Annotated in this window: 40 protein-coding genes and 1 pseudogene (2 of these 41 running past the window's edge); 22 read left to right on the plus strand and 19 right to left on the minus strand. The window is 66.9% G+C overall.

What is annotated here, in order from left to right:
• From AC1DF4_RS12705 to sufU, 9 genes are all read left to right on the plus strand, one after another.
• Positions 1–438 carry the 3' end of a ribose-phosphate diphosphokinase gene (locus tag AC1DF4_RS12705; RefSeq protein ID WP_056433181.1) on the plus strand. 543 nt of this gene lie to the left of the window's left edge, so 438 of the gene's 981 nt are visible here — the last part of the coding sequence; its start codon lies beyond the left edge, outside the window; its stop codon occupies positions 436–438.
• A gap of 309 nt (positions 439–747) precedes the next feature.
• Entirely contained in the window at positions 748–1,347 is a 600-nt protein-coding gene (locus AC1DF4_RS12710) for a 50S ribosomal protein L25/general stress protein Ctc (RefSeq protein ID WP_476913225.1), read from the plus strand.
• Positions 1,348–1,459: 112 nt separating this feature from the next.
• A complete protein-coding gene (gene pth, locus AC1DF4_RS12715) occupies positions 1,460–2,047 on the plus strand; it encodes an aminoacyl-tRNA hydrolase (RefSeq protein WP_476913226.1) in 588 nt (195 codons plus the stop codon).
• A gap of 187 nt (positions 2,048–2,234) precedes the next feature.
• Positions 2,235–4,979, plus strand: a complete 2,745-nt coding sequence (locus tag AC1DF4_RS12720) for a helix-turn-helix transcriptional regulator (protein ID WP_476913227.1) — start codon at positions 2,235–2,237, stop codon at positions 4,977–4,979.
• Positions 4,966–7,671 (plus strand): LuxR C-terminal-related transcriptional regulator, encoded by a 2,706-nt coding sequence (locus AC1DF4_RS12725; RefSeq protein ID WP_476913228.1) that lies wholly within the window; start codon positions 4,966–4,968, stop codon positions 7,669–7,671. Before AC1DF4_RS12720 ends, AC1DF4_RS12725 begins: the two co-directional genes overlap by 14 nt.
• Positions 7,672–8,544: 873 nt before the next feature.
• A complete protein-coding gene (locus AC1DF4_RS12730) occupies positions 8,545–11,280 on the plus strand; it encodes a helix-turn-helix transcriptional regulator (protein ID WP_476913229.1) in 2,736 nt (911 codons plus the stop codon).
• 62 nt (positions 11,281–11,342) lie between these two features.
• Positions 11,343–14,036: a helix-turn-helix transcriptional regulator gene (locus AC1DF4_RS12735; RefSeq protein ID WP_476913230.1), complete on the plus strand. Its 2,694-nt coding sequence runs from the start codon at positions 11,343–11,345 to the stop codon at positions 14,034–14,036.
• Positions 14,037–14,137: 101 nt separating this feature from the next.
• A complete protein-coding gene (locus AC1DF4_RS12740; RefSeq protein ID WP_476913231.1) occupies positions 14,138–15,451 on the plus strand; it encodes a SufS family cysteine desulfurase in 1,314 nt (437 codons plus the stop codon).
• Between the two features lie 12 nt (positions 15,452–15,463).
• Positions 15,464–15,934: a Fe-S cluster assembly sulfur transfer protein SufU gene (gene sufU / locus AC1DF4_RS12745; RefSeq protein WP_476913232.1), complete on the plus strand. Its 471-nt coding sequence runs from the start codon at positions 15,464–15,466 to the stop codon at positions 15,932–15,934.
• Positions 15,935–16,012: 78 nt separating this feature from the next.
• On the opposite strand, the gene AC1DF4_RS12750 is transcribed toward sufU, so the two are convergent.
• Genes AC1DF4_RS12750 through AC1DF4_RS12760 form a run of 3 tightly spaced genes read right to left on the minus strand, consistent with a single transcriptional unit; the run spans position 16,013 to position 18,280 of the window.
• Positions 16,013–16,234, minus strand: a complete 222-nt coding sequence (locus tag AC1DF4_RS12750) for an SCO4848 family membrane protein (RefSeq protein WP_441405820.1) — start codon at positions 16,232–16,234, stop codon at positions 16,013–16,015.
• 3 nt (positions 16,235–16,237) lie between these two features.
• Positions 16,238–16,735: a DUF2505 domain-containing protein gene (locus tag AC1DF4_RS12755; RefSeq protein ID WP_476913233.1), complete on the minus strand. Its 498-nt coding sequence runs from the start codon at positions 16,733–16,735 to the stop codon at positions 16,238–16,240.
• Between the two features lie 48 nt (positions 16,736–16,783).
• The gene (locus tag AC1DF4_RS12760; protein WP_476913234.1) at positions 16,784–18,280 is read right to left on the minus strand and encodes an SDR family oxidoreductase; all 1,497 of its coding nucleotides are present in this window, start codon (positions 18,278–18,280) and stop codon (positions 16,784–16,786) included.
• Between the two features lie 276 nt (positions 18,281–18,556).
• Between AC1DF4_RS12760 and AC1DF4_RS12765 the strand changes: the two genes are divergently transcribed.
• From AC1DF4_RS12765 to AC1DF4_RS12775, 3 genes are all read left to right on the plus strand, one after another.
• Positions 18,557–23,479 carry a peroxidase family protein gene (locus AC1DF4_RS12765; protein WP_476913235.1) on the plus strand — a complete coding sequence of 1,641 codons (4,923 nt, stop codon included), beginning with the start codon at positions 18,557–18,559 and terminating at the stop codon, positions 23,477–23,479.
• Positions 23,480–23,637: 158 nt separating this feature from the next.
• Positions 23,638–27,324, plus strand: coding sequence for a transcription-repair coupling factor (mfd, locus tag AC1DF4_RS12770; protein WP_476913236.1), 3,687 nt, complete (start codon positions 23,638–23,640; stop codon positions 27,322–27,324).
• A gap of 4 nt (positions 27,325–27,328) precedes the next feature.
• Entirely contained in the window at positions 27,329–28,162 is an 834-nt protein-coding gene (locus AC1DF4_RS12775; RefSeq protein ID WP_476913237.1) for a metal-dependent hydrolase, read from the plus strand.
• Between the two features lie 73 nt (positions 28,163–28,235).
• Here the strand turns inward: AC1DF4_RS12775 and AC1DF4_RS12780 are convergent, their stop codons facing one another.
• From AC1DF4_RS12780 to nirB, 6 genes are all read right to left on the minus strand, one after another.
• Complete coding sequence (locus AC1DF4_RS12780; protein ID WP_476913238.1) at positions 28,236–28,466, minus strand: hypothetical protein; 231 nt, start codon at positions 28,464–28,466, stop codon at positions 28,236–28,238.
• Positions 28,467–28,529: 63 nt separating this feature from the next.
• A complete protein-coding gene (gene deoC / locus AC1DF4_RS12785) occupies positions 28,530–29,249 on the minus strand; it encodes a deoxyribose-phosphate aldolase (RefSeq protein ID WP_476913239.1) in 720 nt (239 codons plus the stop codon).
• Positions 29,250–29,402: 153 nt separating this feature from the next.
• Positions 29,403–30,272, minus strand: coding sequence for an FAD-dependent oxidoreductase (locus tag AC1DF4_RS12790; protein ID WP_476913240.1), 870 nt, complete (start codon positions 30,270–30,272; stop codon positions 29,403–29,405).
• A gap of 148 nt (positions 30,273–30,420) precedes the next feature.
• Positions 30,421–31,539, minus strand: a complete 1,119-nt coding sequence (locus AC1DF4_RS12795; RefSeq protein WP_476913282.1) for a uroporphyrinogen-III synthase — start codon at positions 31,537–31,539, stop codon at positions 30,421–30,423.
• Between the two features lie 80 nt (positions 31,540–31,619).
• Positions 31,620–32,654 (minus strand): uroporphyrinogen-III C-methyltransferase, encoded by a 1,035-nt coding sequence (gene cobA, locus AC1DF4_RS12800; protein WP_476913241.1) that lies wholly within the window; start codon positions 32,652–32,654, stop codon positions 31,620–31,622.
• A 2-nt stretch (positions 32,655–32,656) separates the two neighbouring features.
• Positions 32,657–35,326, minus strand: a complete 2,670-nt coding sequence (nirB, locus tag AC1DF4_RS12805; RefSeq protein ID WP_476913242.1) for a nitrite reductase large subunit NirB — start codon at positions 35,324–35,326, stop codon at positions 32,657–32,659.
• A 269-nt stretch (positions 35,327–35,595) separates the two neighbouring features.
• On the opposite strand from nirB, the gene nirD reads away from it, so the two are divergent.
• Positions 35,596–35,973: a nitrite reductase small subunit NirD gene (nirD, locus tag AC1DF4_RS12810; protein ID WP_476913243.1), complete on the plus strand. Its 378-nt coding sequence runs from the start codon at positions 35,596–35,598 to the stop codon at positions 35,971–35,973.
• A 16-nt stretch (positions 35,974–35,989) separates the two neighbouring features.
• On the opposite strand, the gene AC1DF4_RS12815 is transcribed toward nirD, so the two are convergent.
• The gene (locus AC1DF4_RS12815; RefSeq protein WP_476913244.1) at positions 35,990–37,729 is read right to left on the minus strand and encodes a phospho-sugar mutase; all 1,740 of its coding nucleotides are present in this window, start codon (positions 37,727–37,729) and stop codon (positions 35,990–35,992) included.
• A gap of 131 nt (positions 37,730–37,860) precedes the next feature.
• Here AC1DF4_RS12815 and AC1DF4_RS12820 point away from each other — a divergent pair, with 131 nt between their 5' ends.
• The gene (locus tag AC1DF4_RS12820; RefSeq protein ID WP_476913245.1) at positions 37,861–38,346 is read left to right on the plus strand and encodes an RrF2 family transcriptional regulator; all 486 of its coding nucleotides are present in this window, start codon (positions 37,861–37,863) and stop codon (positions 38,344–38,346) included.
• 29 nt (positions 38,347–38,375) lie between these two features.
• Here AC1DF4_RS12820 and AC1DF4_RS12825 read toward each other — a convergent pair whose 3' ends face one another.
• On the minus strand, positions 38,376–39,194 hold the full coding sequence (locus tag AC1DF4_RS12825; protein WP_476913246.1) for a purine-nucleoside phosphorylase: 819 nt from the start codon (positions 39,192–39,194) through the stop codon (positions 38,376–38,378).
• A gap of 76 nt (positions 39,195–39,270) precedes the next feature.
• Here AC1DF4_RS12825 and AC1DF4_RS12830 point away from each other — a divergent pair, with 76 nt between their 5' ends.
• The 3 genes from AC1DF4_RS12830 (at position 39,271) to AC1DF4_RS12840 (ending at position 42,177) form a co-directional block, all read left to right on the plus strand.
• Positions 39,271–40,728 carry an NAD(P)H-quinone dehydrogenase gene (locus AC1DF4_RS12830; protein ID WP_476913283.1) on the plus strand — a complete coding sequence of 486 codons (1,458 nt, stop codon included), beginning with the start codon at positions 39,271–39,273 and terminating at the stop codon, positions 40,726–40,728.
• Between the two features lie 33 nt (positions 40,729–40,761).
• On the plus strand, positions 40,762–41,487 hold the full coding sequence (locus AC1DF4_RS12835) for a hypothetical protein (protein WP_476913247.1): 726 nt from the start codon (positions 40,762–40,764) through the stop codon (positions 41,485–41,487).
• A gap of 144 nt (positions 41,488–41,631) precedes the next feature.
• Positions 41,632–42,177 carry a flavodoxin domain-containing protein gene (locus tag AC1DF4_RS12840; protein ID WP_476913248.1) on the plus strand — a complete coding sequence of 182 codons (546 nt, stop codon included), beginning with the start codon at positions 41,632–41,634 and terminating at the stop codon, positions 42,175–42,177.
• A 3-nt stretch (positions 42,178–42,180) separates the two neighbouring features.
• On the opposite strand, the gene AC1DF4_RS12845 is transcribed toward AC1DF4_RS12840, so the two are convergent.
• Positions 42,181–42,873, minus strand: a complete 693-nt coding sequence (locus AC1DF4_RS12845) for a hypothetical protein (protein WP_476913249.1) — start codon at positions 42,871–42,873, stop codon at positions 42,181–42,183.
• 66 nt (positions 42,874–42,939) lie between these two features.
• Positions 42,940–43,572: a hypothetical protein gene (locus AC1DF4_RS12850; RefSeq protein WP_476913250.1), complete on the minus strand. Its 633-nt coding sequence runs from the start codon at positions 43,570–43,572 to the stop codon at positions 42,940–42,942.
• Positions 43,573–43,886: 314 nt separating this feature from the next.
• Here AC1DF4_RS12850 and AC1DF4_RS12855 point away from each other — a divergent pair, with 314 nt between their 5' ends.
• From AC1DF4_RS12855 to AC1DF4_RS12865, 3 genes are all read left to right on the plus strand, one after another.
• Positions 43,887–44,522: an excalibur calcium-binding domain-containing protein gene (locus AC1DF4_RS12855; RefSeq protein WP_441405840.1), complete on the plus strand. Its 636-nt coding sequence runs from the start codon at positions 43,887–43,889 to the stop codon at positions 44,520–44,522.
• 329 nt (positions 44,523–44,851) lie between these two features.
• Positions 44,852–45,196, plus strand: coding sequence for a hypothetical protein (locus AC1DF4_RS12860; RefSeq protein ID WP_441405841.1), 345 nt, complete (start codon positions 44,852–44,854; stop codon positions 45,194–45,196).
• Between the two features lie 148 nt (positions 45,197–45,344).
• Positions 45,345–45,791 carry a hypothetical protein gene (locus AC1DF4_RS12865; protein ID WP_476913251.1) on the plus strand — a complete coding sequence of 149 codons (447 nt, stop codon included), beginning with the start codon at positions 45,345–45,347 and terminating at the stop codon, positions 45,789–45,791.
• A 15-nt stretch (positions 45,792–45,806) separates the two neighbouring features.
• Here AC1DF4_RS12865 and AC1DF4_RS12870 read toward each other — a convergent pair.
• Positions 45,807–46,144 (minus strand): annotated as a pseudogene (locus tag AC1DF4_RS12870) ((2Fe-2S)-binding protein); the annotation flags it as partial.
• Positions 46,145–46,627: 483 nt separating this feature from the next.
• Here AC1DF4_RS12870 and AC1DF4_RS12875 point away from each other — a divergent pair.
• Complete coding sequence (locus tag AC1DF4_RS12875; protein ID WP_476913252.1) at positions 46,628–48,544, plus strand: hypothetical protein; 1,917 nt, start codon at positions 46,628–46,630, stop codon at positions 48,542–48,544.
• A 299-nt stretch (positions 48,545–48,843) separates the two neighbouring features.
• Here the strand turns inward: AC1DF4_RS12875 and AC1DF4_RS12880 are convergent, their stop codons facing one another.
• Genes AC1DF4_RS12880 through AC1DF4_RS12890 form a run of 3 tightly spaced genes read right to left on the minus strand, consistent with a single transcriptional unit; the run spans position 48,844 to position 54,051 of the window.
• Positions 48,844–50,400, minus strand: a complete 1,557-nt coding sequence (locus tag AC1DF4_RS12880) for an FAD-dependent oxidoreductase (RefSeq protein WP_476913253.1) — start codon at positions 50,398–50,400, stop codon at positions 48,844–48,846.
• The gene (locus AC1DF4_RS12885) at positions 50,397–52,625 is read right to left on the minus strand and encodes a molybdopterin oxidoreductase family protein (protein ID WP_476913254.1); all 2,229 of its coding nucleotides are present in this window, start codon (positions 52,623–52,625) and stop codon (positions 50,397–50,399) included. The genes AC1DF4_RS12880 and AC1DF4_RS12885 overlap by 4 nt, the downstream gene beginning before the upstream one ends.
• Before the next feature lies 1 nt (position 52,626).
• On the minus strand, positions 52,627–54,051 hold the full coding sequence (locus tag AC1DF4_RS12890) for an MFS transporter (protein ID WP_476913255.1): 1,425 nt from the start codon (positions 54,049–54,051) through the stop codon (positions 52,627–52,629).
• A gap of 288 nt (positions 54,052–54,339) precedes the next feature.
• Here AC1DF4_RS12890 and AC1DF4_RS12895 point away from each other — a divergent pair, with 288 nt between their 5' ends.
• Complete coding sequence (locus tag AC1DF4_RS12895) at positions 54,340–55,752, plus strand: MFS transporter (protein ID WP_476913256.1); 1,413 nt, start codon at positions 54,340–54,342, stop codon at positions 55,750–55,752.
• 153 nt (positions 55,753–55,905) lie between these two features.
• Here AC1DF4_RS12895 and AC1DF4_RS12900 read toward each other — a convergent pair whose 3' ends face one another.
• Positions 55,906–56,637, minus strand: a complete 732-nt coding sequence (locus AC1DF4_RS12900; RefSeq protein WP_476913257.1) for a glutamine amidotransferase — start codon at positions 56,635–56,637, stop codon at positions 55,906–55,908.
• A gap of 67 nt (positions 56,638–56,704) precedes the next feature.
• Positions 56,705–57,671, minus strand: the 3' portion of a protein-coding gene (locus AC1DF4_RS12905) for an acetyl/propionyl/methylcrotonyl-CoA carboxylase subunit alpha (protein WP_476913284.1). The gene runs 854 nt beyond the window's last position; 967 of the gene's 1,821 nt are visible here — the last part of the coding sequence; its start codon lies beyond the right edge, outside the window; its stop codon occupies positions 56,705–56,707.

Here is a 57,671-nt window from a genome sequence, read left to right on the forward strand (position 1 = left end):
GTCCGCGTCGCCGAGCAGTGGGCTGAGCGCCTCGGCGGGGCGCCGCTGGCGTTCGTCCACAAGAGCCGCGACCTCACCGTTCCGAACCAGGCCGTCTCCAAGACGGTCGTCGGCCAGATCGAAGGCCGCACCTGCGTGCTGATCGACGACATGATCGACACCGGCGGAACCATTTCCGGCGCGGTCCAGGTGCTCAAGAACGCCGGCGCCAAGGACGTCATCATCGCGGCAACCCACGCCGTCTTCTCCGACCCGGCGGCCCAGCGGCTCTCCGAGTCCGGCGCCCGCGAGGTCGTGGTCACCAACACCCTGCCGATCGACGCCAGCAAGCGCTTCCCGCAGCTCACCGTGCTGTCGATCGCACCGCTGATTGCCCGCGCCATCCGCGAAGTGTTCGACGACGGCTCGGTCACCAGCCTGTTCGACGGCAACGCGTAGCATCCCGCTGGGGCAGGCCTGAGTCTGCTCCAGCCTGCTCAAGCGCCCGCCGGTGCGGGGCCGTTTTCAGAATTGCGGCCCCGCACTGGTAGCCTTGAACCGAAACCTTGGCGAGGGAGAGCGCCGGTAGACCGCTTGCACAAGATGTACGCACGGTCAGCCGGATTGCTGGTATCCGTTATCGACTGGGTCTGAATCTCCTTCTGAAGGGCCGCTGCACAGCAGCCCGGCGTTGAAGGTCGCAAACAGACCTCCGCCCTTGCTGAACACCGTTAGTCCCACAGCTTGAAATCCAACGAGGAGATATCCATGTCTGAGCAGAAGCTCGCAGCAGAAGTCCGCACCGAATTCGGCAAGGGCTTCGCCCGCCGCGCCCGCATGGCCAACCTGATCCCCGCCGTCATCTACGGCCACGGCGCCGAGCCGATCCACATCACCCTGCCGGCGAAGGCCACCACCCTGGCCGTGCGCACCGCCAACGCCCTGCTGACCCTGGACATCAACGGCGAACAGCACCTGGCCCTTGTCAAGGACATCCAGCGCAACCCGATCAAGCAGATCATCGAGCACCTGGACCTGCTGACCGTCCGCACCGGCGAGAAGGTCACCGTGGACGTCCCCGTCCACCTCAGTGGCGAACTTGCTCCGGGCAACGTCCACAACCTGGAAATGACCACCGTCTCCCTCGAGGCCGAGGCCACCCACCTGCCGACCGCCATCGAGGTCAGCATCGAAGGCCGCGCAGCCGGCGAGCACATCCACGCTTCGGACCTCGTCCTGCCGAAGGGCGCCACCCTGCTGGCCGACCCCGAGGCACTCGTCGTCAACATCTCCGAAGCCACCGAAGTCACCGAGGAAGAGGCGTCCGAAGGGGCTACCGCCGAAGCTTCCGAGGCATCAGCCGAGTAATTCCGGCGAAACCTCCGGTGGCCGGGTCCCTCTGGGGCCCGGCCGCCGTCGTCTCCGGCCGGAATGCCGGTCCCCGGGGCCGGGAAACTGCCCTCTAGCGAAGGACTCACCCATGACTGACACCTGGCTGATCGTAGGCCTTGGCAACCCGGGAGCGGAGTACGCCCACAACCGTCACAACGTCGGGCAAATGGTCCTTGACGAACTCGCTTCCCGGATCGGGAGCGGCTTCAAGTCGCACAAGTCCAGGGCCCATGTCCTGGAAGGGCGGCTCGGCATCGGCGGCCCGCGGGTCGTCCTGGCCAAACCCCTGAGCTACATGAACGTATCCGGCGGCCCGGTTGCGGCGCTGGCGAATTTCTACGGCATCGAACCAGGCCACGTCATCGCCGTGCACGACGAGATCGACATTCCCTTTGACACGGTGAAGCTGAAGCTCGGCGGGGGTGAGGGTGGCCACAACGGGCTGCGGGATATTTCCAAGGCCCTCGCCACCAAGGACTACCTGCGGGTCCGGGTCGGCGTAGGCCGCCCGCCAGGCAGGATGGACACGGCAGACTTTGTGCTGAAAGACTTTTCCGGCGCGGAGAAGAAGGAACTGCCCTTCCTGATCGATGCAGCGGCAGACGCCGTCGAGTCGCTGGTCCGTGACGGCCTGTTGGAAGCCCAGCAACAGTTCCACCCCGCGAAGACGCCCTAGCCGGAACCCGCGGGGACCTCCGCTGCGGTGCCGCGCGTAACGCGCCGTCGCCGACCCTCGAATTGCTTCCAAGGTTTCTGAAATGCCGTTATGATCGCTCTACTCTCATATTGGGGGATAGGGATACGCTACTTCTAGGCGGACGGTCTCAGGTTTGCTGTCCGCAAAGCGGTACGAAGGAAACTAGATGTCGAGGGAATCGCTGGGCTGGGGGAATGTTTCCACTACGTTGGCACCCGCCATAGAAGAACCTGCAGCCGGTCCGCTGGACAGGCACAGGTGGTCAGGTCTGGCGCGCAATGCCGACGCCGACCGGGTTCGCAACGCCCTGCTCGGAGACGACCGGATGGGCGTAGTGATCACCGGCGACCGCGGCGTGGGCAAAACCCAGGTAGGACGCACGGCGATCGCAGGCTTCGGTCCTGACGTCTACACCCTTCAGCTCCGCAGCTCGGGACCGGGCTCGGCAACACCCTACGGTTGCCTGGCGTTCACGCTCGCCCGCCTGCCGCAAAGCTCCCTTGGCTCGCCGACCGCCATCCTGCACGGCATCACCTCCCTGATCCGGGACGACGCCGCCGGAAGAAAATGCGTCATCATGCTGGACAACGCCGGGGCTCTGGACGAATTGAGCACCGGCGTGCTCCTCAATCTGCTGCAGACCCGGACGGCGCGGCTCGTCGCCACTGCCCAGCGCACGACGGACCTTCCGCCGGACTTCTACTGGCTCATCACTTCCGGCCAGCTGGCCGAGGTCCGGCTGGCCAACCTCACAGAAGTCGAAACCCTGGAAGTGCTTAAGGCGGCGCTGGGGCACAGAGTTTCCAGCGCCCTGGCGAGCCAATTGCACCAGCTCGTTGGCGGCAGCCCGACCCTGCTGCAGGCCGTGGTCTCCGAGCAGATTGAACGGGGCAACTTAGTGCTTTCCGGATCTGTCTGGACCTTGGTGGATGAGGTGGTCCTTGACGGGCGCACAGCACTGGAAGATATCGTGCGGGCCCGGTACGCCCGCGAAACACCTGTGGCCCGGGAGCTCATCGAGGTGCTCTCCTGTGCCCGGACCCTGCCGCTGGCCAGGCTCGCGCGGATGTACAGTCCCGGGGTCATTGCAGACATGGAAGATGCGGGGCAGATTGTCGTCGACCGGACGGACCGGCACCTCGTTTCGCTGGGGGACCGCTATCTGGGCGACATCGTCCGCAACTGGCTCAGTGTGGAGCGCAGGCTGGAGCTGAGGGACAAGGTTCCGGGGCACCAGCAGGACGAGCTGAATGAGCTGACTGTGGAGGACCTGCTGGCCTACGCAGCGTGGACCCATGACTGCGACGCGCCCCTGGCACCCGCCCACGCCGTGGCCGCGGCGGGCGCCGCCGTCAAGCTCTTCGACCCGAAGTTTGCGCTCAAGTGCGCCGGCAGTCTGAGCCCGGAGGACCCGGAATGGACGGAAGGGCAGCTGCAGAAGTCCGCCGCCTACCTTCAACTCGGGCTGCCGCTGCAGGCCATGTCTGCCCTGGACGATGTCTCGGAGGCGCATGTCAGCGCTCTCAGCGCAGAGGCGTTCGCTGAGCTGGTAGCAGCCAAGGTGGACTGCATGTCATGGCTCGAGGACCGGACGGCACAGGTGCCCGAACTGATCCGGCAAGGCTGGCTGCGGCTCCACGAAATCGGTGAGAACCAGCCGGCAGCCACAACGCAGGAGTTGGCCCGGGCCGGTTTGTCCCTGGACCTCAGCGAATTCAACTACCTCTCCTTTGTCGGTGACTATGGGCCCATGATGGACAGGCTCAGCGCGGCCGCGTCGTCGGAAGTGGATGACATCAATCCGGTGCACCGGCTGCGATCGGCAATCATTTTGATGGAAGCCCTCTGCATGACGGGCAAGGAAGTCGAGGCCCGCAAGCTGCTGCGCGACATCGGCGGCCAGCTGGGGGAGTGGTCCAACGTCCCGCGGATCCGCGAGAACTTCGCATGGAGATCCTTCAACGTGCTTCTGCTCTCCGGACAATGGCGCCAGAGCATCGACATGCTCAAGGATGCCAGCGGCCGGGCCGGCCATGGGCTGCATTCCGGCAGCGCGCCCACTGATCTGGCTGTCGGACTCGCCTATGTCTATGCGGGCCGCGGCTACATGGCCCTCGACCCCCTCCTGGCCGCGATAGCGCAGCTCGAAGTCCGGGCCAGCCTGCACTCGTTGCGGCAGGCCTACGCGGCTACGGCCTTCGCCTACGCCCAGACCGGGAATTCCGTGCAGGCCACTGTCTACCTGGACCGGGCACGGTCAGCGGACGGTGCCGCCCGCTTCGCGATCCGAAGTTCCGCCGAGTTCTGCATGGACATGGCTTCGCGCTGGCTGGGCGATCCGGAGGCGAAGGACCGGCTTGTGCGCTCGGCCGAGGAGCACTACCGGAGCGGCCGGTACACCCTGGCCGGTATCTTCATGCTCGGCGCGACGGTCAACGGCACGGCCAAGGACTTCCAGTTCATGGAAGACATCGCGGCCCTGCGGCAGGGACCGCTCGCGGAGCTGTCCCGGATCATCGCCGTGGGCAGCCGCAAGAAGGACGCCGCCATCATGCTGGAAGCCGCCGGCCAGGCAGCAGCCATGGAACTCGACGCCGTCCAGGCCAGATGCGCGGCCCTCGCTTTCGACTTCGCCAAGGCTGCGGGTCTGAGCGGGAAGGCGAGCGCAGCCCACGCCATCCTTGAGAGCCTTGCGGACTCCGTGCCGGCCCTGCCCATCATGCCCAGGAATAAGGGTCCGCTGCTCACAGAGCGGGAGCGCCAGATAGCTACCCTCGCAGGCAACGGGGTCTCCAACAAGGACATTGCCCTGGCCATCGGCATCTCGGTGAGAACAGTGGAGGGACACCTGTACCAGGTGTTCACCAAGCTGGGAGTTTCTTCGCGAAGTGATCTGCTTGGACTCATCTAGGAACCGTGCAACCGCCCCCGAGGAGGCGGCAAGACCCACCCCCCTGACCGGGCGGACGGAGGACCTGGGGTCGGCGGTCGAGGCCCTCCAAGGGAGCACACATGTCGCAGTCCTGCTGCTCGGGGACAGCGGGATCGGCAAATCCACGCTCCTGGACGCCGTCGTGGCCGAACTGGAGTCCACGGTGACGCCCGTCCGTATCCATGGCAGCCCCTCCCTGACGAACGTCCCGTACGGCGTGCTCGGTCCTTTCATTCTCGGGCTGCCCGTACAAGAGGCCACCTCGCAGCTGGCCGTGCTCAGGACCTTCTGGTCCGGGCTGGAGGAAGAGCGCCGCGCCTCACAGAAGCCACTGCTGCTCATCGTGGATGACGCCCACGACCTTGACGAGGCGACCGCGGGGATCCTGGTGGAACTGGCCGCTGCCGGGTGGGCGAAGCTGCTCGTGGCCTCGGCGACCCGGCCGGGCTTGCCGGAACCGCTGCTGCAGCTGTGGTTTGAAGGTATTGCCGAACGCATCGACCTCCGCCCCCTGACCCAGGGGCAGACGGCTGACATCCTGGAACGGGCGCTGGGAGCCCAGGTCCTGCCGAACGTCACCGAAATCCTCTGGGAAGCCTCCGAGGGCAACCCGCTGCTGCTCAGCGGGCTGATCGACGACGCGAAGAACGACGGCACGCTGCTTCAACGCAACGGGGTCTGGCTGCTCGCGCGTCCCCTTAATAGCCACGGGGACCGCCTGACCGACGTCGTGCGCCGGCAGTTGCTTCGGCGCTCGCCCCAAGAGCGCCAGGCCCTGAACCTGGTTGCCCTGGCCGAGCCCGTGTCCCGCGAGCTGATCGAGGCCACGGTGGGCGAGGACCCGGTTGCCGTTCTTATCGAACACGAGATGATCCGCGTCACGCCGGCACCCCACCCTCAACTGCGGCTTTGGCACTCGATCTATGGCGACACGCTGCGCAACCTCATTTCTCCGGCGCGCAGCCTCCAGCTCCGGCAGAGCCTCCTGCGGCTCATGGACAGCGAGCCCACGTCGGCGGAAGGCCTGCTCCGCCAAGTGAGCTGGTCGATGGAATGCGGAGCCGAGGTCGACGACCGCCAACTGCTGCGCGCAGCCGTTTTGGCCAGCCGGCTCTACGAGGACGAGCTGGCACGCAAGGCAGCCGCACTGGTCAAAGACCCTGAACTTCAGGTGGCGGCCAGGTCTGTGACGGCCCGCACTTACTTCAACACCTCGGACTATGCGGCCGCGCGGGACATCCTGGAGGCTGACTTCGCCAAGGGGCTCAGCGTTGCTGTCCTGCTCACGGGAACCCTGATGTGGGCTGCCGTGCAGGCCGCTCTGGGCCACAGTCCGGCCGACATCATGGACCGGGCCGGAGCGCTCCTGGAAGCAGGCGAGCGGCTGGCCAGGGAAAACCCGGAAGACGGCGAGGGAATCCTGACAGCCACGCGGGAGCGGTACGCCACCATGCGCGCAATGGTATTCGCCCTCGCCGGCGAGTATCCGGAAAGTGCCGGCACGGAAGCTGGCGTGCTGGACGGCCCACCCGCCAACACCCTTGAGGCGGCGTTCAGGCTGGCCCTGGAATCGGAACGGCTCCTGGTGCAGGGGAAGGCCGTCCAGGCCTTCGCGAAAGTGTCCGAGGCGCTGGAATCCGCGGGATCCGGACACGACGAACTGTACTTCCTCGCGGAGTTCCTCGTGGCGCGGGCAGCAGCTGCGGTGATCCACGGGGGCGACTGGGAAGCGGCCGAAACACTCCTGGCCGGAGTAGCCGCCGGCCCCGGGCCCAACCGAATTTCGTTTGGCGGGGGCGTCCATGCCGCGCACGGCATCATCCTGCTGTACCAAGGCAAGGCCGCCCAGGCACTGAACGCCCTTGGCGCGGCACTGGAGTCACTGCGGCTCGCGGATCCCCAGCAACTCTTCGCCCTGACCGCCTCGATGGCGTTTGCCGCCGCCGCCGACGTCGGGGCCAAGGACAAGGCCGCGGTCTTCCTCGCCGACTACAAGGCTGCGCCGCCGGCGGTGTCACGGTACCTGCGGATCCTCTCGCAAATGGCAGTCACCTATGGAAAGGCCCGCCTCGGCAATTACCCTGGAGGCATTGACGAACTCCGGACGTTGGGCCGGCCTCACGCCGACGGTTCCACGCCAGGCCTGGAGTTCGACTCGCTTGCCTTCTGCCTCGCCTTGGGGGACCGGGATGCTGCGTCCCGGCTGCTTGAACTGCAGCCGGAGTTGGAGGGCCCCCGGGCCGCCGCGATCTGTGATTATGCGGCTGCGATCAGCACGGACTTGCCTGCGGACCATCTGGACGCTGGCAAGAGCTGTGAAGACGCCGAGCTGTGGGGCTTCGCTGCCCTTGCATATGACGCCGCCGCGAACGGCTACCGGGCGGCCGGCGACACGCTGCGGGAGCGCATGGCGATGTCCCAGCGGAAGCGGTGCCTGGACAGGGCAGACAGTGTTTCCGGGCAGGAACAGGAAGCCGAGACCGACGCCCTCGGCCTGCTGACGCGCCGTGAGCGCGACATCGTGGCACTGGCGGTGCGCGGCCTCAGCGACCGTCAGATTGCCACCGAGCTGCAGGTTTCCATCCGGACGGTCGAAGGCCACCTGTACCGCAGCTATGCCAAACTCAACGTCAAAGGGCGGGACCAGCTGCCAGGAGTGTCCCCACCGTAGCCGTCCGTCCCATCGTCCGGTCCGCCATTACCGGCACGTGAGGGCAACAACCCTGCACCGGCTCCGGCATGCGTAGCTCCGGGAAGCCGGCAAGTAGGCTCCGGACTACCCGCGTAGGGGGACCACGTAGCCGGACGCCGCCAGCGTCGGGAGGCGACCGCCGTGGCAAGTACCCTCAATTGCGGTTCGTTCGGAACCCGTCGCGAATTCGAGTACGGACTACCGGTGTGCCAGTGCCGTCCGGTTCGCTAGATTGTAGTCAGCACCAGGAACCACCCGACTGAAGCACCTGACAAAGGACTGTGAACGTGGAGCCATCATTGCGGAAGCGGCCCCGGCCCTCCGATGAAGCTGCCAGGATCGCCTGCGTCGGGACCTATGATCCGCTCTGGTGCAATAGACACTAATTCTTTTCCAATGGTCTCCCCAAAATGGTTCCGCCGAGTGCGTGAACCCCTTTGACGGAGCCGACGGCGTCGGAACCTTCTGAGACCGAGGTTCCTCCCCCCAGCCGCCGTCGGCTCCCTAGCTTTTATCGGCCCAGTCCTGGCTCGGCCGCCCGCAGGCCGGGCGGCCGTGCCAAGACTGTGTCAGCGCCGTTTCGGGGCAGCAATCCGGGGAAACGGCTAGCTGCAGGCCGTTGAACTGGAGCGATACACCCAGCGTGCAGGTGCATTTCGCCACCGGGCCGGTAGCTCGATTCCGACTACTTGGTTTTGGAACCCGGAGCCCGGCAAATTCTGAGTACACCTGCGTAGCCCAGGGCTCGGCACCGCGCCGGGAATCGAGTAGCACTTACGCATCCCGAAAATTCGCCACCTCCATATGTTGGACCTATCGGTAGTCAATACTTTGATTGCGAAGGTCTCTCTCATGTTTCAGCAAGAAGCCGGCCTGCCTGCGGGCAGCGGCAGAACAGATGTGATTTCAGCCGCCCAACGTCCGGGGAAGGGGTGGCACCAGAAGCACTACACCCGGCACAAAACCGTCGCGGATGTAGTAGCCGCGCTCACCTCGGGAACCGGCTGCGGGGCAGTGATTGTGGGGGAACACGGGGCTGGCAAGTCCTTTATTGCCCAGCGGGCCCTGGAACAGCTTGGTGACGAGTTCCTGGTGGTCCAGGTCCGGGGCAGTTCCATTTCCTCCAAGCTTCCCTACGGTGCACTCAGCGTGCTCCTCAACGAACTCGACGCCTCCCACCTTGAGCACCCGCTGATGGTCCTGCGTGGCTTGACCCAGCTGCTTCACACCCGCGCCCAGGGCCGCAACGTCGTACTCTTTGTCGATAATGCCCATGACCTCGATGAGCTCTCCACGATGATGGTGGCCCAGCTCTGCGCCGGCGGGCATGTCCTGCTGCTCGCCGCGTGCGTTGACCTGCCCAATCTCGGCAGCGACATCATGGGGCTCTGGAAAGATGACCTGTTGCGCCGGGTTGATCTTGGCCCCTTCGACTTCAGCGAGACGGTGGACAGCCTCGCGCAGGAATACGGCGGACATTTCTCCCATACCGCGGCACGCGCCCTCTGGAACGCCAGCGGCGGCAATGCCCTCTTCCTGCACTCCTTGGCCCGGGAGCAGATCAAGCTGGGAATCATCGTCCGCCATGAGGATTCCTGGGTCCTTGGAGACAGGCCCGTTGCCCTGGCGGGCGAGATCCGGGATGTGCTCAAGGCCCGCCTGAACCGGCTCAGCCCGGGCCAGCGTGATGTTTTTGAGCTCTTGTCGCTCGCCGGAGCGTTGCCCCTGCAGACCCTGATGAACGTATCGAAGGCGCAGGACATCGACACCCTCCAGGAACGCGCCCTGATCCGCGTCAGTCATGACCACCCGCCCATGGTGAGCATCGCCAACCCGGTCACTGCGGGCATCGTAGCCAGCGTGGTGCCGCCCGGGCGCAGTGCCGAGCTTCGCCGCCGGCTGGGTGCCGTGCTGCAGGACCTGGACCTCGACGAATACACGGGATCCACCGCTGTGGCATGGGCACTCGACTGCGGAGAAGAAGTGGATCCCCATCTGGCCCTGGCCGCTGCACGCCTCGCGAACAAGGCATCCGATCCGCAGTCCGCCCTGCGGTTCGCCCGGGAAATTGCCGGGCGGGAGAAGCTGGCGGACGTGGCCGTCGAATCGGCCCGGGCATTTATCTCATTGCACAATGACGAAGCTGCCCGCCGCATTCTGACGGACGTCGAACTCCGGGCCGGTGACGGCCTGGCACTGGATGAATGGGCCTCACTGCATCTCCTGTGGGCTGAACTGGACAGGCGCAACCCCGCCGCGGCGGCAAGTGCACTGGCCCGGCTGCAGGAGATCGAGTTGCGCCTCACGGTCTCCGGAGACGCCGGGACGGGGCCGGGGTCGGTGGCCGAGCAGGTCCGCCTGGCCTATGCCGGGCTGGCCGCCTTCGAAGGCCGGTATGGCGATGTCCTGCAAATGTTCCAGGATGCGGATCCCACGGACCTGGGCAGCGAAGCCAAGATCATGGCCGCGAGCCTGTTGTGCGAGGCGAAAGCAGTCACCGGGGACGTTCTCGGCGCTGTGGCGCTGGGCCGGCAAGTCATTATTGCCGCCGGCTTCCTGGATCTGTCCGACAGTTCGATCCGCGACATCCGGGGACGGTTCCTGCTGCTTCTGCTGTTGTCGGCAAAGTTCCGGGAGGCCGCGGAGTTCATTGCGGGCACATCGGAAGCCTCGGACGAGCAGGCGAGGCTGGGCGGCATGTTCGAGATCGGGCAGGGGATCGTCGACCTCCACCGCGGTCATCTCACCGCGGCGGTTCAGCGCCTGCAAAGCGGAGTCTGGCAGCTGAGGGTGCAGGATCGGGATGCTATAGCCGGACTCGCAACCGCAGCCTGTGCCTATGCCTACGCACTCCAGGGGGATGAGGAAAAAGCCGGGGCCCTGTTGGTGGACGTCGAGGAGCCGCAGCCCCGGGCGTCGTGGCTGGTGAACCGGATCACGCGGTTCTTCGAGCTGTCTGCCAAAGCGGAAATCGGTCAGAAGACCGAAGTCCTGCGCGCGCTGAAGCTGGAAGCCGACATTGACACCGAAGCCTCCGCGCTTGCGACCGGGCTCCAGTTCCTCTCGGCGGTGGCCCGGCTGGGGGACCGTCAGGCAAGCCAGAAACTCAGCGGCCTTGCCGACCAGGTCACCGGGCACTTCGCAGGCCTGTGCTCCCGGCTTGCGGAAGGGTTGAAGGATTCCGACAGCGAGGAGTTGCTGGCGACATCCAAGGACGCCGATGCAGCCGGCCACGCGATCTTCGCCAGGGATGTGACCAGGAAAGCGGTCAGCTTCGCCAACGACGCCGGGAACCGCATCTCCCTCAGGATGGCCCAGCGCACGCAACAGTCCCTCGAGGACCGCTTCGGCAACCCGAGGAACGGTGTGCTTTCCCTGCTCACCTCCACACTTACAGCCCGGGAATCCGAGGTGGCAGTGAGGGCGGCCGCGGGGACCTCCAACCGGAAAATCGCAGACGAAATGCATGTTTCTGTCCGCACGGTTGAGGGACACCTGTATCAGGTCTACGCGAAACTGCACGTCGCGAGCAGGTCGGAACTCAAAGATGTCATCTCCGGACCAGTGGAACACGCTCGCCTCGGCTGACCGACCCGGCCACCTCTCCTCCGGGCGGGCCTGGACCCGCCGCACCGCAGGAAGGGCCACTAGTGGAAAGCCTGACTGAGTCCGCCACACTGGTCGGCCGGTCCGGCGTCGTCAAGGACATCCTGAGATGCCTGCGCGACGGCCGGACGTCCGGCGCCCTCATCGTCGGCAACCCGGGCGCCGGGAAGACCGCGGTTTCCAGGGCGGTCATCCGGGAGCTCCGGCCGCACACGGCCTTGATTCGACTCGCAGCAACACCGGCATTGTCAGCCGTGCCATTCGGCGCCCTGTCGCCCTACCTCGGCCAGCTGCCCGCCCACGACCTGGACTCGTTCTCCGCCGTGGTCAAGGCCGTCACCGACAGCATCAAATCGCAGTCAAGCAAACCGCTCTTCGTGATCGACGACGCCCAGTGCCTGGACCGCGGTACGACGCAACTTGTCGCGCAGGCCGTAGCCACCGGTTCTGCCAACATACTCGCCACCTGCCGGCCGGGCTTGCTGATCCCCGAGGAATTCCTGGCCCTCTGGGATGACGGGATCGTGGCGAAGTTTGACCTGGAACCGCTCACCAGGGCCGAGGTGCACCAGCTCTGCGAGCAAGTGCTCCGCGCCGATGTCTCACCCTGGGCGACCGCAATGCTGGCGGAGGCCTCCGCCGGAAATCCGTTCATGCTGCTGTCCCTGATCGAACACGCACGGAACACGGGTGCGTTGGGACTGCGGCACGGGATCTGGTTCCTGCTCTTCCGTCCCGGGTTGTCCGAGATCCCGGTCGCTGACCTCATAGGCCACGAACTGCGGTCGATGTCGCCGGAGGAAAGGACGGCGGCCGCCATAGTGGCACTGGCGGGACCGCTTTCGCTCGGCCAACTGCTGGGATTCGGCGGCCCGAAGGCTGTCGACGCTTTGGAGAGGGCAGGCATCATCCACGTCTCACGGGGCGCCGACCGGACGGCCCGTCCGGCGAGTCCCCTGATCGGAGAGATCATCCGCCGCTGGGTTCCGGCGGGCAGAAGCGCCGGATTGCGTGCCAGCTTCGTGTCGCTGCCGCCGGGGAACTCTGTGCACCCGGAAGCCTTCCTGAACCGGATTCGGTGGGCACTGGACTGCGGGGCCGACGTTCCGGCGGAGCAGCTCCTCAAGGCGGCCCGCTCTGCCAACGTCGCACTCGATGCGCAGACCGCGCTGAGAACCGCCGAGGCCATTTCCGATGACGACGTGATTCCCGAAGCGCGTTTACACATGGCCTATGCGCGGTACTTGCTGGGCGACGGCGACCAGTCCGCCAAATTTCTCCAGCTCGCGGAACATATTCCCAATGAAACCTCCCGCTACCTGGCGGCGCTGTTGTCCGCCCGCCTGCGGGGGCGGACAAAGCCGCCGGTGGCCGGTGCCGCCCCTGCCGTCGCCGGTATTCCCGCCGGAACACCCGACGTCGGCCATCTGCGCGGCAGCCCGGGCGCCTTCCAGCGTGAGGCCGCCGTAGGGCCATCGTGGTTGGATATGGCACCGATTGCCGTCGCGGCCGGGATGGCCGGCAGCCAGCTGCACAGTGGACAGGAGGACCGTGAGGGCGGGCTAAGCCAGCTGGTCGTGGCCGCCGGCGAGCGGCCCGAAATCAAGATCCCGGCGGAATCGCTGCTCGCTGAGCTGCTGTGTGCCAAGGGCAGGACGGTGGAGGGTTTGGGGCTGGCCCGGGATGCCTGGCAGGGGGCGCAAAGCGCCGGCATGGCCATGCCGCTCGTCTACGAAGACCTCCTGGTGCGCTACAGCCTGAGCCTGAACTGGGCGGGGGAGTGGGAATCGCTCGCCGCGACCCTCGATGAATACGAGGCCCACTACCCTTCGAGGCTCCTGCTCAGCGGTGGCATCCTGCACTTGATGAGGGGCCTCGCCCGCGTCCGCCAGGGGCGCATGCCCGAGGGCATTGCCGAACTCGTTCTCGGGGTCGAGGAACTCACGATCGCCGATCCCTGGGAACTGCTGCCCTTTGCCCATTCCGTGGCAGCCTACGCGGCGTCTGTCGTGGGCCATACCCGGGAGGCGGAGGAACATGCGACCGCTTTCCGGCTCTCCCGGTACCGCGGTCCGGGTGCTGTCCCGCTGCTCGCCGAGGCCTACTCAACCGCGGCCGGCGGAGCACCCGGCGGGGCTGGCGACGTCAGCAAGAGGCTCGCGGGCCTTGCCGCTGAGGCGAAACGCCAGGGGCTGCGGGGCATTGAGACCGACATCAGGCGGCTTGCCGTGCGCCGCGGAGACACCCAGGCCGCGGACGGCCTGGCCGTCAGCAGCCTCTCGGTGGAGGGACGGGAGGCCGGAATGCTGCACGACTATGCGCTCGCCGTAATGAATGCCGACGACGCCGAACTGGTCCGGATCAGCGACAAGGCGCTGCGTGGCGGCTATGTGCTGCTTGCCCTCGAGGCTGCGCAGCAAGCGGAACGGTGCCTGGCTGAAACCACGGACAAGCGAAAACTGCTATCCGTCCAGCGCAAAATCCAGAACCGGATGACCGCCGCCGGGATGGCTGCCCATATTGACCTCGTCCGTCCCGAGCAGGATGCGGAACTCACCGCCAGGGAAACCGAGATCCTGGACCTGGTGTCCGGCGGTGCCACGAATGCCGAGATCGCCAGCAAGCTCTGTGTGTCCCAGCGGACCGTGGAAGGACACCTCTACCGTGTCTTCGCCAAGCTGGGCGTCAGCCGCCGGGTCGATCTCATCGACACGGGAGGCGATTCGCACCGTCCCTGAAGTCCTCGGCGGTGCCCCAGCTGAGCCGGCTGCAGAATCCGTGGTGCCGTTCCGTGGGATGATGGATAGTAGTCCATTTGACCCGATTCGAGGAGGCCAGCGTGGCTTTTGTGCCCACGTCAGAGTCCCAGGCCCTGCTGACGCCTGCACTGACCGACGAAGAGGTGCTGCGGATCCGCAATGACTTCCCCGTGCTTTCGCGGTCCATGGGCGGGCACCCCCTGATCTATCTGGACTCCGGGGCGACCTCGCAGAACCCGCTCAGCGTCATCGAAGCCGAGCAGGAGTTTTACGAGCAGCGCAACGCCGCCGTTCACCGTGGTGCCCACCTGCTGGCGGTCGAAGCCACGGACTCCTTCGAGAATGCCCGTGAAACGCTCGCTGCCTTCCTGGGCGCGGCGGCCGATGAGATTATCTGGACCTCCAACGCCACCGAGGGCCTGAACCTGCTGAGTTACGCGTTCCTGAACTCCTCCCTGCCTGGCGCGGCTGCGCCGGCGGCGCAGTTCGCCCTGGGCGCCGGCGACGAGATTGTGGTCACCGAGATGGAGCACCACGCAAACCTCATACCGTGGCAGCAGTTGGCTGAGCGGACTGGCGCGACCCTTCGCTTCATCCCCGTCGACGACGCGGGCGTACTGGACCTCGAAGCTGCCGGCGGCATCATCGGCCCGGCCACCAGGGTCCTTGCCTTCAGCCACGCCTCAAATGTGCTGGGCACGATCAACCCCGTCAAGAAGCTTGTGGCGATGGCCCGCCAGGTGGGGGCCCTCACGGTGCTGGACGCCTGCCAGTCCGCGCCGCACCTCCCGCTGGATGTGCAGGACCTCGGCGTCGACTTCGCGGTCCTCTCCGGACACAAGATGCTGGGACCCACCGGCATCGGCGTGTTGTATGGCCGGTCCGAATTGTTGAACGCGCTGCCGCCGTTCCTCACCGGGGGATCGATGATCACCACGGTGACGATGGAGCGCGCGGCGTTCCTGCCTGCCCCGCAAAGGTTCGAAGCCGGGACCCAGAAAGTCTCCCAGGCCATCGCACTCGCGGCCGCAGCGAACTACCTCACGGAGACGGGGATGGACCGTGTCCACGCCTGGGAATCGTTGCTCGGGCAGCGCCTTGTCGAAGGACTGGCGTCCATTCCCGGCGTGCGTGTCCTCGGCCCGGCTCCGGGACAGGAACGGATCGGGCTGGCGTCCTTCGACGTTGCCGGCGTGCACGCGCACGACGTCGGGCAGTTCCTGGACAGCAAGGGCATCGCAGTTCGGGTTGGCCACCACTGCGCGCAGCCGCTGCACCGCCGTCTGGGGCTGACCGCCAGTACCCGGGCCAGCACCTACCTGTACAACACAACGTCCGAGGTGGACGCGTTCCTTGCGGCTGTCGCCGAGGTCCGAGCCTACTTTGGAGCCTGAGGACTTTATCGCATGAGCCTTGAACAGCTGTACCAGCAGATCATTCTGGAACACGCGAAACTGCGGACCGGCAGCGGACTGGCGGAGACACCGGTACCGGCAGGGGCGTCGTCCGGGCAGTCCCACCAGCTCAATCCCGTCTGCGGGGATGAGATTACGGTCCGGGTGGCGGTGTCTGAGGGAAAGGTCTCCCAGTTGCGCTGGGACGGGGAAGGTTGTTCGATTTCCATGGCCTCTGCGTCGGTGCTTGCCGACCTTGCCGAAGGGATGGACGTCGGCAATCTCACCGAGGTGATCGGCAATTTCCGCGACGTCCTGCGGTCCCGGGGGAAACTCGCCGCGGATCCGGAAATCCTCGGCGACGCATCAGCCTTTGAAGGCGTTTCGAAATACGCCGCCCGGGTGAAGTGCGCCATGATTTCCTGGGTGGCCGCCGAAGACGCCCTTGCCCAGGCGCTGGCACCCGGCACACCAACACTTTAGCCAAACAGGAACCGGCCGGAGCCCAGTAAGGGCTCCGGCCGGTTCTGCGGAAGGCCTGCGGGCCGGGGCAGATCCCGGTTAGCCGAACAAGCCCGCGATCCCGATGGCCGCTGTCGCCGCCCCGAGCAGCAGGGAGATGCTGACCAGGACGACGTGGACGGTGAGGAAGCGGGTGGCTTTGCCGTTCGCGTCGCGGGACCTTGGATCCTTCATTACCCGGCGCAGGAACTGCGGCCAGACCGCCAAGGACCACACGCCGGCCACGATCAGGACGACGGCCAGGACGGCCGGCAACTCCATGTGCTAGTGGCTTTCGAGCCAGGCCTGGGCCTGGGTGGACTGGATGTTCAGGGCTTTGCCCACCATCGGTTCGGCCGCTTCGGCGATCTTGCTGCCCAGGAAGGGCACCGAGGACGTGACGGTGCCCTCAAGCTCGATCCGGGTGCTGCCGCCGTCGGCGACGAGGCGCTGGACGGCATTGACGTCCAGCGGGGCGCCGGAGACCTTCAGGGTGATGTTGCTGAGCCGGGAGCCGTCCGCTGCGGGGGCGTCCCAGGTCTCGAGCTGCGTCACCTTGAGGCTTTCGCCGACGAACTTCCGGGCCAGGTCCGGCATCCGGGTCGTCGGGATGGTCCGCACGGTGGTGGTGCTGAAGGCGCCGGCCGTGTCGCCGTCGACGGCGAAGGATTCCAGGGTGCCGCCGACGAGCTCGCTCGTGTGGCGCAGGAAGTCCTCATTCACGAAAACCGCGGTGACTCGGTCAACGCTGTGCGGAAGGTTGGTGGATGCGCTCAAGGCCATTGGGGGTCCTCCATGGGGTGGAACTGGTCGTTTCGGGCTCCAAACATCCTACGCGGTGTGTCCGGCAGGCTCCGATTCGAGATCCTGGAGGTCCTTCGCCGCGGCCGTGATGTTGCGTGACATGGCCGGGAAGATCAGGCTGTGGAAGGGCAGAACCGCCAGCCAGTACAGGCGGCCGCCGAGTCCCTTCGGAAAGAAGATCGCCCGCTGGCGGTAACGGCTGCCGGTTCCGTCGGGCTCCACTGAGAGCTCCAGCCAGGCCCTGCCGGGGGCCCGCATTTCGGCCCGCAGCCGGAGCAGCCGCCCGCGCTCGATCCGCTCAGCGCGCCACCAGTCCACCACTTCGCCTTCGGCCAGCAGGTGCGGGTGCCGCCGGCCGCGCAGCAGCCCCGCCCCGCCGGTGAGCTTGTCCAGCCAGCCGCGGACGCGCCACGCCAGCGGCAGCGAGTACCAGCCGTTGCGGCCACCGATCCCCTCGATGATGGTCCACACGTGCTTCGGGTCCACCGCGCTGGAGTAGGTGCGTTCGTCGAGGTACACGCGGTGCCCGGCCCAGTCCGGGTCGCTGGGGAGGGGATCGGCGTCGGCCCCGGCGTTGGACCAGGTTGTCTCCACTTGGCCGTCGCGCTCTTTGCCCAGCGCGAGGGCCACCGCGCGGCGGTAGGGCGTCAGTCCGCCCTCGGGCAGCGGGATGTACGAATCGATGTCGTGTTCGCGGGAGACAGCGTCGTGCTGGAGGGACTCCACGAGCGGCAGGGACATCTGCAGCGGAATCGGCGTAACCAGCGCCACCCAGAGGCCGGCGAGTTTGGGGGCGGGAACGGGCAGGGCGAGGACCCACCGGCGGGGGAGGCCGGCCTCGGCGGCGTATTCCTGCATCATCCCGGCGTAACTGAGAACCTGGCGCGATCCGATGTCAAAAGTGCGGTTGATCGGGCCTTCGAGTGCTGCGGCGCGGACGAGGTAGTGCAGCACATCGCGCACGGCGATCGCCTCGATCTTGTTGCGCACCCAACTGGGGGCGGGCATCACCGGGAGCGTGTCCGAGAGGTGCCGGATCATCTCGAACGACGCCGACCCGGAGCCGATCACAACGCCGGCCTGGAAGACGACGGCATCCACCGGGCTGTCGAGGAAGACCTTGCCCACGGCTTCCCTGGACCTCATGTGCGTGGAAAGTCTGGCGGTGGATGGGTGCAGGCCGCCCAGGTAGACGATCCGGCCCACGCCCGCGTCGGCTGCGGCCCGCGCCGCGGTCCCGGCCATCGCCTTTTCCGTGGCCTCGAATCCTGCCCCCGCTGCCATGGAATGGACCAGATAGTAGAGAACGTCAACGCCGTCCAGGGCCGCGCGCAGCGCGTCGCCGTCGTCGAGGCTGCTCTGGACAACTTCGACGTCGTCGAGCCACGGCACGCCGGCGATCTTGGCCGGCGTCCGGACCAGGACCTTGACGGTGTGTCCGGCCTCCAGCAGCCGGGGGACCAGCCGTCCTCCGATGTAGCCGGTCGCGCCGGTGACGAGCACCGTTCGTGGATTGTCGCTCATGGAGTCTCCTCGGTGGGTGAACAGCCTTGGACAGCAAGCTTAGCAATCGCCGGAGGCGGTCGGGTTGGCCGGGGCGGGCCGCCTCCTGCGCCCCTCTGCGCGCCCAAGTCCCACCATGCACACGGAATAACACATCTCTCTCCTCCACCCTCAGGTTCCCGCTGGCTCACGGGTCCCAAGAATTTCCAAAGGCCTCACGACAAGGCTGTGGCCATCCAGTGAACCGAGCGACCACATTGAGGGGGGAGCCGGTGCGACTCGATGGAGGTATTCAAAATGGGGAAACATCGCAAGATTCGAGGGAGGGAAGGCAACCTCCCGCTGCGAGGGAAGGCACCGGGGGTCAGCCGCAAAGTCGCGGCCGGCGCCCTTGCCCTTCTGCTCAGCGCCGGGGTTGTCCCGTCCGTGCTGGCGCCCGCAGTTTCCGCAGCGCCGACCGGCCAGGGATTCACGCTCAATGCAGGCGATATGCGGTTCATTCTGAAGCAGATCAAAATCGCTGAAAATCACGCCACCAAGGAGGACGCCGACGGCAACGACGTGCCGGGCCAGCCGCTTATGGGCCCCGGCCCCAACCAGATAGCCAACCCCCTGCTGCCCTACGGTCTCCGGACGGTGGACGGCACGGAGAACAACCTGGTGGCTGGCCAGAACGACTTCGGCTCCGCAAGCCGGGTGTTCCCCCGCCTCTCGGATCCTGAGTGGCGCACGACATCCAGCGGGCAGAGCTACAAGTCTGTGAATGAGACTGTCACGGACACCACTCCGCGCTTCGTCAGCAACGTGATCGTTGACCAGACCGCGACCAACCCGGCCGCCGTCGCAGCTTCCGGCCAGGCTCACCGCACGGTGAACGACAGCCCGACGGCGGTGCCCTGCGATGGTGCAGGACTGCCGGAAAACTGTGTGCCGGAGGGCGCGACTCTTGACATCCCGAACGTCACAACCGACTTCGGGCTCTCGCCGCCGTACAACGGGATGTTCGCGCTGTTCGGGCAGTTCTTCGACCACGGCGTGGATTTCACCAAGAAGACCAAGAACTACGTCATGATGCCGCTGGCCCCGGACGATCCGCTCTACGTTCCAAACGGGCGCTCGAACTTCATGCTGCTCAGCCGGGCTGAGAACCAGGCCGGTCCCGATGGGATTCTGGGTAACGCGGACGATGTCCAGGACGCCACCAACACCGATTCGCCGTGGGTGGACCAGAGCCAGACCTACGCCTCCCACCCCTCCCACCAGGTGTTCCTCCGGGAATACGTGATGAACGAGAACGGCGACCCGGTTGCCAACGGCGAGCTGATCGAGGGCGAACCGGGCGGCATGGCCACGTGGGCGGACCTCAAGGAGCAGGCCCGCGACGTTCTCGGCCTCGAACTGTCTGACGTTGACGTCGCGGATATCCCCAAGATCGCCACCGACCAGTACGGCCGCTTCCTCCGCGGACCCAACGGGCTCCCGCAGTACGAGACCGCCACGGGCCGGGTTGAAGGCAACCTGACCACACCGGTAGCACCGCCGGCCAACGTCAAGCGCATCGGCATCGCGTTCCTGGACGACATCGCGCACAACGCGGCGCCGTTCAACTCGCAGACCGGTGCTCCACTGACGGCCGACACCGACACCGATCCCAACCCCGTCAACGTGCCGGTCGCGCCGGGCACCTACGACGACGAGCAGCTGGCAGCGCACTTCGTCGCCGGCGACGGGCGCGTCAACGAGAACATCGGCCTGACGGCGATCCACCAGGTGTTCCACTCGGAGCACAACCGGCTGGTCGCTTACATGCAGGACCTCGTCACGACGCAGAACATCGACGTGAGCGAGTGGAAGCTCCCGAACGGCCAGTGGAACGGTGAACGACTCTTCCAGGCAGCACGCTACGTCACGGAGATGGAATACCAGCACATCGTCTTCGAGGACTTTGCCCGCAAGATCCAGCCCGGTATCAACGGCTTCAACGTGTTCACCCAGTCGGACACCGGAATCGACCCCGCGATCAAGGCAGAGTTCGCCCACGCCACCTACCGGTTCGGGCACTCGATGCTGACCGAAACGATCGACCGGAAGACCAACAACGGCACCGACATCGGAATGCCGCTGCTGGACGCCTTCCTCAATCCCACGTCCTACTACTCCAACCCGGCGGGAGATCCCCTGACCCCGAAGCAGGCCGCGGGGGCCATCGCCATGGGCATGACGGACCAGGTCGGCGCTGAACTCGACGAGTTCGTGACCGACACCCTGCGGAACAATGTCCTGGGCCTGCCCCTGGACCTTGCCTCGCTGAACCTGGCCCGTGGCCGGGACACCGGCATCCCGTCCCTGAACAACTTCCGCTCCCAGCTGTACAAGAGCACCGGCGAGTCCTCGCTGAAGCCGTACACCAGCTGGGTGGATTTTGGCCAGAACCTCAAGCACCCGGATTCCGTGGTGAACTTCATGGCAGCCTACGGCACCCACCCGACCATCACGGCCGCGACGTCGATCGTTGACAAGCGGGCGGCCGCCCAGCGGCTGTTCGACATGGACACGACGGATACCCTGACCCCGGCGGACTCCTTCGAGTTCGTCAACAGCACGGGCGCATGGGACGGGGCTACCCCCGAAACGTCCACCGGCCTGAACAGCGTTGACCTCTGGGTGGGCGGGCTCGCCGAGTACCAGAACCTCTTCGGCGGACTGCTGGGCTCGACGTTCAACTACATCTTCGAACGCCAGATGACGGATCTCCAGGACGGGGACCGCATGTACTACCTTTCCCGCACCTCGGGCCTGAACCTGCGGACCCAGCTGGAAGGCAACTCCCTCTCCGAGCTCATCATGCGCAACACCGACGCCGCGGCCCTCAAGGCTGACGTATTCGGCGTCGCGGACTGCGAGTTCGAGATGAAGAACATCACGGCAACCACCGGAAACTCGGTGGCCGATGATCCGGCCTCGTCCTGCGACGAAGCTGCGCTCCTGATGCGGATGGCGGACGGCACCATCCGTTACCGCGTCAGCAACAGCGTCGACCGTGCCGGGCTCAACGCCCAGTCCACGTTCAACGGCCGGGACGACGCGGCCCCCCAGGATCCCGCACTGGCGGGGGACAGGATCTGGGGCGGCATCGACAACGACACCATCTGGGGCAACGGCGGCAACGACATCATCGAAGGCAGTGATGGTGCCGACGTCGTCCTCGGCGGTGAAGGAAACGACCGGGTGACTGACTCCCACGGCGACGATGTCCTCAAGGGCGGACCCGGCAACGACGCGATCGACGCCGGACCCGGCCTGGACATCATCATGTCCGGTGAGGGCGACGACTTCTCCAACGGCGGCCTCAACAGCAACGAAACGTTCGCTGGTGAAGGCAACGACCTGGTCCTCTCCGGCGACGGACCGGACGCAGTGTTCGGCGGCGGCGGCGATGACTGGCAGGAAGGCGGAAACTCCAACGACCTGCTGCAGGGTGACAGCGGCGCACCGTTCTTCGACGACATCAACGCTCCGGGCCATGACGTCCTGATCGGTGATTCCGGCGAAGACGACTACGACGCCGAAGGCGGCGACGACGTAATGGTCGCCGGCCCCGGCATCGAACGCAACCACGGTGTCTTCGGCTTCGACTGGGTCACACACGCCCGCTCGATCGAGCCGGCCGATTCCGACATGCGCCAGATCATCGTCGACGGGCCCAACGCCCTCAAGGACCGCTTCCTCCTGGTTGAGGCCCTGTCGGGCTGGGACAAGGACGACGTGCTCCGCGGCGACGACGAGGTTCCGTCTGTTCCCAACACCGAAGTCAACGTCGAAGGCCTGACCAACGAGCTGGACGCGGCTGGCATTGCGCGGATCAGCGGCCTGGCTGGGCTTCTCCCCGAAGGTGCCACCACCTTCGGCGCCGGCAACATCATCATCGGCGGCTCCGGCAGCGACGAGATCTGGGGCAACGGCGCCGATGACATCATCGACGGCGACAAGTGGCTCAACGTCCGGCTCAGTGTCGTCAACGCTGCGGGGGCCGAGGTCAGGACCGTCACGACCCTGACCGAACTCCAGGCCGACATCATAGGCGGCAGGATCGATCCCGGAAATGTGAAGATCGTCAGGGAGATCCTCTCCAGCCCGGGCGCATCCGATGTCGACACGGCCGCGTTCTCCGGGGCCATGGACGAGTACGACATCAGCACCGTCGACGGCGTCACCACCGTGACGCACGTAGGCGGCAGGGCCGAAGATGGCACCGACCGGATTACCAACGTCGAAAGGCTGCGGTTCTCCGACCAGACCATCAACGTTGTCCCGGAACCGGTCGTGGCACCTGCTGCACCGGCTGCGCCCACCGCAGTTGCTGGCAACAGGACCGCGACTGTGAACTTCGCGGCACCCGAGGGTGCCGAGACGCTCAACATCGTGGTCCGGACCGGCAACACCGACGTCAGGACGATCGAAGGGATCGCCGCCACGGAGACGAGCCTCGAGGTGGTAGGCCTGAACAACGGGACGGCCTACAACTTCCAGGTTGTGGCAGTCAATGAAGGGGGCCCCAGCGAACGGTCCGCGTCATCGAACGTAGTAACGCCGGCGGCTCCTGTGGTTAGTCCTCCGGTATTCGTTCCGCCGGCGGTGTCCCCGTTCACGGATGTGCCGACGTGGCGTACCTTCTACCAGGAAATCGCTTGGCTCGCGGACCAGAAGATCACAACGGGCTGGGACCTGGGGAACGGCGTCGTGAAGTTCCAGCCGTCCTGGGAGGTCCAGCGCGACCAGATGGCAGCGTTCCTCTACCGGAGGGCTGGTTCGCCGGACTACACGGCACCGGCGGTGTCGAAGTTCGCGGACGTACCCACCTGGCACACCTTCTACAAGGAGATCTCCTGGATGGAAGCTCAGGGGATCACCGAGGGATGGGAAGAGGGGCCCGGGGTGGTCACCTTCCGTCCGAGCCAGACTGTCCAGCGCGACCAGATGGCGGCGTTCCTCTACCGGGTGTCCGGTTCGCCGGACTACACGGCACCGGCGGTGTCAAAGTTCGCGGACGTAGCCACCGACCACACCTTCTACAAGCAGATCTCCTGGCTTGAGTCACAGCGCATCACCACCGGCTGGGACCTCGGGAACGGTGTTGTAATGTTCCGTCCCAGCTGGGGAGTCCAGCGCGACCAGACGGCGGCGTTCCTGTACCGGATGAAGTACCCGCCGGTTCTGTAGCAACGGCGCACCACTGAACACAGGAACGGGCTCCGGGCAACCGGGGCCCGTTCCCGCGTCGGCGGGCCGGCGCGGTAGGCTGGGAAGCCCCGGGATTCCCACGAATTTCGGCTATTCGTGTTGCCTGCGTTTCCGTGATCCCTTCAGGAGCAACAGCTATGAGCCTCAACGGCCCCTCTCTCACCGGTCTGCGCCGTGTCCTCGCCGAAGACCGGAACTACGCCCGCGTCCGGGCCGAAGCATCCCGCGGTTTCGCCGCCCGCAGCGAGGACTATCAGATCAGTGCCCCCGCCGGGCTGCGCTCGGCGCTGCTCGCGGAGATGGCGGACGGCCTCACCGCCCTAGCGGAAAACACAGCGGAAGGTACCGCAAAAGACGCAGCCGACGGCAACCGCCTGGCGCCGGTGGTCCTGGCCATCACCGCCACCGGCCGTGAAGCCGAAGACCTGACGGAAGCACTGCGCGCTTTCCTGCCGGCCGACGCCGTTGCCGAGTTCCCCAGCTGGGAAACCCTCCCGCACGAACGGCTTTCACCGCGCTCTGACACCGTGGGCCGGCGGCTGTCCGTCCTGCGCCGCCTCGCGCACCCCGAAACGTCCGCCGTCGGCGCCCTGCGCGTCGTCGTGGCGCCCGTCCGGGCCGTCGTGCAGCCGATCGTCGCCGGCCTGGGCGAGCTGGTTCCAGTCACGCTGAAGGTCGGCCAGGACGCCCCGTTCAGCAGCGTCGTCAGAAGCCTCGCCGAGGCCGCCTACGCCCGCGTGGACATGGTCACCCGGCGCGGTGAATTCGCCGTCCGCGGCGGGATGCTGGATGTCTTCCCGCCCACCGAGGACCACCCCATCCGGGTCGAATTCTTTGGTGACGAGGTGGACCAGATGCGCTGGTTCGCCGTCGCGGACCAGCGCTCGCTGACCGCGCCCGGGGTGCACCACCCCACCGAACTGCACGCCCCGCCGTGCCGCGAAATCCTGATCACGCCCTCCGTGATGTCCCGCGCCGCGACGCTGAAATCACAGCTGCCGGCTGCCGCGGACATGCTGGAGAAGATCGCCGGCGGAATCACCGTTGAGGGCATGGAGTCCCTGGCCCCCGTGCTGGTGGACGCCATGGTGCCGTTCCTGGACCAGTTCCCGGCCGGCTCGATGGCGGTCGTGATCGAACCCGAGAAGGTCCGGACCCGCGCCCACGACCTTGCCGCCACCAACGAGGAATTCCTTGAGGCCGCCTGGTCGACGGCGTCCGACGGCGGCACGGCCCCTCTGGACCTGAGCTCCGCGGCGTCTGAGGCCCTGCACTCCGCCAGCTTCCGCTCGCTCACCGAAACCCGCTCCGCGGCCCTCGAACACGAGGTGTCCTGGTGGTCCATCACCTCGCTGGCCACCGACGAGGAACTGCTGCCCGACGTCGACGTCCTCAACCTGCACGCCCGGGAACCACGCGGCTACCAGGGCGACGTCGCCGAAATGATGGACTTCATCGGCTCCCACGTGCGCGAACAGTGGCGGATCGTCGTCGTCACCGAAGGTCCCGGCCCGGCCCAGCGCCTCGCCGAACTCTTCCACGACAACGACATCCCGTGCGCCCGGGTCGACTCCCTCGACGACGAACCCCAGGCCGGGCTGATCGAGGTGACCACGGCCGCCGTCGGACGCGGTTTCGTCCTGGAGCCGCTCAAGCTTGCCCTGCTCACCGAGGCTGACCTGCTGGGCCGCACCTCCGCCGGTTCCACCAAGGACATGCGCCGGATGCCATCCAAGCGGCGGAACGCCGTCGACCCGCTGCAGCTCGTGTCCGGCGACTCCGTGGTGCACGAACAGCACGGCATCGGCCGGTTCGTGGAACTGATCCAGCGCAAGGTCGCCGGTGGCGGGGACGGCGTACGCGAATACCTCGTGCTCGAATACGCGCCGTCCAAGCGCGGCGCCCCCGGCGACCGGCTCTTTGTGCCCACCGACCAGCTGGACCAAGTCACCCGCTACGTGGGCGGGGACACCCCGGCGCTGAGCAAGATGGGCGGCGCGGACTGGGCCAGCACCAAGTCCAAGGCCCGCAAGGCGGTCAAGGAAATCGCCGGCGAGCTGATCCGGCTCTACTCGGCCCGGATGGCGTCCCGCGGCTACGCGTTCGGCCCGGACACCCCGTGGCAGCGCGAGCTTGAGGAGGCGTTCCCGTATGTGGAGACCCCGGACCAGCTGACCACCATCAATGAGGTCAAGGCGGACATGGAGCGGGAGATCCCAATGGACCGGCTGATCTCCGGGGACGTGGGCTACGGCAAGACCGAGATCGCGGTCCGGGCTGCTTTCAAAGCCGTCCAGGACGGCAAGCAGGTCGCTGTGCTGGTGCCCACCACGCTGCTCGCCCAGCAGCACTATGAAACCTTCACCGAACGGTTCTCCGGCTTCCCGCTGGTGGTCAAGCCGCTGTCCCGCTTCCAGGCAGCCAAGGAAGCCAAGGAGACCGCCGAAGGGGTCAAGGCCGGTTCCGTGGATGTGGTGATCGGCACCCACCGGCTGCTGTCCAAGGACTTCGCGTTCAAGGACCTCGGCCTCGTGATCGTGGACGAGGAGCAGCGCTTCGGCGTCGAACACAAGGAGGCGCTCAAGAAGATGCGCACCAACGTGGACGTGCTCGCCATGAGCGCCACCCCCATTCCCCGGACCCTGGAGATGTCGCTGACCGGCATCCGCGAGACGTCCACCCTGGCCACCCCGCCGGAGGAACGGCACCCGGTGCTGACCTACGTCGGCCCGTACACGGACAAGCAGACTTCCGCCGCGGTCCGCCGCGAGCTCATGCGCGAGGGCCAGGTGTTCTTCGTGCACAACCGGGTCTCCACCATCGACCGCACCGCCGCGAAGATCCGTGAGCTCGTCCCGGAGGCCCGGGTGGAAGTGGCGCACGGGCAGATGTCCGAGAGCCGGCTCGAGCAGATCATTGTGGACTTCTGGGAAAAGCGCTTCGACGTCCTCGTCTGCACCACCATCATCGAGACCGGGCTGGACATCTCCAACGCCAACACGTTGATCGTGGACGGGGCGGACAAGTACGGGCTCTCCCAGCTGCACCAGCTGCGCGGGCGGGTGGGCCGCGGCCGCGAACGCGCCTACGCCTACTTCCTGTACCCCTCCGAAAAACCGCTGGGCGAAGTGGCACTGGAACGGCTCAAGGCCGTCGCCACCCACAACGAGCTCGGCGCCGGCATGCAGCTGGCCATGAAGGACCTCGAGATCCGCGGCGCCGGAAACCTGCTCGGCGGGGAGCAGTCCGGCCACATCCAGGGCGTCGGCTTCGACCTCTACATCCGCCTGGTCGGCGAGGCCGTGGCCGATTTCCGGGGCGAGGCAGAAGAGAAGGCCGCCGAGATGAAGATCGAGCTGCCGGTCAACGCCCACCTGCCGCACGACTACGTGCCCGGCGAGCGGCTGCGCCTGGAAGCGTACCGCAAGCTCGCCGCGTCCATCACCTACGATGCCATCGATGAAGTACTCGCCGAACTCGTGGACCGCTACGGCGAACTGCCGCTGCCCGCGAAGAACCTGATCGACGTCGCCCGCTTCCGGGTGGGCGCCCGCGAGGCCGGGCTCAGCGACGTCGCCCTGCAGGGCAACTTCATCAAGTTCTCCCCGGCCCAGCTGCCCGAATCCAAGCTCATGCGGCTCACCCGGATGTACCCCGGCGCGCAGTCCAAGCCCGCCCTGGACGCGGTGCTCATCCCGAAGCCCAAGACCGCCCGGATCGGCGGCCGCGACCTGCAGGACGCCGAGATCCTCGAATGGGCCAACGGCGTCATCCGCAACATCTTCTCCGACTCCGCCGTATCTGCCACACAGTCGGTGAAGTAAAAGAATGATGGGAGGACACCACGCCGCGTCGGGCGCCGCGGCGTGGGTAGCCGTTGCCTCGACCGGGCCATACGCGCTGGGCTGGTACCCGCTGGACTCCACCGGGATTGTGATCGGCGGGATGGCGACGGCGGGCACGGCCCTGGTCTGCGACTGGGACCACCGCTCCAGCACGGTCGCGCACTCGCTGCCGCCGCTGTCGAACGTGATTGCCGTCGGGATCGAAAACGTCTCCGGCGGGCACCGGCAGGGGACCCATTCCCTGCTGGGGGCTGCGTTCTTTGTGCTGCTTGCGGCGCTGGCGGGGCAGTTCCAGCTGCAGACAGGGTGGGGGCTGCTGTCGGTCGGCGCGGGGCTGCTCTGCATGTTCATGATCAACATCGCAGCCAAGGCCCTGAAACTCTTCCCGAAGTACGGCTGGATCAGCAACTGGGTCTTCGCCCTCACCATGGCAGGGCTGGTGACCTGGTTCGCGCCGCACCAGTGGACGTGGCTGCCGGTCTCGATGCTGATTGGTGTGCTGGTCCACATTGTCGGGGACATGATCACCACCGGGGGAGTGCCGCTGCTCTGGCCGGTCGTGATCAAGCCGCCGAAGCTCCTGCGGAAACTGCCGCTGCTCAGGAGTGTCTGGAAAGCCAACGGGGCGTTCTCGATCCCGCTGCTGGGCCGGGCAGGGTCACGGCGGGAATGGTTCGTGCTGATCCCGGTCAGCGCTTATGCCATGATCGGCATGTTCGGCGCGGCGCTGGCGCTGGCCGAAGTGCACTGGCCGGCCGCCGTCGCATTGGGAACGGGGCTGGTCAACAGCCTGTTCGGTCTGCTCGCCGCCACGTAGCTGCGCACGGTCCAGGTTAAACGACTGAAGCCCCGGAGATCCGGGGCTTCAGTTCTTTAGGGGCAGGTGGCGCTTAGCTTTCGCCGGCCGAATCCGAGCGGCCGGTGATGGTCTGCGGAATCCAGAACGCCAGGGCGAACAGGCCCAGGCAGACGGCCATCGGCCACGGGTTGCCCAGCGTCAGGAAGTTCAGCGAGTAGATGGACGCGAGGAAGAGGACCATCATCAGAGCGAACAAGATGATGCTTGAACCGAGGCTGTTCTCGTTCTGCGGCGTCGTGGCAGTGGTGGTCTTGCTGGACATTCGTTCCTCCTCGGCCCCGTGGGGCTCAAAACTGTGGCTGCTGCGGTGGTTATCGGATAGCAGTCAGTACGCGGACGAACCCTGTTCACCCTTGACGATCGCGATGCCGGAGCTGGCGCCAATACGTGTTGCACCTGCAGCAATCATAGCCTGTGCGTCGGCGAGCGAACGCACGCCGCCCGAGGCCTTGACACCGAGGTCCGGGCCCACGGTGCGGCGCATCAGCGCGACGTCGTCGGCCGTTGCGCCGCCGCCGTTGAAGCCCGTGGAGGTCTTCACGAAATCGGCGCCGGCCTCCACAGCGGCCTCGCAGGCCAGTACTTTCTGGGCGTCATCCAGCAGTGCCGTTTCGATGATGACCTTCAGGATGGCCCCGCCTTCGTGCACGGCGTCGGCGACAGCGGTGATGTCATCGACCAGAGCGCCCTTGTCGTTGGCGCGGGCAGCGGCGATGTTGATCACCATGTCGACCTCTTCGGCGCCGTCCAGCACGGCGCCGCGGGCCTCAAAAGCCTTGACGTCGCTCGGAGTGGCACCCAGCGGGAAGCCGACGACGGAGCACGTCAGGACTCCGGAGCCCTTCAGGGCCTTCTTGACCGTCTTGACCCAGACCGGGTTCACGCACACGGACTTGAAGCGGTACTCGGCCGCCTCGGCGCACACCTTGAGAACCTCGGCCTCGCTGGCCTCCGGCTTGAGCAGGGTGTGGTCGATGTACGAGGCAATATCGCCGGTGTTTTCGGAGGAGGCGCTACGGTCGGTCGCGGCGGCTTCGTTGCTCATGGTGGTCCCTTTCCTGGCGGGTCTGGGACGGGGTTGTCCCCTGAGTTGTCCCTCTGGGAGGCCTTATGGGCCTGCAGACACCGCATGCTTCGTGGCTTCTCAGGTGTCCATCTTGCCATAACAGGCCTCCCGCCGGAGGGCAGGGGCCAGGGTTCAGGCAGCGTCCGCGAGGCTTTCGGTCAGACCGGCCTGGAGCAGCTGGGAAGCGCAGACGGACGCCGCGGAAGAGGCGGCCACCAGCAGTCCCAGGCGGACGCCGTCAAAGACAGCGGCATCCCCGATGGCCCAGATTCCCGGGACCGAGGTGCGGAAGTTCCGGTCGATGACGATTCCGCCCTGGCGCGCTGTCTTCAGTCCCGCACTGACAGCCAGGGCGTCCCGGGCAATCGGTTCCTCGGCCAGGACCACCAGGTCCGCAGCCATGCTGGAACCGTCCTCGAAGACGACTCCGGCGGCGGGGAGCGGGGAGCCTGCGAGCGTGGGCACGACGGCGGCCGGCCGCTGCGTCGTGCGGACGGGACGGACCCCACGGGCGCGCAGCACAGCCTCGGCCTGGCCGGCGGACGTTCCAGTTCCGACGAGGATGCCCACCGGACGCCGGCCAAGGACGCGGGTGACATCCTTGACGGCCTCGCCCAGCCCGGCGGCGTCGTCGATGGTCGCGTAGTTCAAGCACCGGCCCTCCCCTGCCAGCGGCGCGGCCGCGGGGGAGGACCCGGTGGCGATGACCAGCTGGTCGTAGCTGAACTCCAGTCCGTCGGCGGTGGTGACGTAACGGCTGTCCGGGTCGATGTAGCTGGCCGGCTGGCCGAAGCGGACTGAGACCTGTTCCAGGGCGGCTAGCTCCAGGAGTTCGTCGGACGCGTCATCCCGGTTGCTGAGCACAGTGACTGCGCCAGCGAACGGGGTCAGCGTGAGCTGGCGGACCAGGGCCTGCGCTGCCGGGCCGGCCCCGGCGATGACGATCCGGGGCCGGGCCTGGGAATCGGCGGGATCGGCGGAAACGGTGGAGATGGCGGACATGGTGGGGCCCTTTCGCTGGTGGCCGGTGGTGTGGCCTGACTGCTTGATGACCCCAGCGTAGGCGGACGATCTTTCCGGCGTGTTTCCCCGGTGTTGCAGGATTTTCGCAGCCCGTTCGCCAATGTTTACCCGCCAGTAATGGCGTGGATCACACCCGGATCCGGTAGCCGCGCTTCACCACGGTTTCCACCAGCCGGCCGTCCGGCAGGGCGGAGCGCAGCCGGCTGACGGTCATGTCCAGGGCATGGACGGAACCGCGGAGCTCCAGCAGTTCGGACAGCGACTCACGGGACAGTACGGCGCCGCCGGCGCCCAGCAGCGCCCGCAACAGCAGCAACGGGGCGGGAGCCAGTTCCACGGCCTCGCCGTCGATCCGCAGCGACCGGCCACGGAGTTCCACGCGGCCGGAGGACGTGTCCAGGCGGCGGACGTGGTTCAGGGCGAGGTGCTCGACGACGAGCCGGATCAGGGCGCCCATCCGGAACCTGTCCGGGACCAGCGGCTGCAGGCCGGCATCGATGAGCGGCTGCGCCGTGATGGGGCCGACGACGGCGGTGGCCACGGTGGTCTTGAGGCTCTCCACCAGCTGCTTGTACAGGCCCATCTCGTGCGCGGTACTCCACATCGCGTCCACGGCAGGGGCGCTGGTGAACGTCAGCACGTCCAGGTTCCCGCTGCAGGCGGCCTCGATCAGTCGCGGCAGCCGGTCCGCGCCGTCGGGCTTGACCCAGCGGTACGGGGTGACGGTCAGGACCGTGGCCCCGGACATGCGGAGCCGTTCGAGCTGGCGGACGTCGGTGTAGCCGTGCAGTTGCACCGCGACGGTCTTGCCGCGCACTCCCTCGGCAAGGAGCATGTCCACCAGCGTGGCGGTTGTTTCGTCGCTGCTGATCCCGACGTCGGCCAGTCCGGCCGCACGGACGGCGCCGCGGGCCTTGGGCCCGCGGACGAACATCCGGGTGGCGCCAAGGGTTTCCAGCAGCTGCTCGCCGATCCCGAAGGTATCCGCGGCCTCGCACCAGCGCCGCATGCCGTAGGCGGTGGTGGCGATGCAGAGATCCGGCCTGGCCTCGATGATGGCGCGGGTGTCCTCAATCAGGCTCAGGTCCTCCTGCACCGGGGCGATCTTCAACGCCGGCGCATGCAGCACCTCGGCGCCGCGCCGTTCCAGGGCCTCGATCAGGTCCTGGGAACGGCGGTGCGAGGTCACGCCAATCCGGAAGCCCTCCAGCGGCAGCTCCGCGGTCTCCGGGAGAGCCTCCGCCACGGGTTCCGGCGCTGTTTCCGGCGCGGTGCCGGGCCCTGGCTGCCCGGCCGGGGCGATGGCGTTGAGCGCGCTCACGGTCCTCACGCCCCCATCAGGGAAGCGGCCAGGCGGTCGAGTTCGGCTTCCGCCTCCGCGCAGCCACGGTTGGCTTCGGCCACGCGGACGACGTCGCCGATCACCAGCACTGCCGGGTTGCTGCAGTCCGCGGCAGCCGTGGTGATGGTGCCCAGTTCGGCGATGGTGGTCCGCTGGCCGGGGCGGTAGCCGCGCTCGACGACCGCCATCGGCATGTCCGCGCGCATCCCCGCCCGGCGCAGGCCGGCAGCGAGCTGGTGCAGCGTGCCGATGCCCATCAGCACCACGATCGTTCCGCCCAGCCCCGCGAGATGCATGTGTTCCTTCTCGGTCAGCGGGGCGTGGCCCGAGACCACGGTGAACATATGGCTGACCTCCCGGTGCGTGACCGGGATCCCGGCAGCAGCCGGGACGGAGATGGCACTCGTAACACCGGAGATCACGCGGACGGGAACGCCAGCCCGCACACAGGAGGCCACTTCCTCGCCGCCGCGGCCGAACACGTACGGGTCGCCGCCCTTGAGCCGCACCACGTTCTTCCCGGCCAGGGCAGCCTCCACCATAAGGTCCTCGATCCCGGCCTGGCTGACCTTGTGGTGACCGGGGCGCTTACCCACATCGACCAGCTCGGCGGTGCTCAGGGCGGGAAGTTCCTGGTACGGGGCCAGCCGGTCGTAGAAGACGACGTCGGCGTCCCGCAGGGCCTTGATGGCGGCGACGGTCAGCAGTTCGGTGGTTCCCGGTCCGCCTCCGACCAGGGTGACGTGGCCAGGGGGGCCCGCGGCGGGTTCCACAGCGACCGGGATGCCGGTTTCGCGGCAGCGGTCCAGCAGCGCGTCCCAGCCGGGCTGGCCGTCCTCGACGGCGGCGACCAGGAAGGGACGCTCCGGCAGGGGCCCGTCGTGGCGGGAACCACCGGGGCTGCTCAGCCGTGAGACGACGGCGCCGGCCGCCCGGTAGCGGCGGACCGCCTGGCGGGAGGCAGTGTCCGAGCCGGTGACGAGGACTTCGCGTCCGGTGAGATCAATGCTGAGCTGCATGGCTATACCTCGTTCTTGTCGAGCAGTTCCGGGGTGGCGGCACGGACCGGGATGGAAGAACCGATCAGGACCTTGCCCTTCTCCTCGGCCGTGGCGGGGCGCATCTGGCCGCGCTCGTCCGGGACGAAGGAGATCGAGTCGTCCTTCTGGTCCGGGGCGTTGACGAAGGAGCGGAACCGGCGCAGGCGCTCGGGATCCTTCAGGGTGTCGGCCCATTCGTCGACATAGGTGTCCACGTGCTTGGCCATGGCGGCCTCGAGGTCCGCGGCGATGCCGAGGGTATCGTGCACCACCACGTCCTCGACGTGCTTGATACCGCCGTCGAGCTCCTCCTGCCAGCGCGCGGTGCGCTGCAGGCGGTCGGCCGTGCGGATGTAGTACATAAAGTAGCGGTCGATGTACTTCAGCAGCGTCTGGTCGTCGAGGTCCTTGGCGAGCAGCTGGGCGTGCGCCGGGGTGGCGCCGCCGTTGCCGCCGACGTACAGGTTCCAGCCGTCGGCGGTGGCGATCACGCCGACGTCCTTGCCCCGGGCCTCGGCGCATTCGCGGGCACAGCCGGAGACGCCCATTTTCAGCTTGTGCGGGCTGCGGAGGCCGCGGTAGCGCAGTTCCAGCTGGATGGCCATGGCCACCGAATCCTGGACGCCGAAGCGGCACCAGGTGGAGCCGACGCAGGACTTCACCGTGCGCAGGCTCTTGCCGTACGCCTGGCCGGATTCGAACCCGGCGTCCACCAGGAGCTTCCAGATTTCCGGGAGCTGCTCCAGCCGGGCGCCGAACATGTCGATCCGCTGGCCGCCGGTGATCTTGGTGTAGAGGCCGTACTGCTCGGCCACGGCGGCGATGACGCCGAGCTTCTTCGGGGTGATCTCGCCGCCGGCGATGCGGGGGACCACCGAGTAGGTGCCGTCCTTCTGCATGTTGGCCAGGGCGCGGTCGTTGGTGTCCTGCAGGGTGCCTCGGCCGGCGTCCAGGACGTAGGCGCTGTTCTGGCTGGCCAGGATGTTGGCGATGGTCGGCTTACAGATGTCGCAGCCGGATCCGGTGCCGTACTTGGCCATGACTTCCTCGAAGGAGGCCAGTTCCAGGACGCGGATGGTTTCGAAAAGTTCCTGTCGGGACAGCTCGATGTGCTCGCAGAGCGCCTTGGAGACCTCGACGCCGGACTTGGTCAGCTCGGTTTCCAGCAGCTTCTTGAGCATCGGCACGCAGGATCCGCAGCTGGTTCCGGCGCGCGTGCAGCCCTTGAGTTCGCCGAGCTCCTGGACCGGGGCGTTGCCGTCGCAGGCACCGCAGCCGTTGACGGCGTCGCGGATGGTTCCAGCGGCCACGTTGTTGCAGGAGCAGAGGATGGCGTCGTCCGGCAGTTCCGTTTCCGGGGCCTCGCCGCCCCCGGCAGCGGTGAGGTACGCGCCGGGTTCGGCGGCGAGTTCCCGGCCCAGCATGGGGCGCAGGGACGTGTACGGGGTCGCGTCGCCGACGAAGATGCCGCCGAGGAGGGTCTTGGCGTCGTCCGTGGTGACGATCTTCTGGTAGACGCCGCGGGCAGGGTCGGCGTAGACAATTTCGAGCGCATGCTCGGTCCGGGCGAAGGCGTCGCCGAAGCTGGCGACGTCGACCCCGGAGAGCTTGAGCTTGGTGGCGGTGTCGAAGCCGGGGAAGGTCGCGTCGCCGCCGTGCAGCCGGTCCGCGACGATTTCCGCCATGGTGTTGGCGGGGGCCACGAGGCCAAGGCACATGCCGCCGAAGTTGGCGACCTCGCCGATCGCCCAGATGCCGGGGACCTGCGTTTCACAGCCGTCGGAGATGACCACGCCGCCGCGGGGGCCGAGGTCGAACTGCTGCTCCGCACCCTCGGCGGCGCGGAACAGCTCGTCGCGGGGCTTCACGCCGATCGCGACGATCACCAGGTCGGCGTCGATGATGCGGCCGTCGGCCATCAGCACCCCGGTGACCTGGCCGTCGTCGTCGGAAAGAACTTCGGAGGGGAACACACCGCCGTGGACGGTGAAGCCCTTGGCTTCGATGAGGCGGCCGAGGGCCTGCCCGGCGCCCTCGTCCAGCTGGGTGTTCATGAGCCAGGGGGAGCCGTTGATGACGATCGGGGTGGCGCCGAGCTGCTCGGTGCCGGCCGCGGATTCCAGGCCCAGCAGCCCGCCGCCGATGGTGACGGCGTTGACCTTGCGGCCCAGCTTCTCCGTCAGTTCCGTGATCGCCTGGTTGATGGCCCAGACATCTTCCAGCGTGCGGTACACGTGGGTGAGCTCGGCTCCCGGGATCGGCAGGCGTGCGGCGTCGGAGCCGGTGGCGACCACCAGTTCGTCATACGGGTACACGGTGCCGGCCGCGGTGGTGACAGTCTTGCCCGCGGTGTCGATGCCGGTGACGCGCTCGCCGGTCTGCAGCGAGAGCGCCTCGTGGTCCCACATCGCGGCGGTGCCCAGGGTGAGGTCGACGTCGGCGTCGGTGAGGGCTTTGCTCAGCGCGACCCGGTCATAGGGGAGGTGGGCTTCCTCGGTGAGGACGGTGACGTGCCAGCCGTCCAGGCCCCGGGCGTGCATGGCATCGGCGAAACGGTGGGCGGCAGGGCCGCCTCCGGCAACCACGATGCGGCGCGGTGTTGTTGTGCGCTCTGCGCCCTGGCTCTGGGGGCTTGAAGTCTGTCCGGTCACTGTGGGCCTTTCGCATGGGCCGCAGTCGGTGCTCTGCGACCTTCTCAATCGAAGTGTCCCTCCAGACTAGGCAGGCGCAGTTTCGCTTCAGTTTCCCTTATGTTTCGTGATCTTAACTTCTGCATCACGAACGCATTTCCGGCGGCGTGAGGTCTCTTTTACCCGCCGGACACATTCACTGCATGCCGCTGAAACACCCCGGGCCTAGCTTGGGTATGTGGCCGCAGGAGCGCCTGAGCCCGTTAGAGATGGATCAGAAAGGGGCCGAAATGACTGCCGTACTTGAGAGCGCAGCACGGAGCTTTGTTGAACACCCCAGCTTTGGGACCGGCTGGCACCGCGTGTGCGCCGTGGAGGACCTGGAGCCGGCCTGGGGCGAGGCCGCGCTGATCGCCGGCCGCCAGGTGGCGTTGTTCCGGACCGTGTCCGGTGAGGTTTACGCCGTCGCCCAGGAGGACCCGGCCACCGGGGCGCACGTCATGGCCCGCGGCATTACCGGATCCCGGGGCTCCCGCCCGACCCTCGCCTCGCCGCTGCACAAGGAGGTCTATGACCTGGGCACGGGGGAGTGCCTGGGCACTCCGGAACTCCGGCTCCAGACCTTCGGTACCCGGATTGTGGGCGGGTACATTGAGGTCGAGCTTTAGGAGCTGACGCCGGGAGTTACAGTCCCAGCGCCTCACGGACGTCCGCCAGGACGCCGTCGAGCGCGGCGCGTGCCTCAAGCCGCGCCGCGGGCAGTTCGGCGGCCGACCCGACGTTGCGGATGACCTCCAGGTAGCACTTGAGCTTGGGCTCGGTTCCGCTGGGGCGGATGATGATGCGGCTGAGGTCCCTCGTGAGGTACAGCAGGCCGTCGGTGGGCGGAAGCTGTGCGCTGCCCTCGGCGAGGTCCGTGACGGTTTCAACGGCGGAGCCACCAAAGGCTTCCGGCGGGCTGACGCGCAGCCGGTTCATCATGGCGTCCAGCAGGCCCAGATCCGCGACCCGGATGCTGAGCTGGTCGCTCGCGTGCAGTCCGTGCACGAGGTACAGCTCGTCGAGGGTGTCGAAGATCGACTTGCCGTCGGCTTTTGCCGCTGCGGCGAATTCCGCGATCAGCACGGCCGCGGAGATGCCGTCCTTGTCCCGGACCAGGGAGGGTGCGACGCAGTAACCCAGCGCCTCCTCGTAGCCGTACAGCAGCCCGGGAACACGGGCAATCCATTTGAAGCCGGTGAGGGTTTCCTCATGGGCGTAGCCCGCCGCCGCCGCGATCCGCGCGAGCAGCCGCGAGGACACGATCGAATTCGCGAACACACCCGTTGTGGCTTCTTCGCCTGCGGCGAGTCGCGCCACGACGTGCGCGCCGAGCAGTGCGCCCACCTCGTCTCCACGCAGCATGCGCCAGGCGCCGGTGTCCGGATCCTTGGCGGCAACCGCGGCGCGGTCGGCGTCGGGGTCGTTGGCGATCACGATGTCCGCGTCCACCCGGGCGGCGGTTTCCAGGGCCAGGTCCAGGGCGCCGGGCTCTTCGGGGTTCGGGAAGTTCACCGTGGGGAAGTCGGGGTCCGGTTCGGCCTGCTCGCTCACCAGGGTGACGTCGGCAAAACCGGCCGCGTGCAGCACCGCCACGGCGGTCTCGCCGCCCACGCCGTGCATGGGGGTCAGGACGATCTTGAGGTCGCGGGCCGGGAAATGCTCCGGTGCGGCCAGCGCCGCGACGGCCGCCTCGTACTCGGCCGCGATGGACGGTGCCAGGATGGTCCAGCCCTCCGTGGCCAGGGCGATGCCGGACAGCTCGCCGACGGCGTCGATCTTCGCGGCGATCAGTGCGTCGTACGGCGCCACGATCTGTGCGCCGCGTCCGCTCTCCTCGACGGCGTGCCGGCCCAGGTAGACCTTGTAGCCGTTGTCTTGTGGCGGGTTGTGGCTGGCGGTGACCATCACGCCGCCGTCGCACTCCAGGGCCCGCACCGCATAGGCGAGCAGCGGGGTGGGCAGGGCGGCCGGCATCAGGAACGTCTCGACGCCGGCGGCGGTGAGGATCGCGGCGGTTTCTTCCGCGAAGATGTCGGAGTTGTAGCGGGCGTCGTAGCCGACGACGGCGCGCGGCCGGGTGCCGGGGGCGGCCTGCGCGACGGCGTCGGTCAGGAAGGCTGTAAACCCGGCGGCGGCGCGGCGCACCACCACGCGGTTCATCCGGTTCGGGCCGGGGCCGAGGGCTGCCCGCAGGCCCGCGGTGCCAAACTGCAGGGTGCCGCTGAAGCTGTCGGCGAGCTCCTGGCGGGCCGCGGCGGTGCCGTCGCCCGCGAGCCGGACCAGTTCGGTCAGGGCGGCAGCAGTGGCGGGATCCGGGTCCTGCGCGGCCCAGGTGCGGGCTTCGCTCAGCAGGCGGGTGAGTTCGGCATCGGAAGACGTCATAGGAACCAAACTAGCGCCAATCGCCGCGGATGCCTTCCTCGACAAGCGAGAGTGCGCCTTACAGATCGGTCACAGCCGCCGTACACGCCGGCCCTTGACAGTGAATTTTCCGGACACGTAGCGTCTGGAATATGAAGATGGGCCGTGGGGTGGAATGGGCCGTGCACAGCTGCGTCAACATGGCGTGGACACCGCCCGGCGAGGCGGTCAACAGCGCCCGGCTGGCCGAGTACTACAAGCTCCCGGGGGCCTATCTCAACAAACAGCTCCAGGCGCTGGTCCGCGCCGGGATCCTGGGCTCCGTCTCCGGCCCGCGCGGCGGGTTCCACCTGGCGCGCAGGCCGGAAAACGTAACTGTCCTGGACATCGTCCTGGCCCTGGAAAGCCCCGACCCGGTGTTCCGCTGCGAAGGCATCCTGGGCAACGTCCCGGATGCCGACACGGAACTTAACTTCGTCCGGACCTGTCTGATCTCCCAGACCATGCGCCAGGCGGAACTCGCCTGGCGGCAGGCGCTGGCCCGGCAAACGATTGCCGGGATCGCGGACTCGATGGAACGGCGCTTCCCCCAGGACAAGGAAAAAGCCGTGCGCTATCTCGCGCCGCCGGGGAGCTAAGGCCGGAACCAGGACCTCACAGCCGGGTCCTAGAGCTTCGCGATGATCTCCGCGAGCAGCTTGGAAATGCGCGGGCCCGCGGCCTGGCCGGCTTCGAGGACCTCCCCATGGCTCAGCGGCACCGGGCTGATGCCGGCGGCGAGGTTGGTCACGAGCGAAATGCCGAAGACCTCCATGCCCGCGTGCCGGCCGGCGATGGCCTCGAGCGCGGTGGACATGCCCACCAGGTCCGCGCCGATCCGCTTGGCGTACTGCACCTCGGCCGGGGTCTCGTAGTGCGGGCCGGTGAACTGCGCGTAGACACCCTCGTCCAGGGACGGATCGACTTCGCGGGCCAGGCGTCGGATCCGCGAGGAGTACAGATCGGTGAGGTCCACGAAGGTGGCGCCTTCGAGCGGTGACGTGGCCGTGAGGTTGATGTGGTCGCTGATCAGCACGGGGGTGCCGGGCGTCCAGTCCTCGTTGAGGCCGCCGCAGCCGTTGGTCAGGACCAGGGTCTTGCAGCCGGCCGCCGCGGCGGTGCGCACGCCGTGGACGACGGCGCGGACTCCCTTGCCCTCGTAGTAGTGGGTGCGTGCGCCCAGGACCAGGGCGCGTTTGCCCTCCTTGGTCAGCACGGAGCGGATGGTGCCGACATGGCCCACCACCGAGGGGGAGGAGAAGCCGGGGACTTCGTCCGCGGAGAGGGTGGCGGTGGTCTCGCCGATCAGGTCGGCGGCGTCGCCCCAGCCCGAGCCGAGCACCAGGGCCACGTCGTGGGCCTCGATGCCCGTCTCCTCGGCAATGTAGTCGGCGGCGGCGCGGGCGGCGTCGAAGGGGTCCGTGTTCAGGAATTCTGTTGTACTCACCGGTACAAGTTATCCTGCCGGCGGCGTGCTGCCCAGCACCGGGCGGTGTGTGGGGCCGGGTGTGGTGCGGGTCCGGATTCTTGGTGGTGCCGGTCCGGATGGTGGACAATGGACGATTGTGACTACGCATCCCGATTTCAGCTCACCCCGCATCGCAATCCTGGGCGGAGGGCCCGGCGGCTACGAAGCCGCCATGGTCGCCGCCTCACTGGGCGCGAAGGTCACCATCATCGAACGCGCCGGGCTTGGCGGCTCCGCGGTGCTGACCGACGTCGTGCCGTCCAAGACCCTGATCGCGACGGCGGACCTGATGACCCGCGTCGGCGAGGCCGGCGAGCTCGGCGTCAAGTTCGACCTCGACGGCGGCGACTGCACCCCGACGATGCGCGCGGACCTCAAGCACATCAACGACCGTCTGCTGCGGCTGGCCCGGCAGCAGTCCGCCGACATCCAGAAGGGCCTGGAGAACCAGGACGTCCGGATTCTGCTCGGCTCCGGCAGGATGCTGGACAGCCACACCATCGAGGTCCTCACGGCCGACGGCACCGAAATCATCGAGGCGGACGCGATCCTGCTGGCCGTCGGTGCCCACCCGCGCGAGCTGCCCACGGCCCGCCCGGACGGCGTCCGGATCCTGAATTGGGCGCAGATTTACAACATGGACGAGCTCCCCGAGGACCTGATCGTCGTCGGCTCCGGCGTGACCGGCGCGGAGTTCGCCTCCGCCTACAACGGCCTCGGTTCCAAGGTCACCCTGATTTCCAGCCGCGACCGGGTACTGCCCGGCTCGGACACCGACGCCGCCGAGGTCCTGGAAGGCGTCTTCGAACGCCGCGGGGTGAAGGTCCTCTCACGTGCCCGCGCCGAAACCGTAGAGCGTACCGACGACGGCGTCATCGTCACCCTCGGTGACGGCTCCCGGGTCACCGGCAGCCACTGCCTGGTCGCCGTCGGGTCCATCCCCAACACCGCCGGGATCGGGCTCGAGGAGGCCGGCGTGGCGCTCACCGAGAGCGGGCACATCAAGGTCGACGGCGTCTCCCGCACCACCGCGCCGAACATCTACGCCGCCGGCGACTGCACAGGCGTACTGGCACTCGCGTCCGTGGCCGCCATGCAGGGCCGGATCGCGATCGCTCACTTCCTGGGCGACAGCGTGACTCCGCTCAAGCTGCACCAGGTCGCGTCCAACATCTTCACCTCGCCCGAGATCGCGAACGTCGGCGTCTCCGAGGCCGAGATCGAGTCCGGCAAGTACCAGGCCGACGTCGTGAAGCTCTCGCTGCGCAGCAACGCCCGCGCCAAAATGCGCAACCACCGGGACGGCTTCATCAAGATCTTCGCCCGCAAGGGCTCCGGCACCGTGATCGGCGGTGTGGTGGTGGGTCCGAACGCCTCCGAGCTGATTTTCGCGATCTCCCTCGCGGTCACCCAGAAGCTGCACGTCGACGACGTCGCCAGCACCTTCACGGTTTACCCCTCGCTGAGCGGTTCCATCTCCGAAGCCGCACGGCGCCTGCACGTCCACATGTAGCGAACAAACGTAGCCCAACCGGAGGCCGTAGCCATGCAGAGTCCCCGCACCCTGGTGGAGTCTATGGAACACAACCCGGCGCTGCCCTCCGGCCCGGAAGAACGGTTTGCCGGGTACGGCGTGATGGGCGTGCCGTTCGGCTCCGGCCACGTCCTTGCCCTGCGCCATTTTCCCGCCTCCTCCGTGGGGCCGGGCTATAGCTCGGTCTGGATCCGCGATCCTGGCGGCGTCTGGACGATGCACAGCACCACCGCGCCCGGCACCTCCTGTGCCCGCTACTTCGGCGGCGCCTTGGGAGCGGCGTCGACGGGCGGGATCTCCATCCGGTGGCGGAACGACTACTCCTTCAGCGTGGAGGTTGGAGACGGGGTGGACCTGAGCTGGGACGTGACGCTGGCCGCAACGCCGGTCACCCGGCTCATGTCGGCGGTGGCCGGGTCGGTCCCGGCGTGGCTCTGGCGCCGCCGGATGTTCCTGCGCGTCATGGGGGCCGTCGCCGGCCCGGTGCTCGGTGCCGGACACATCGCGCTGACGGGCAGGGTGCCCAACGGTCAGACCTTTGGTGCGCGCCCGCGGCAGCTGTGGTTTGTCCGCGGGAGCACAGCGCACCTCCGGGGGCACAGCCTGGGTCAGGCGTCGGCCCTGCCCGTCCAGGACAGGCTCGGGGACTTCTGGATCCCGCAGCGCGGCATCTTCATGATCGGCTCGACGGTGTTCGAGCCGGTCGACCCCGCTACGCACCTCGCCGCGGAGCACTGAACCGCAGCGGGGCAGTTGACCGGTCCCCGGGGCCTTCGTTCATTCCAGGCCGTGGGCCGCAGCCGTCAAGGGCGCGGTGGGCTTTCGAGACGACGGTGACGTTCGGCCCTACTTCTTCACTTCGATGCGAGAGCACAGTGGAACATGGCCAACATTTACATCCCTTACGGCACCGTTGAGGGGCAGACGGCGCAGATCGCGGATTACATTGCCGAATTGATCCGCGCCCACGGGCACCAGGCAGAGACGGCGGACCTTAAACGCTCGGGGGACACCCTTCCGGCGGGCTACGACGGCGTCATCGTCGCGGCGTCCGTGCACATGGGCAAGCACGAGGGGCACGTTACGGACTTTGTGAAGAAGAACCGTGCAGAGCTTGAGCGTCTCCAGTCCGCGCTGGTGTCGGTCAGCCTGGCCGCCCACGGTGACGAGGAGAACGCCGAGGGTTACGTGGCGAAGTTCGAGGAGGAGACGGGGTGGCGGCCCGCGCACGTCGGGTTGTTCGCAGGCGCACTGCTGTACACCCATTACGGCTTCATCAAGAAGCACGTCATGAAGAAGATCGCCAGCGACAAGGGCTCCCTGGACACGGACACCTCCCGGGACTACGTCTACACCGAGTGGGACGGCGTCCAGCGTTTCACCGAGGGTTTCCTGGCGCGCCTCGCGGCCCCGTCGGGCCGGCCCTAAGGTTCAGGACCAGGCGTACGGCGGCACAGTGTCGCCGGGCGCGAGGGGTTTGAACCAGTGCTCGAAGCCGAGCCGGTCGGCGTCGTCCTCTAGAACATCGAGGTTCTCCGAGTACAGTGCCTGGCTGTCCGCGTCCTCCAGCAGGACTTCCTCAACCTGTGCCCGCCAGTTGTCGGGGAGGTCGAGTTCGTAGATGTCCTCCGTGATCTCCGCCTGGTCGAGCAGGCAGCGGACGGCGAGTTCAGCGGCGAGGCAGCCGGGAGCGGTCCAGCCCCGGGCCAGCGACGAAGTGACGTCGGAGGCGACCACGATGAACTTCTGGGTGAATTTCCCGTCGTAGCTGGCGGCGAACTGAGGCGGCAGCGAGGACAACACAGAGGTCCCGGCGACGTCGGACCCGGTGACCTCGTCGAGGTCGCTCAGCGTTCCCAGGTCGCGGAAGAGCTGGTCGATGAGGATGCTCGATGAGTTCCACAGGAGGCCTGCCAGCAGGCGCGTCTGGCTCACGGCTTTCTGGCGTTCCGCCGGCGAAACGGCGGCCATTTCGGCCAGATCTTCGGGATCGAACTGGAGCCGCTGCTCCGGCGTCATGTCATCCGGGTGCGGGTCGAGACCCAGGAGCTCGAGGCTCAGCCCGGTCAGCTTTGCGGCGTCGGTCAATAGCTCTTCGGTGATGTCGTCGTCGTCGGCGCTCATGGCCCCGATGCTACCCGCCGGACGTCGCTGGCCCGATTCCTGTGACGCGCAGGTGTCCGGACGCTTTTACGCCGCAGCTGCGCGTCCACGCCCCGCAGCGGTGCTGCCGCTCGCCATCCGGGCGGAGACAAGGTAGCTGATTCCGGCAATCAAGGGAACCACGCTTGCCGCGGCGAGTGATGCGACCGGACCCGACCTTCCGATAACCGTGATCAGGAGGGGCAGCGCGCCCAGGGCAACGAGCATCCAGCCGGCCAGCGCGGCGCGTTTCAAGCCGAGGACGGCGGCCGGGAAGGACAGGGCGACGACGCTGACGGCGATCACCGGTCCGTTCTCACTGATGAAGGCGCCCAGGGCTGCGGGATCAAAGGCGAGCCACACACACGCCGCGATGAAGGAAGCCGTGAGGGCGAGCAGGAGGGGAGCGGTGGGTGCCGGCCAGAACCAGGCCGCCACGGCGAGGATGAGCATCGGCAGCACCCACGCGGCGGTGATGAGCAATCCGGTATTTCCACCCGGATCCTGCAGGGCATAGCCGGCGATGAAGACGCCCGCGAGGACCGTGAACACGGCCATCACGGCGGCCCCGGTGCGCTGCAACGCCATGGCCCGCTGTCGCGGATCCTTCTCGCGCGTCATGAAGATGACGACGGCGACCACAACGATCGCGCCGAGCGCCAGGATGATGGGGACGTTCATGGGGTGCCTCCTGCGATGAACGGAACCTATTTCCAGTACACGCCGGTTGAGGGGGATGTGCCAAGAGGAGAAAGGCCCGATCGCAAGGCAGGGCTTCAGATCGCGCAACGCCGGGCTTCCCGATCGCAGCTTTCCTCATGACAGTTGGACGCGGCGCCATATTCGGGTACCAAGGCTCGACTTGGTCGGATGGGGGTGCTGGTGCTGATACTTTAATGTTCAAGCGCGCCCGTCGGAAGCCTTAGGCATTGACGCCCTTTTCCGATGTCCTGGCCGCGATGACAGTTACCGGGCATCGCCCGGCAGGGGGAAATTTGAAGAAGGTACTCGCGCTCGTCATTTTTGCTGGTTTGCTAATGACAGGGTGTGGCAGCAAGTCCGCACAAACGGCGGCGACGCCGTCAGCATCCGAGACGGCTGGACTCGTGTCCGGTGTCACGGTCCCGGACATTGTGGGTAAGAGGCTGGACAACGCCACCGAAGAGCTGAAAGGTCTTGGCCTGAAGGTCGAAGCGACAGATACGGCAGCTGGCAAGTCCATTTTCGTTGAGTCGAACTGGCAGGTAACCACCCAGGATGTCTCGCCGGGAGCCACGGTGGCTAAATCCTCCCGGATCAGTCTTGGCGTCGTACACCTGACCGATGCAACACCGACGCCTACACCGACACCGACAGCAGCGCCGGTCGTGGCGCCGCCGGCTGCCGTAGTGGCGCCACCGGTCGTCGTACCCGTCCCTGCGGCCCCTCGTGCCGTTCCGGTTGTACCGGCGGCACCGGCAGTGCCGGCGGCTCCTCGTGCAGTTCCGGTTGCACCGGCGGCTCCAGCTGCTGCACCCTTTGCGAACTGCACCGCTGCAAGGGCCGCGGGTGCTGCGCCCGTCTACAGGGGCACACCGGGGTACGGTAAGCACCTCGACCGCGACGGTGACGGAATCGGCTGCGATAAGTAGGCAGTAAAAAGAGGGGCCACCTGCTGGGTGGCCCCTCTTTTGTGTTCAAGGTCCAGGTCCCCGAGACTGTTCACAGATACGTTCCGTGCTGCGTCGCACCGGTGTCCGGGCGCCCTGTTTGGCCCCAATCCGTGTCGTTTGGAGGCCGCGTAGCCCTAGCCAGCGGTCGTGCCAGAGCCCCCGTAGACGGACCGGCACCCCGGGCGGTCCCTGGGGACCACCCGCCCGACTGGGTGAGGACCACTCGGACGGCAGCGCCCGCGAAGGGGAAAAGGAATAAGGGAAAAAGACCCTATTTCCAGGCAGGTCCCGTATGCGATGGTGTCGCCATGTGGATCGTCGTGCTGCTCGCCATTGGAGTGGTGGTCGCTCTGTGGCAAGTCATCGTTGCCGGACTCGTCATTTGGGCCCTTGTGGCCTGCATCAGGTGGTGGATCGCGGTCTTCGTGGTGGCGAGGCCGAAACCGAACCTCACCCGAAGGCCTGTCCAGACCCGGCCTGTGGCCAGACCGGTCCAGACCCGGCCGCAGCCCAAGCCCAAGAAGCCCGAGCCCAAGCCCGTCCGGGAACTGCCCGCGCCCGACTACCTGCCCCGGTGGACTGCGAGCCGGCGGCTGGATGCCGGCCGCGAGCATGCCCAGTGGCAGAAGCTGTTCGACAGCGCAGCGCAGTAAGTCCCCGCCAGGCAAGTGACCACAATGCGGCAGCGGGCCCTTGCCTGCGGTCCTGCCTGGAAACCCTGCAACACTGAAGGACCATGGACGCAGCCGAAATCGCCTAGGATTCGATCAGGGTCACTGCCGTCTCATTGGGGGAAGAAACGTGCACATTTCAGATCACCGCGCAGCGGGGCCCATTGCGCCCGCCGGGACGACAGCCGCAACCGAACTCCCGGTTCCCGTTTCACGTCTGCGCTGGGCGCTGGTGCGCCGGCTGTTCTTTGCCATCCCGCTGGGGCTGCTGTTTGGCGTGATGCTGTTCAACGGCTTCAAGGTGAATGAGTCCGTACCCGCGACGGCGGCCGCAATCGCTGGCGGGATGGGGCTGTCCTTCTCCCTGTTCCTTGGCATCATCTGGACCGTCGGCCGCCGGCGTCGGGCCCTCTTTGCGGCCTGCGGCGGCGACCCGGATGCGGCCGGAGTACTGTTGTTCGGCGCCATGGCCCCCAAGATCGGGCGTCTCGGTCCTTACAGCGAAAGCGGCTTCCACCGGTGGGCCGCGGGGTTCGGCGCAGGAGGGGACGGCGGCAGGGGCGATTGGGGCCAATAAGTCGCCGAACCGGTTTCAGGCAGCGGCCCCCTGAAAGTGTTTTTCGATGATCCCCTTGATGTCGTCATGGCAGCCGCCGCAGCCCGTCCCGGCGCGCGTGGCGCCTGAGACCTCGGCCACCGTGCCGCAACCGCCGGTCACCGCGTCGGCACCGGCTGCCTGGTCCGGGCTGTCGAGCCGCAACATCAGGGACCGGTCCGCCGACAACTCCGCACGGCGCTCGAAAAGCTGCACCAACTCCGCAGCGGTGCGCGGCAGGCCCACCGCCACGAGGCCTTCCAGCACCCCGACGCGGGTGGTCATTTTGACGTAGAGGCCGTGCTGGGATCGGCCCACTGGGCGATCTGCAGCCTGGAAAACGAAGGCGGCCACAACGATCGGGCCGAGCGTCAGAATGATGTGGACGTACATGGGGTGCCTTCTGCCGACGAACGAAGCCTGTGCCCGTTGCGGACACTGCGCCCGCGCCAAGGGGAGTAGGGCCCATGTCAACGTCCAAATCGGCGGGCGATACATTGAGGCATTCTTGTCCATATCGCTGAAAAAGCAGAGTCAGTTCGATAAGAGCTTCTATCAATTCGTCCACGATTATCATTTCTTGAATATGAGGCGGTCCCACTTCCGCGCCGAGTGGGCATGCGATTCTAGTTGACTTTCCACTGGGACCGCTAAAGGACGTCCTGGACGGGAGATTGTGCTGTGTCCGTCATCGATAGACAAAAGAATCAACCGAACGGGCTGGCTTTTTGCGCGTTCGTGCCCTCCTTACTACGATCGGTCGCCGACTTGCATGGTGAGGTATGAATTTGAGCGGTCATCAACGACTGTGTAATAGTGTGGCTGATGTGACTCAAAGTATATGGAATGAACTAAGCCGGGCGTGGCTCGACGTTTGGCGTCAGCAATTGCCGGAGATTGATGAACTCGTCAATCGAGCCATGCGTACAGATCCGGCACTGATTGAGGATGCTGTTCCCTCCGGCTTCTCCCAACAGGACGTCCAGGTGCTTTTGCAAATTGCTGACGGTTTGCGGCCGGCTACAGTTGAGGCTCGGGAGTCTCTTCGCCGAAGTCTCTGGGCCAGATGGGCGGTATTCGAGTCCGCGTCCCGTGTCGCCTTGGGCAGTGCTGACTTACTGACCTTTGCCGGAGTTGTACGTTCATGGGACGAAGAACTGAGCTTTATTGAAAATTTTGAGCCTGTGTTGCAGTCAGATTTCACCGACGAAGCACCGATCCGCCATCTAGCTGTCTGCCTTGCAAGTCGAGGAATAAGTCGCCGGCTAGCGCCAGACTTCGGTATTGCCAAGCGTGAACCGCGATATCCTTGGAGTGAATTGAATGCTCTGATCCATCCAAATAGCCTCGGCCACATCACTCTCCTCATGCCGGAGAAAACTGATTCGATTCGAATACTTCTGGTGGCATACGCAGAGCTAGGGGCTAGGGCCCACTCACTTCTCAAGCTTACGGAGCAGCCTAGGAAGGAACCCTCTTCTGGTTCGCCGGGATTAGGCCGAGGTCTCTCTGAGTACCGGACAGATATTTTGAGGCTGGCAGAGGATATCGAATTTGAACGCGCCCAAAGGTGTCTGAAACCAGCGGACATCGAGGACTCGATTATCGCCTACTTCGAAGATTTGAAACGCCCAGATCTCTCGCAGTTGGATTCAGATGATCCATTGGTTATCTTCTTTGGAGGATCGGTCAACCGGGATTCGAATGCCAGCCGGCCAGAACTTGGACTCTTGCAGCACCCCGTCAGCAGAGCTGTAATGCCGTTCGGCACGAGGGCATGGTGTCACGTAGAACCCGCCCTAGATGCTTGGCTGTCGAGTATGCCCGGATCACCTGACGCCTTGGTGGCGCGTTTGGACTACCTTCAGGCATTGGTGAATGCTGCGGTTCTCACCGTCGATCTGCGACGACTCCATCACATTGAAGCTCTGGTCCGGGCCTTAGCATCCCGCAACCCTTTGCTCGTCGGCTTGGCGTCGCGCGGCGTCTTAGAGCATCACGCAGCCGTGATTTACGCAGGATCACTTAGTAGCAAAGTTTTCAGTACTATTCGCACGGCCCGCGCGGCGTCTCCGCAGGAAGAGGAAGCCCTGCTGAAAGTCGAACGTTACTTTCTTTGCCTCCTCTTCGGCGGCCCGGGGCCTGGAGGGCAGGTCGGGTCGCTGGCCATTCGTGTCTCGGACCGAGGTGCCCTTAGTCCTCCGGCGCTGCTGGATATGATGACGAACGCCTTTCCTGGCGTAAACGATTGGGTCGTGACCTTGTGGAATGAGCTGTCCGTGTTTATACACGGGAACTCCGGATCGCTCAACCACCACAGTCAGTCGGCGAATTATGGCGTCATGCATAAAGGGTTGGTTGTGCTTGTCGAGATGACGTCAAACGACCGGAGCATGGACATAAGCGCGCAGTACCTAAAGATTGGGGCAGGACTTAACTCGGCCAAACTGGCCGTGGCCGATGGGGTTACTCTCTCCCGGGAAGTGAGACGTCAGCAGGTTCCCCAGTATTTCAAGCTCGGCCAGCATTATGTCGGAACCGGCACTCGAGAGGACCCATATCAGCTACTTGTCGGGAACAACGTTGAAGCGTACCGGCCACTGCTAAGGCATCTCGGCATTAACGAGATGAGTCGACGCGCGGAAGTGCTGCCATTCTTTGGAATAACAGACCGAGTGGACGCTGGTGACAAAGTTGTATACGTGGTCCCATTCCGATCTGCAGACTTCGACTAGTTAGTCGGCTGCTTGCGCCGATCATGGAGAAGCGCTCACTATCCCTTCGGAGGACGCAGAGCAGGGCCGCTAAGGATCGCAGGTCCCATCGCAAGCGCTCACCCTCAGCACGAAGGGCCCTCATGCGGAGGACCTAGATGCATGCATGCGACAGACTCCCGAACGGTCACGCCGATTTCACCGTCAGACGGACGAATGAACTAGGGGAATTGGTCTATGCATATCTGACGGGGTTGGTCCGCACACGACGAAGTATTGCGTCCGTAGACCCGGCCTTCCCGACTTCAGTACACGTACTGTCAGGCAGCGGCCCCCTGAAAGTGCTTTTCGATGATTCCCTTGATGTCGTCATGGCAGCCACCGCAGCCCGTGCCGGCGCGCGTGGCGCCTGAGACCTCGGCCACCGTGCCGCAGCCGCCGGTCACCGCGTCGGCGATCTTGGTCCCGCTCACGCCGGCGCACCGGCACACCGTGCGCTCCGGGTCCCAGGCACCGGCAGCCGCAACCTGGTCCGGTCCGTCCAGGCGCAGCAGCAGAGACCGGTCCGCGGGGAGCTCGGCACCCCGCTCGAAGAGCTGCACCAGCTCGGCCGCGCTGCGGGGCATGCCCACCGCCACCAGGCCTTCCAGCACCCCGGCGCGGGTGGTCATCTTCACGTAGCGGCCATGCTCTGGATCCGCCCACTGGGCGATCTGCAGCCTGGCCCGGCCACTCACGGCGCCGGAAGTCAAAGCCTCCTCGTCCCACGGCTCGGCGGAAACATCCCCGGCCACGGCCATGTTCATGCCCCGGGCCTTGAGCACAATCACGCCCGGGAGTTCCGCCGCCAGGGGAAGCAACAGATCGGCCTCCGGAGACTCAGCGGCCAGCAGCGTCAGGTATTCTGCGAGCCATTCGGCCTGCCGCCAGCCCGGGCCCACCAGCCCGGACGGTCCACGGGCGGTCCGGCACTCGACACATTCCGGGTCCGGGCAGCGGACCTCGGCGCAGTCACCGATCGCAAAGATGTGCGGCTCGTGGTGCGCCCGCAGCTTGTGGTCCACCAGGATCCCGGCCGCCGTCGACAGCCCGCAGCCTTCCGCCAGCTCGGTCCGCGGCCGGACCCCGCACGAGAGCACCAGCAGGTCGCCGTCGATCGCGGAGCCGTCATCGAGCAGCAGCGCCGAGAAGCCGGCGCCGGGCGCGTTGTGTTCCACTCCGGTGGACCGGGCGTTGCCGGCCACCCGCACGCCGCAGTTCCGCAGCGACGCGGCGAGCACCGCGCCGCCGCCGCGGTCGATGTTGCGGCCCAGCGGGTGCGGGCCATTGTGCACCACGGTGACCGTGGCGCCCTCCTCGGCCGCGGCGAGGGCCGTCTCCAGCCCCAGCACGCCACCGCCGAGGACCACCACGCGCTTCCCGCCGGCAACCGCAGCCTGCAGCACCGAGGCGTCGCGCAGGTCCCGGAGCGCGGTCACGCCGGCCGGCAGCACAGGCGCGGCCGGGTCCGGGTTGAGCCCGGTGAGGTTGGGGATCACCGGGCGGGAGCCGGTGGCGAAGACCAGCCGGTCGTAGCCGGGGGACGTGCCGTCGCTGAGGACCAGCTGCTGCCGGGCGCGGTCCACCCGGCGGACCCGGACGCCCAGCCGGACGTCGACGCCGTCGGCAATCAGTGCCGCGGCATCGGACAGTGCCAGGGCCGACGCCGTGGTCCGCCCGACCCCGAGGTCCGCCACCAGCACGCGGTTGTATGCGGCCTCCGCCTCCTCGCCGACCACCGTCAGGTGCGCGAGTCCGCCGCGGACCGCTGGCAGCAGCTCGTCGACCAGCCGCGCGGCCACGGGCCCGAAGCCCACAACAACAATGCGCTCAGTCATGAAGCACCTTCCTTCTGCAGTTCATTGGCCGGCAGTTCACTGGCACGGAGAGTGGCAGCGCCGGGCCGGACCCAGACCTTGCTGAGTTTGAACTCCGGCATCCCGGAGATCGGATCCGTGGCCGCCTCGGTGAGCCGGTTGGCGCTCTCCAGCTCCGGGAAATGGAACGGCAGGAACACCGTTTCGGGCCGGATCTCCGTGCTCAGCTCGGCGCGGCAGGTCACCTCGCCGCGCCCGTTGGAAATCGAGACGACATCGCCCTCGGCAATGCCCTGCGCGGCGGCGGCCGCCGGATGGATCTGCAGCCTCGCTTCCGGCTGGGCCTCGGCCAGTGCGGCGACCCGCCGCGTCTGCGCGCCGGACTGGTAGTGCTCCATCAGCCGCCCGGTGATCAGGGTCATCGGCTTGCCGGCCCGGTCCGCGGCCTCCGCGGCGGAAGTTGCGGAAGAAGCACGACGGCGGGGCGTCACCGGGGTGAACACGGCCCGTCCGTCCGCGTGGGCGAAGGCGTCAAGGAACAGCCGCGGCGTCCCGGTGCTGCCGGCGGGGAACGGCCAGTAGGCTGCTTCGCCGCGGTCCAGCATGGCGTAGTCGATCCCGGAGTAGTCGGCCAGGCCGCCTTCGGAGGCGAGCCGGAGTTCCTCGAAGACGGTCTCCGGGTCCTCGCTGAACATCGAGGGGGCGTCCAGGGCCTCGGCCAGCCGGGTCATGATCCACAACTCGGTGCGCACCCCGGGCGGGGGAGCGATGGCCCGGCGGCGGCGCAGCACCCGGCCCTCGAGGTTGGTCAGGGTGCCTTCCTCCTCGGCCCACTGGGTGACCGGCAGGACCAGGTCCGCCTCGGCGGCCGTCTCGGAGAGGAAGAAGTCGCAGACCACCAGGAAGTCCAGGCTGCGCAGGCCGGCGATCACGGCGTTGGCGTCCGGCGCGGAGACCGCGACATTGGCGCCGTGCACAAACAGGCAGCGGACGCCGTCGGGCTGTCCGAGGGACTTCAGGAGCTGGACGGCGGGGAGGCCGGGGCCGGGGATCAGCGTCTCCGGCACGCCCCACACGGCGGCCATATGGGCGCGGGCGGCGGGGTCGGTGATTTTGCGGTAGCCGGGGAGCTGGTCCGCTTTCTGGCCGTGTTCGCGGCCGCCCTGGCCGTTGCCTTGGCCGGTGAGTGTGCCGTAGCCGCTGCGGGCGGAGCCCGGGAGGCCCAGCAGCATCGCGAGGTTGATGGCGGCGGTGGCGGTGTCCGTGCCGTCGACGTGCTGCTCCACGCCGCGGCCGGTGAGGATGTAGCTGCCGCTCCGGCGGGCTCCGTCGGCCAGCCGGCGGGCGGTGTCGCGGATCAGTCCGGCCGGGACGCCGGTCAGGGACTGCACGCGTTCGGGCCAGTAGGAGGCGACGCTGCGGACCACGGCGTCGTACCCGGCGGTGCGGGCAGCGATGTAGCCGGCGTCGGCGAGGCCCTCGTGGATCACCACGTGGGAGATGCCCAGCAGCAGGGCGAGGTCCGTGCCGGGCAGCGGCTGCAGGTGCAGGCCGCCGCCGTCGGACGTAAATGCCGCGGTGGCCGAGCGGCGGGGGTCCACCACAATCAGCCCGCCGGCGTCGCGGGCGCCCTGCAGGTGCTGGACGAACGGCGGCATCGTCTCGGCGACGTTCGAGCCGAGCATCAGGATGGTGCTGGCGGAATCGAGGTCCTCCAGCGGGAACGGCAGGCCGCGGTCCAGCCCGAACGCGCGCATCCCGGCCGCGGCGGCCGAGGACATGCAGAACCGGCCGTTGTAGTCGATCCGCGACGTGCCCAGGGCTAGCCGGGCGAACTTGCCCAACTGGTAGGCCTTCTCGTTGGTGAGCCCGCCGCCGCCGAAGACTCCGACGGCGTCCGCCCCGTGCCGGGCGTGGGTCGCCTTCACCGCCGTGGTGACGAGCGCCAGGGCTTCGTCCCAGCCGATGGGGCGGTGGACGCCGTCGGCCCCTTTGAGCAGCGGCTCGGTGACGCGGCCGGGGTGGTTCAGCAGTGACGCCGAGGTCCAGCCTTTGCGGCACAGCCCGCCGCGGTTGGTGGGGAAGTCGCGGCCGGACACGGCGACGAGGGGTGCGACGGCGGCAGGCTGCTCCGGCACGGGGTCTGACCCCGGCTGGGAAGCCGGGGTCAGAGCCGCTGGGGTGGTGAGCGTCATGGCGCACTGCAGAGCGCAGTAGGGGCAGTGCGTGGCGGCGCCGTTGGTCATGTTAGACGTGTCCCATCGCGTTTCGGTTGGCGTTGCGGATGTAGCAGAACCAGCAGACGGCCAGCATCAGGACGTAGGCTCCGACGAATCCGTAGAACGCCGGCGTGTACGAGCCGCTGGCGGTGTTGGAGGCGTTGAGGACCTGCGGGATGACGAACCCGCCGTAGGCTCCGATCGCCGAGATCAGGCCCAGGGCCGAGGACGCGAGCCGCTGGGTGGTCACCGTGCTCGCACCGGACTTGGCGGCCCGGCTGGAGGTGGCGAAAATGATGGGGATCATCCGGTAGGTGGCACCGTTTCCGAAGCCGCTGGCGGTGAAGAGCAGCAGGAACAGGCCCAGGAACAGCCAGAAGTTCTTCAGCGGCAGGGTCCAGACCATGGTCAGGGTGATGACGGCCATCGCGGCGAACGCGGCGACGGTCATCCGGGCGCCGCCCATGCGGTCCGCCATGCGTCCGCCGTAGGGGCGGGCCAGCGAGCCGACCAGCGGGCCCAGGAATGCCAGGGACAGGGCCACGGTGCCGACTCCGATGGAGGAGAATGCCGGGAAGTAGTCCTTGATGAGCTTGGGGAACACACCGGCGAAGCCGATGAACGAGCCGAACGTGCCGATGTACAGCAGCGCCATGATCCAAAGGTGCGGTTCCTTGAGCGCCGCGAGCGAACCCGCGACGTCGCCCTTGGCGCTGGTGAGGTTGTCCATGTACTTCCAGGCGCCGAAGGCGGCGACCAGGATGAGCGGGACCCACATCCAGCCGGCCATGGGCAGGTTCACGGTGCCGGCGGCCAGCAGCGTGATGGCAATCGGGACGGCGAGCTGTGCGACGGCGGCACCGAGGTTTCCGCCGGCGGCGTTCAGGCCCAGCGCCCAGCCTTTTTCGCGGGCCGGGTAGAAGAAGGTGATGTTGGCCATGGAGCTGGCGAAGTTGCCGCCGCCGAAGCCGGCCAGGGCCGCCACGAACAGCATGACGCCGAATGGGGTCTCCGGGTTGGAGACGCACATGGCCAGCCCGATCGAGGGGATGAGCAGCAGCATGGCCGAGACGATGGTCCAGTTGCGGCCGCCGAAGCGGGGCACCATAAACGTGTACGGGATGCGGAGGGTCGCGCCCACCAGGCTCGGCATGGAGATCAGCCAGAAGATTTCCGACGTCGTGAAGGTGAAACCGGCCGCGGGGAGCTGGACCACCACGATCGACCAGAGCTGCCAGACCACGAAGCCCAGGAACTCGGCGAAGATGGACCAGTTCAGGTTGCGGCGGGCGATGGTGCGGCCCTGGGTCTCCCACTGTTCTTTGTTCTCGGCATCCCAGTTGGCGATCCAGCGGCCAGGGCGGAATTCAAGGGCGGGACCGCCGAGGGTGGTGCCGGCATGTGTGGCGGGGGAAATGCCGGTTGGGGCATCTGCGGTGCGTTCAGCAGTCACGGGGACCTCCTTGGGGGATGTTGTCCTTCCAAGGTAGGGAAGCCGCGTTTCCGGGACCGTCGCCGTTTGTTAACGTGCTGTGACGTTTGCCTATCGGCGCGTTTGTGACGACGTGAGGGGCGGATAGGGGGCATAGTGTGATGACCACCACGTGAGACAACTCTCAATGTCCAAATAGTGGAACATTTGTCCATTGACTGGACGCCCGGAACTATTATGTAAGCATACGTATCCTTATCCGGGCGGCTTAGAGCAGCACCAGTCCGGTCTTCATGAAAGCGCTACTACATGTCATCCACTGCTACATCCACGGAGCATGGGTCCGCCAAACAGGTGAACTCGCGCGGCCGCGTTATCGTTGCCAGCCTGATCGGCACCACCGTTGAGTTCTATGACTTCTACGTGTACGCCACCGCCGCTGTGCTCGTATTCCCCCGTCTGTTCTTCCCCGGACAGAACGAAACCACCCAGCTGCTGAGCTCCTTCGCAGTGTTTGGCGTCGCGTTCATCGCCCGCCCGCTCGGGTCCATCATCTTCGGTCACTTCGGTGACAAGTTCGGCCGCAAGGGCACCCTGGTGGCGTCGCTGCTGACCATGGGTATCGCCACCTTCCTCATCGGCTGCCTCCCGACGGCGCTCGTCCCGGGCTGGGAGTTCTGGGCGCCGGCGCTGCTGGTCGTGATGCGCTTTGCCCAGGGCCTGGCCCTCGGCGGCGAATGGAGCGGCGCGGCCCTGCTGGCCACGGAGAACGCTCCGGCCAACAAGCGCGCCATCTACGGCACGTTCCCGCAGCTGGGTGCGCCGATCGGCTTCATCATCGCCAACGTGATCTTCCTGGTGTTCAGCTACGCCCTGACGCCGGAGGCCTTCATGGCGTGGGGGTGGCGTGTGCCGTTCCTGCTGAGTGCGGTCATGGTCATCATCGGCCTCTACGTCCGGCTCAAGCTGATCGAGACCCCGGCCTTCACCAAGGTCCTCGAATCCAATGAGGTCGCCAAGCTGCCGCTGGCCCGGGTCTTCAAGACCAGCTGGCGCCAGCTGATCCTGGGCACGTTCATCATGCTCGCCACGTACGTGCTGTTCTACCTGATGACCACCTTCACGCTGACCTACGGCACCCGGGCCTCCAGCCTGGACGCCGCCAAGGCCGCAGCGGAGAAGGCCGGCAAGCCGATGACCGAGGCCGCAGCCGCGGCGTTCGTTCCCGGCCTGGGCTACAGCCGCAACGACTTCCTCTGGATGCTCATTGCCGGCGTCGTGTTCTTCGGTATCTTCACCCTGGTCTCCGGACCGCTGGCCGAGAAGTACGGCCGCCGCAAGATGCTGATCGCCGTGACCCTCGGCATCATCGCCTTCGGACTGCTCTTCGTCCCGCTGTTCAGCGCCGGGTTCGTCGGCACGATGGCCCTGCTGATCCTCGGCTTCTCCCTGATGGGGCTGACGTTCGGACCCATGGGTGCGCTGCTGCCGGAGCTGTTCCCGACGAACGTCCGGTACACCGGCTCCGCCATCAGCTACAACTTCTCCAGCATCCTCGGTGCGGCGGTGGCCCCGTTCATCGCCGTCTGGCTCTGGGAAATGGGCAAGGGCAGCCCCATGCTGGTGGGCGTCTACCTCGCCTCCATGGCGGTCCTGACGCTGATCGCGCTGTTCATCAGCAAGGAAACCCGCGATCTGGAGTACACCAACAACGTGGCCTGACGCCCGTCCCCGGTCTGGGCTGACGTTCCTGCCCAGTTACTGACAGAAATGCCCGGCGTGTTCGCTGAACACGCCGGGCATTTCCGTGTCGGCAGGAGGATTCGGGAAAGTAACTGGGCAGGAGCGTCGGAGGACGTGCCGGGCAGGCCGGGATCAGCGTGCGTAGAGCTCCACGAAGTTCCGCAGGATCTTCATCGGTTCCGTGGCGGTAAACCGCCGGGCGTCCTCCATCAGCATTTCGGCAGATTCGGGCGGGAAGTAGCCGGCGTGGCGGTAGATGTCGATCCTGGTGACAAGCCCCTCGGCATCCAGCTCGGGGTGGAACTGGGTCGCGTACAGGTTGGTCTTGATCCGGAACATGTGCACGGGACAGGATGCGGAGCTGGCCAGAAGCACCGCGTGGGAGGGGAGCGTGGTGCAGGCTTCCTTGTGGCCGGTGAAAGCCGTAAAGCTCTCCGGCAGCCCGCGCAGAAGGGGATCCGCCAGCCCCTCGGCCGTCAGCTTGATGGTCACGCCGCCGAGCCCCTCACCGTAGGTCCGGTCGATCACGGCGCCCTGGTGCCGGCCCAATGTCCCGACCCCGTAGCAGGCGCCGAGGAAGGGGAAATCCTCGGCGACGATCCGGTCGAGCAGGGACGCGAGCTCGTGCTCCACCCGGTGCTGGACATCGCTCTTCTGCCCGGCGGGGTCGCTGGAGGTGAACGGGCTCCCGCCCACGACCACGCCGGAGTAGTCGGAGAGCTCAAGCACCGGCAGCGGCCCGGCTTCCATCCGAATGCGCCTCAGCTGCGAGGGTTCGAGTCCGCCATAGCGCAGGTAGGCCTCGTATTCGTTCTCGGCGGCGGCCTCCTCGGCCCGGGAGGCGAGGAGCAGGAATGGTTTCACAGACCAAGTCTGCACGGGCGGGACACGGCGGCGCCAGAGGCGCGCCAGTGCCCCGCCGTTCGGGAAGCTACTCGGCGGCCGCGTCCTCGATGACCGCGATGATGGCCCCGGCCGAGACTGTCTCGCCGGCGGCGGCGGTCAGCCCGATCACGATGCCGGCGCGGTGTGCGGTGAGCGGCTGCTCCATCTTCATGGCCTCGAGCACGACGACGAGATCGCCTTCTGCGACCAGGTCACCCTCGCCGACGGCCACCTTCACGATGGTGCCCTGCATGGGGGAGGTCAGGGCGTTGCCGCTGGCCGCCGCCGCGGCGCCGCCGCTGCGGGCGCGCTTCTTGGCCTTGGCCGGCTTGGTGCCGCCAGTGCCGCCGCCGTTGCCCAGCGAGGCCGGGAGGACGACCTCGAGGCGCTTGCCGCCGACCTCGACGACGACGCGCTGGCGTTCGCCGGCGTCGGGCGTTTCAGCGTCGGCGCCGGTGGGCGTCCAGGCGGGGATGTCGTTGACGAAAGCCGTCTCGATCCAGCGGGTGTGAACCTTGAACGGGCCCTCGGCGGGAGCGAAGTCGGGGTTGGTGACAACCGCGAGGTCGAACGGAATGACGGTGGGGATGCCCTCGACCACCATCTCCTCGAGGGCGCGCCGGGAGCGCTGCAGGGCCTGCGCGCGGGTGGCGCCGGTGACGATCAGCTTGGAGAGCATCGAGTCGAAGTTGCCGCTGATGACATCGCCCTGCTCCACACCGGAGTCGATCCGCACACCGGGGCCGGTGGGGTTCTTGAGGAGCGTGATAGTGCCGGGCGCGGGCATGAAGTTCCGGCCCGGGTCCTCACCCGTGATGCGGAATTCGATCGAGTGGCCGCGGACCTCGGGGTCGCCGTAGCCGAGTTCCTCGCCGCGGGCCAGCCGGAACTGTTCGCGGACCAGGTCGATTCCGGTGACTTCCTCGGACACGCAGTGCTCCACCTGGAGGCGGGTGTTGACCTCGAGGAAGGAGATGGTGCCGTCCTGGCCCACGAGGAACTCGCAGGTGCCG

This window comes from Arthrobacter sp. 05N429 (assembly GCF_056397045.1).

Excerpts from the sequence above, each read along its gene's own strand:
- AC1DF4_RS12710 (WP_476913225.1), top strand. The coding sequence starts at position 748 with ATGTCTGAGCAGAAGCTCGCAGCAGAAGTCCGCACCGAATTCGGCAAG.
- pth (WP_476913226.1), top strand. The coding sequence starts at position 1,460 with ATGACTGACACCTGGCTGATCGTAGGCCTTGGCAACCCGGGAGCGGAG.
- AC1DF4_RS12720 (WP_476913227.1), top strand. The coding sequence starts at position 2,235 with ATGTCGAGGGAATCGCTGGGCTGGGGGAATGTTTCCACTACGTTGGCA.
- AC1DF4_RS12730 (WP_476913229.1), top strand. The coding sequence starts at position 8,545 with ATGTTTCAGCAAGAAGCCGGCCTGCCTGCGGGCAGCGGCAGAACAGAT.
- sufU (WP_476913232.1), top strand. The coding sequence starts at position 15,464 with ATGAGCCTTGAACAGCTGTACCAGCAGATCATTCTGGAACACGCGAAA.
- AC1DF4_RS12750 (WP_441405820.1), bottom strand. The coding sequence starts at position 16,234 with ATGGAGTTGCCGGCCGTCCTGGCCGTCGTCCTGATCGTGGCCGGCGTG.
- AC1DF4_RS12755 (WP_476913233.1), bottom strand. The coding sequence starts at position 16,735 with ATGGCCTTGAGCGCATCCACCAACCTTCCGCACAGCGTTGACCGAGTC.
- AC1DF4_RS12760 (WP_476913234.1), bottom strand. The coding sequence starts at position 18,280 with ATGAGCGACAATCCACGAACGGTGCTCGTCACCGGCGCGACCGGCTAC.
- AC1DF4_RS12765 (WP_476913235.1), top strand. The coding sequence starts at position 18,557 with ATGGGGAAACATCGCAAGATTCGAGGGAGGGAAGGCAACCTCCCGCTG.
- mfd (WP_476913236.1), top strand. The coding sequence starts at position 23,638 with ATGAGCCTCAACGGCCCCTCTCTCACCGGTCTGCGCCGTGTCCTCGCC.
- AC1DF4_RS12775 (WP_476913237.1), top strand. The coding sequence starts at position 27,329 with ATGATGGGAGGACACCACGCCGCGTCGGGCGCCGCGGCGTGGGTAGCC.
- AC1DF4_RS12780 (WP_476913238.1), bottom strand. The coding sequence starts at position 28,466 with ATGTCCAGCAAGACCACCACTGCCACGACGCCGCAGAACGAGAACAGC.
- deoC (WP_476913239.1), bottom strand. The coding sequence starts at position 29,249 with ATGAGCAACGAAGCCGCCGCGACCGACCGTAGCGCCTCCTCCGAAAAC.
- AC1DF4_RS12790 (WP_476913240.1), bottom strand. The coding sequence starts at position 30,272 with ATGTCCGCCATCTCCACCGTTTCCGCCGATCCCGCCGATTCCCAGGCC.
- cobA (WP_476913241.1), bottom strand. The coding sequence starts at position 32,654 with ATGCAGCTCAGCATTGATCTCACCGGACGCGAAGTCCTCGTCACCGGC.
- nirD (WP_476913243.1), top strand. The coding sequence starts at position 35,596 with ATGACTGCCGTACTTGAGAGCGCAGCACGGAGCTTTGTTGAACACCCC.
- AC1DF4_RS12815 (WP_476913244.1), bottom strand. The coding sequence starts at position 37,729 with ATGACGTCTTCCGATGCCGAACTCACCCGCCTGCTGAGCGAAGCCCGC.
- AC1DF4_RS12820 (WP_476913245.1), top strand. The coding sequence starts at position 37,861 with ATGAAGATGGGCCGTGGGGTGGAATGGGCCGTGCACAGCTGCGTCAAC.
- AC1DF4_RS12835 (WP_476913247.1), top strand. The coding sequence starts at position 40,762 with ATGCAGAGTCCCCGCACCCTGGTGGAGTCTATGGAACACAACCCGGCG.
- AC1DF4_RS12840 (WP_476913248.1), top strand. The coding sequence starts at position 41,632 with ATGGCCAACATTTACATCCCTTACGGCACCGTTGAGGGGCAGACGGCG.
- AC1DF4_RS12845 (WP_476913249.1), bottom strand. The coding sequence starts at position 42,873 with ATGAGCGCCGACGACGACGACATCACCGAAGAGCTATTGACCGACGCC.
- AC1DF4_RS12850 (WP_476913250.1), bottom strand. The coding sequence starts at position 43,572 with ATGAACGTCCCCATCATCCTGGCGCTCGGCGCGATCGTTGTGGTCGCC.
- AC1DF4_RS12860 (WP_441405841.1), top strand. The coding sequence starts at position 44,852 with ATGTGGATCGTCGTGCTGCTCGCCATTGGAGTGGTGGTCGCTCTGTGG.
- AC1DF4_RS12880 (WP_476913253.1), bottom strand. The coding sequence starts at position 50,400 with ATGACTGAGCGCATTGTTGTTGTGGGCTTCGGGCCCGTGGCCGCGCGG.
- AC1DF4_RS12885 (WP_476913254.1), bottom strand. The coding sequence starts at position 52,625 with ATGACCAACGGCGCCGCCACGCACTGCCCCTACTGCGCTCTGCAGTGC.
- AC1DF4_RS12895 (WP_476913256.1), top strand. The coding sequence starts at position 54,340 with ATGTCATCCACTGCTACATCCACGGAGCATGGGTCCGCCAAACAGGTG.